The organism is Janthinobacterium sp. SUN033 (assembly GCF_030397595.1).
Taxonomy (GTDB): Bacteria; Pseudomonadota; Gammaproteobacteria; order Burkholderiales; family Burkholderiaceae_D; genus Janthinobacterium; species Janthinobacterium kumbetense.
Window position 1 is genome coordinate 173,015 of sequence record NZ_JAPQNV010000008.1, and the last position, 57,671, is coordinate 230,685.

Below are 57,671 nucleotides of genomic sequence, written 5' to 3' on the forward strand. Positions count from 1 at the left end.
ACGGCGGCCGAATCGACGGCTTTGACGTTGCGCAAGTCAAACTTCGTCTGACCCGAGCGGATGGCGTCCAGACCCTGCTCCAATGCCGAAGTGGCATTGTGCACGGTCAGGGAAGTCAGGGACTGCAAGGTGTCGAGAGAGTCGGGCATGGCGTCGGGCTGCGCTGGTCTGGAGCTGGGTCAGGAGCTATATGATAGCCGATTATTTGGCTTTGGCAGCGGGACGGCTGGCCAGGGCCTTGTTTTTTGCCTGCAAGGTCTTGATCAGGCCATCGATGCCGCCCTTGCTGATCTCGCTGGCGAAGCTGCTTTTGTACGTTTCCACCAGCCACGCGCCCAGCACGTTGATGTCATAGATCTTCCAGCCGGATGGGGTTTTCGCCACGCGGTAGTTCAGGGGCACGGGTTCGCCGCGCGCCACGTTCACCTGCGAGCGCACTTCCACTTCCGTGTCGGCCGGGTCGGCGCGCAGCGGCTTGAATTCCACGGTTTCGTTCTTGATCTGCGACAGGGCGCCCGAATACGTGTAGATCAGCAGGGTACGGAATTCGCTGGACAGCTGCTTTTGCTGGTCCGGCGTGGCGTCGCGCCAGAAGCGGCCGGCGGCCAGGGCCGTCATGCGCTGGAAATCCACGTACGGCAGGATCTTGCTTTCCACCAATTCGGTGACGCGCTTGATATCGCCAGCCTGGATGGCCTTGTCGTTCTTGGCCGTCTCGATCACGTCCTGGCTGATGCGTTTGACCAAGACGTCCGGCGCTTCCACGGCGGGAGCGGCCTGGGCGGCGGTGGCAAAGGCGATGGTGGCCATCGCCAGCAGTTGTTTCATCAATTTCATGGTTCTACCTTTCATGGTGTTGCTATGCACCGGCTGGCGTCGATCGCAGCCGTGGTGTTTCTTGACCGCAGTTTACTCCTGAGGCCTAGCCTGGGAAGCCACGGTATTGCTACCAGATGTTACGAGGTCCGCCGGCGCCACATCGGCCGCGGCCGTCGCAGGCGGCGTTTCCGCTGGGACAGGCTGCGGTTGCGCCTCATAGGCCGGCTCGTAATCGCTGGTGTCGTTTTTTGGCACTTTGCGGTCGCGGCGGTCCGTATCGCCATCGAAAACCTTGCTTTCGCGCGCCTGCAGGAAGCCGTCGCGGATGAATTCATAACGGTCCAGTGCGGCCGCTTCCATCAGGTTGGTCGCGTCGAGCAGCGCGGCGCGCTTGTCGACGACGCGCGTCACCGTGCCGATATTGCGCACCGAGACAGGCTCCTTGTAGCGCCATGGGTCGCCCGTGATATCGAGCGGCAGGGCCACCGTGTCGCGCACGGTCGATGGGCCCAGCAGCGGCAGCATCACGTACGGACCAGGCTGGACGCCATACCAGCCCAGGGTCTGGCCAAAGTCTTCGTTATGCTTCGGAATGCCCGCCTGCGACGCGATGTCGATCAGGCCGAAGATGCCGAAGGTCGAGTTCATGCTGACGCGCACGACGTCTTGCAAGCCCGCCTCACCCTTGCCTTGCAGCAAGTTGTTCACGGCGCTCCACACATCGGACAAGTTGCCGAAGAAATTGCCCACGCCCGTTTGCACGAACGATGGCGTGACGGTCTTGTAAGCCGTGGCGACCGGTTTCAGGGCCACCTGGTCGACGGTGTCGTTGAACTTGAACATGGCGCGGTTGTAACCCTCGAGCGGGTCGCGCGGATTGGTGCCGGTGGCGCAAGCGCTCACGCTGGCGGCGATGGCCAGGGCCAGGCCGATACGCGCCAGGCTGCCTTGGGATTGTTTGGTCGACTCGCTCATTTGCTGTCCTTTCCTTCCGCTGCCTTGCTGTAGATGAACTGATTGATCAGGTCTTCCAGCACTGTGGCCGATTGAGTACGGGCAATCTTGTCGCCCTCCGCCAGGTTCGCCAGATCGCCGCCTGCTTCCAGGCCGATATATTGCTCACCCAGCAAACCGGCCGTCAAAATCTTGGCCGAGCTGTCTTTCGGAAATTTGTAGCCATCTTCGATGTCGAGTTTCACCAGCGCCTGATACGTCTTGTCGTCAAAGCGGATCTCCGCCACGCGCCCCACCACCACGCCAGCGCCCTTGACGGGCGCCTGCGGCTTGAGGCCGCCAATATTGTCGAACTTGGCACTAATGGTATACGTCTTGCTGAAAGACAGCGAGCTCATATTGCCGGCCTTGAGCGCCAGAAACATCAATGCCGCCACACCCAGCAAGACGAACAAGCCGACCCAGACATCCAAAGATTTACGTTGCATAAACAATCCTAAATAATTTTTACTTGCTGCCGCCTGCGCAACATCTTGCCCAGGCCCGCTGTTTTGTCGCTGATTGGCAATTACTTGCTAAACATCAACGCCGTCATCATGAAATCGAGCCACCACACCATCAACGATGAAATGACCACCGTGCGCGTGGTGGCGCCGGACACGTCTTCCGGCGTCGGCTGTGCCTGGTACCCCTGGAACAGCGCGATGAAGGTCACCGCAATACCGAACACCAGGCTCTTGATGGTGCCATTGCCCACTTCTTTCCAGACATCCACGCCGCCCTGCATCTGCGACCAGAACGAGCCTTCATCGACGCCGATCAGCACCACGCCGACCAGGTAGCTGCCGATGATGCCGACGGCCGTGAAGATGGCGCCCAGGATAGGCATGGCGATCACGCCGGCCCAGAAACGGGGCGCCAGCACGCGCTGGATCGGGTTCACGGCCATCATTTCCATGGCCGACAATTGCTCGCCCGCCTTCATCAGGCCGATTTCCGCCGTCAGCGAGGTGCCGGCGCGGCCGGCAAACAGCAGCGCCGTGACGACGGGGCCCAGTTCGCGCGTCAGCGACAGCGCCACCAGCAAGCCCAGCGACTGCTCGGCGCCATACGTAGTCAGCGTGTAATAGCCTTGCAAACCCAGCACCATGCCGACAAACAGGCCGGAGACGGCGGTAATCACCAAGGAGCGGTTACCGATAAAGAACAGTTGCTCAATCACCAGGCGCGGACGGCGCCACAGGCCGCCCGACGAGGCGATGATGATGAAAAACGAGCGCACGGCAAAGCCGAGGTCTTGTACCGAATTGCGCAACCATGCTCCGATCGCCGCCAGGAAACGCGCGATCATCGGCCGCCCCCCGCCTGCAAGCCCAGGTCGTCGGCCAGCGACTTGCCCGGGTAATGGAACGGTACGGGGCCATCGGCCTCGGCATTGACGAACTGCTTGACGTACGGATGCGTCGACACGGCCATCTCGGCCGGCGTGCCGTGCGCCACAATCTTGCCCGATGACAGAAAATAGACATAATCAGCGATGGCGAAACACTCCTTCACATCGTGCGATACCAGGATAGACGTGGAGCCCAGCGCATCGTTCAGATTGCGGATCAAATTCGCCGTCACGCCCATGGAAATCGGGTCCAGGCCGGCGAACGGCTCGTCGTACATGATCAGTTCGGGGTCGAGCGCGATGGCGCGCGCCAGCGCGACGCGGCGGCCCATGCCGCCCGAGATCTCGGCCGGCTTCAGTTGCGCCGCATTGCGCAGTCCCACGGCGTGCAGCTTCATCAGCACCAGGGTGCGGATCAGCTCTTCATTCAAATCCGTGTGTTCGCGCAGGGGGAACGCCACGTTCTCGAACGCCGTCAAGTCCGTAAACAACGCGCCGTGCTGGAACAGCATGCCCATCTTGCGGCGCAGCTGATACAGCTCATCGGTCCCCAGCGTATGCACGATCTGGCCGTCGACATTCACGGAACCGGAACTGGGACGCAGCTGCCCGCCGATCAGGCGCAATACGGTCGTCTTGCCACTGCCGGAGCCACCCATGACGGCCACAACTTTTCCACGTGGGAAATCCATTTGAAGGCCCGATAAAATCGAACGTTCTCCATAGGCAAAGTGTAAATCACGGATCTCAACAAGATTTGGCACGACGAAGCTCACTATTTTAATGGCGTATTGTAGTGCAGAAACGCCAACCTCTGCTGAGACACCCCTCGGGACAGCCCCGTAAAGGGGAAGAATACAACACTAATGAATCGAAAGTCAGATATTGTAGTGGAAATTTGGTCCGCACATCGCGTCCCTGTCCGGCGATGTTCACAGCTGTTGACTTGACAAGTAAAAATAACAAGGGCCACGCCGCATTCCGCGCCGTGGCCCTGGCAAAAAAACGACCAATTGCTCGTTAATTTTAGCGCGGCAGCAGGGAAGCCCCCATCAGGAACTCATCGACGGCGCGCGCGCACTGGCGCCCTTCGCGGATGGCCCACACCACCAGCGACTGGCCACGGCGCATGTCGCCGGCGGCAAACACCTTGGCCACCGAGGTCTGGTAGCAGCCGGCGCCGTCTGTTGTCGCCTTGACATTGCCGCGCGCATCCGTGTCGACGCCGAACGCTTCCAGCACCTGTTGTACAGGGGAAACAAAACCCATGGCCAGGAAGACCAGGTCCGCCTTCATCTCGAATTCCGAGTTCGGCACTTCGCTCATCTTGCCGTCTTTCCATTCGACACGGCAGGCGATCAGCTTTTCCACCTTGCCGCCCTTGCCTTCGAAACGCTTGGTGGCCACGGCCCAGTCGCGCTCGCAGCCTTCCTCGTGCGAAGACGAGGTGCGCAGCTTGGTCGGCCAGTACGGCCAGACCAGCGGCTTGTTTTCCTGCTCCGGCGGCTGCGGCATCAGTTCGAACTGGGCCACCGAGGCGGCGCCATGGCGGTTCGAGGTGCCGACGCAGTCGGAACCCGTGTCGCCGCCGCCGATCACCACCACGTGCTTGCCCGTGGCCTTGATCTGGTCCTTGAGCTTGTCGCCCGCGTTGACCTTGTTTTGCAGCGGCAGGAAATCCATGGCGAAATGCACGCCCTTCAGCTCGCGGCCCGGCACGGGCAAGTCGCGCGGCTGCTCGGCGCCGCCGGCCATGATGACGGCGTCGAATTCTTTTTCCAGGTCTTCCGGGAAAATGGTTTCCTTGGCCCAGTTGTTCACGTGGGCAGGGAAATCCTTGCCCACCAGTACGCTGGTACGGAACACCACGCCTTCGGCTTCCATCTGTTTCACGCGCAAGTCGATGTGCGACTTTTCCATCTTGAAGTCGGGGATGCCATAGCGCAACAAACCACCGACCCGGTCGCTCTTCTCGAACACGGTGACGGCGTGACCGGCGCGCGCCAGCTGCTGCGCCGCCGCCAGGCCCGCAGGGCCGGAACCGACGATGGCCACTTTCTTGCCGGTACTGAAGCCTGCAGGCTGCGGCGTGACCCAGCCGTGCTCCCAGCCCATGTCGATGATCTTGTGCTCGATCGACTTGATGCCGACCGGATCTTCATGGATGCCCAGGGTGCAGGCCGATTCGCACGGCGCCGGGCAGATGCGGCCCGTAAATTCCGGGAAGTTGTTGGTCGAATGCAAGATGTCGAGCGCTTCGCGGTAAGCGCCGCGGTACACCAGGTCATTCCAGTCGGGAATGATGTTATTCACGGGACAACCCGTGGTGCAGAAGGGAATGCCGCAATCCATGCAGCGCGCGCCTTGCACGGTCGCTTGCGCGTCCGACAGGTGCAGCACGAATTCCTTGTAGTTCTTCAGACGCGCGGCAGGCTCCAGATAGTGTTCGTCCTGGCGCTTGAATTCCATGAAGCCGGTAATTTTACCCACGATGTTTCCTTTGTATTTGCTGGCTGGGAGCGGCCGGGCCGCTCCCTGTCATTGCTCTATGCGATTGATCTTGGCTGGCTCAGGCGGCGACGGCTTGGACTTCCATGGCGGCATCGGCAGCCATTTCAATCAGCGCACGCTTGTATTCGTTCGGGAAGACTTTCACGAACTTGCCGCGCGCCGCGGCCCAGTCGTCCAGCAAGACGCGGGCGCGGGTGCTGCCCGTGTGCTTGAAGTGACGCTCGATCAGGCGCTTGAGGATGACTTCATCCGCTTCCGGCACGCCGTCGCGGTGCTGCGTATGCCAGGCGTCGCGGTCCAGATGCTGCTCCGCCGCGGAGACGACCTTGTCCAGGCTGACCATGGCCGTGTTGCACTTGCTGGCAAAATCGCCCGCCGGGTCATACACATAGGCGATGCCGCCCGACATGCCGGCCGCGAAGTTGCGTCCCGTGTTGCCCAGGACCACCACCGTGCCGCCCGTCATGTATTCGCAGCCATGGTCGCCCAGGCCCTCGACCACCGTGGTGGCGCCCGAGTTGCGCACGGCAAAGCGTTCGCCCGCCACGCCATTGAAGAAGGCTTCGCCGGCAATGGCGCCGTACAGCACCGTATTGCCGATGATGATGTTGTCCACGGCCCAGCCACGGAATTCCGTATTCGGCCGCACGATGATGCGCCCGCCGGATAAACCTTTACCCACGTAATCGTTGCCCTCGCCCACCAGGTCGATGGTGATGCCGTGCGCCAGGAAGGCGCAGGCCGACTGGCCCGCCGTGCCTTGCAGCTGGATGTGGATGGTGTCGTCCGGCAAGCCGGCATGGCCGTATTTCTTCGCCACTTCGCCGGACAGCATGGTGCCCACCGTGCGGTTCAGGTTGCGCACGGGCGAGATGAAGGAGACGCGCTCGCCCTTTTCCAGCGCCGCGCGCGCTTGCGCGATCAGCTTGTGGTCCAGCGCCTTTTCCAGTGCATGGTCCTGGAACTCCACGTGGCGACAGGCCTGGCCATCCGGGGTTTCCGGCTTGTAGAAGATGGACGAGAAGTCCAGCCCCTGCGCCTTCCAGTGCGAAATCGCCTTGGATTTGTCCAGCAAGTCCACGCGGCCGATCAGCTCGTCATACGTGCGGATGCCCAGCTGCGCCATCAATTGACGGGCTTCCTCGGCAACGAAGAAGAAGTAATTGACGACATACTCGGGCTTGCCCGAGAACTTGGCGCGCAGCACCGGATCTTGCGTGGCCACGCCCACCGGGCACGTGTTCAAGTGGCATTTGCGCATCATGATGCAGCCTTCGACCACCAGCGGCGCCGTGGCGAAACCGATCTCGTCGGCCCCCAGCAGGGCGGCGATGACCACGTCGCGGCCCGTCTTCATCTGGCCGTCGGCTTGCACGCGGATGCGGCTGCGCAAGCCGTTCAAGACCAGCGTTTGTTGCGTTTCTGCCAGACCCAGCTCCCACGGCGTGCCCGCATGTTTCACGGACGACAGAGGCGAAGCGCCCGTGCCGCCGTCGTGGCCGGCGACGACCACGTGGTCGGCTTTCGCCTTCGTGACGCCGGCAGCCACCGTGCCGATACCCACTTCCGACACCAGCTTCACGGAGATCGAGGCGCGCGGATTGGCGTTCTTCAAGTCATGGATCAGCTGCGCCAGGTCTTCGATCGAATAGATGTCGTGGTGCGGCGGCGGCGAAATCAAGCCCACGCCCGGCACGGAAAAGCGCAGGCTGGCGATGTATTCGGACACCTTATGGCCAGGCAACTGGCCGCCTTCGCCCGGTTTCGCGCCCTGCGCCATCTTGATCTGGATCTGGTCGGCCGAGTTCAGGTAGGCCGCCGTGACGCCGAAACGTCCCGACGCCACCTGCTTGATGCGCGAACGCATGGAATCGCCTTCCTGCAGCGGAATATCGACGACGATCTGCTCGGCGCCCACGACGGACGCCATGGTGTCGCCCTGGCGGATGGGGATGCCCTTCAATTCCTGCGTGTAGCGGTTCGGATCTTCGCCGCCTTCGCCCGTGTTCGACTTGCCGCCGATGCGGTTCATGGCCACGGCCAGGGTCGCGTGCGCTTCCGTGCTGATGGAACCGAGCGACATGGCGCCCGTGGCGAAGCGCTTGACGATTTCCTTGGCCGGTTCCACTTCATCGAGCGGGATCGCCTTGGTCGGGTCGAGCTTGAATTCGAACAAGCCGCGCAGGGTCAGGTGGCGACGGCTCTGGTCGTTGATGATTTGCGCATACTCTTTATAGCTGGAGAAATTGTTGCTGCGCGTGGAATGCTGCAATTTCGCAATCGCATCCGGCGTCCACATGTGGTCTTCGCCACGCACGCGGAATGCGTATTCGCCGCCCGCGTCGAGCTTGTCCACCAGCACGGGATCGTTGCCGAAGGCCAGCGCGTGCAGGCGCAGCGCTTCTTCGGCCACTTCAAACACGCCAATGCCTTCCACGTTCGAGGCCGTGCCCTTGAAGTATTTGTCCACCAGCGACTTGTTCAAGCCGATGGCTTCGAAGATTTGCGCGCCGCAGTACGACATATACGTGGAAATGCCCATCTTCGACATGACTTTCATCAAGCCTTTGCCCACTGCCTTGGTGTAGTTGTAGATGGCTTTGTCGCCCGACAAGTCGCCCGGCAAGCCGTGCGCCATCTCGACCAGGGTTTCCATGGCCAGATACGGGTGGACGGCTTCCGCGCCGTAGCCGGCGAGCAAGGCGAAGTGGTGGGTTTCGCGGGCCGAGCCCGTTTCCACGACGAGGCCGGTGGACGCGCGCAAGCCCTTGCTCACCAGGTGCTGGTGCACGGTGGAGGTGGCCAGCAGCGCGGGGATCGCCACCTGGTCGGCGCAAATGGCGCGGTCCGAGACGATCAGGATGTTGTGGCCGGATTTCACGGCGTCGACGGCTTCCGCGCACAGCGAGGCCAGGCACGCTTCCACGCCTTCCTTGCCCCAGGCCAGCGGATAGCAAATGTCCAGTTCGTACGACTTGAACTTGCCGCCCGTGTGGGCGCTGATGTTGCGCAAGCGGGCCATGTCGTCAAAGCCCAGCACGGGCTGCGCCACTTCCAGGCGCATCGGCGGATTGACGTTGTTGGTATCGAGCAAGTTCGGTTTCGGGCCGATGAAGGACACGAGCGACATCACCATCGCTTCGCGGATCGGGTCGATCGGCGGATTCGTCACTTGCGCGAACAGTTGCTTGAAGTAGTTATACAGCGGCTTCAATTTGTTCGACATGACGGCCAGCGGCGAGTCATTGCCCATCGAGCCCGTCGCCTCTTCGCCGGCCACGGCCATGGGCGCCATGAGGAATTTCAAGTCTTCCTGCGTGTAGCCGAACGCCTGCTGACGGTCCAGCAGCGATGGCTGCTCTTTTTCGCCCTGGGCGCGGTCCTGTTTCGCCTGTCCTTCGGCCAGCTTGATCTCGTCGAGCTTGATGCGCACCGAGTTGATCCACGCTTTATACGGCTTGGCGTTGGCGTAGGTGTTTTTCAGTTCCTGGTCGTCGATGATGCGGCCCGCTTCCAGGTCGATCAGGAACATCTTGCCAGGCTGCAAGCGCCATTTCTGGATGATCTTCGACTCGGGAATCGGCAGCACGCCCGATTCCGACGCCATCACCACCAGGTCGTCGTCCGTGACGATGTAGCGGGCCGGGCGCAAGCCGTTGCGGTCCAGGGTGCCGCCGATGTGGCGGCCGTCCGTGAACGCCATGGCGGCGGGGCCGTCCCACGGTTCCATCATGGCCGCGTGGTATTCATAGAAGGCGCGGCGGTTGTCATCCATGGTCGTGTGGTTTTCCCACGCTTCCGGAATCATCATCATCATCGCCTGGGCGATCGGATAGCCGGCCATCAGCAGCAGTTCCAGCGCATTGTCGAAGCACGCCGTGTCGGACTGGCCTTCATAGATCAGCGGGAACAGTTTTTGCAGGTCGTCGCCCAGCACGGCCGACTTCATCACGCCTTCGCGCGCGCGCATCCAGTTGAAGTTGCCTTTCACCGTGTTGATCTCGCCGTTATGGGCGATCAGACGGTACGGGTGGGCCAGCGGCCATTCGGGGAAGGTATTCGTCGAGAAACGCTGGTGCACCAGGGCCAGGGCCGAGATGCAGCGCGCATCCTGCAAGTCCTTGTAGTACACGCCCACCTGGTCGGCCAGCAGCAGGCCTTTATAGACGATGGTACGGGCCGACATCGACGGCACGAAGAATTCCTTGCCGTGCAGTAGTTTCAATGCCTGGATGGCGTGGCCCGACGATTTGCGGATCACATACAGTTTGCGCTCGAGCGCGTCGGTGACCATGATGTCCGGGCCACGGCCGATGAAAATCTGGCGAATCACCGGTTCCTTGGCGCGCACGGTGGGCGACATCGGCATGTCCGTATCGATGGGCACGTTGCGCCAGCCCAGCACGACTTGTCCCTCGATGCGCACGGCCCGTTCGATTTCCTGCTCGCACGCGATGCGCGATGCGTGTTCCTTCGGCAGGAAGACCATGCCCACGCCGTATTCGCCAGGCGGCGGCAATTCCACGCCCTGCTTGGCCATTTCTTCGCGGTAGTACTGGTCGGGAATCTGGATCAGGATGCCGGCGCCATCACCCATCAGCGCATCGGCGCCCACGGCGCCCCGGTGATCGAGGTTTTTCAGAATCAGCAAACCCTGTTCGACGATCGAATGGGTCTTGTTGCCCTTGATATGGGCGACGAAACCGACGCCGCAGGCATCGTGTTCATTGGCTGGGTCGTACAGGCCTTGCGCTTTCATGGGCTTCTCCGCTGCATATGACTATCGAAAAACTAGAGTAGTGCAACGCAACAAAAAACTCAACTACAACAATTAGGGTCGGAGTCGAATTAAATTCGATTCTATCACTCTAAAAATTTAATAGGGACATAGTCAAAGCAATTTCAATAAAAGCGCGGAAAGGAACCATTTTTTGCTTTAAATGCGAATGCTTTTCAATTGGCGGCCGCGTCGGCCACGATTTTGCGGGGACGGCCCCGCTTGGCAGGCAGCACTTGCCGCTGCATTTTCTGCTCCAGCGCCTGCTTGAAAGCGTCGGAACCCAGCGGCCAGCCCTTCAATACAGCCTGTTCCACCACTTTCACCTGGCTGCTGCCCAGGCCTTGCTCGAACAGGCGCAGATACGCCGCCTCGCGGTCGAACGGCGTATTGCCCAGCGCCCAGTACAGCGCATGGTCGGTGATAACGGGATCGGGACGCACGCCCGCATGGTGGGCATAGCTGGACCAGCTGTAATCGAGCGCCTGGCCCGCCAGGCCCGTTTGCACGGGCACGCATTCCAGGTAGCGGCAGCACGTGAGGAAGAAATTGTCGGGATCGATGACGGAAGTTTTGTAGCGTCCCTGCCACAAGGCGCCTTCGCGGCCGTATTTCTGGTTGAAATACGGCACGTAATAGCGACCCAGCCACTGCATCAGCTGCCCCAGGCCCGTCGCATCGGCCGGCGTAGCCAGTAAATGTAGCTGATCAGGCAATAAAACATAGGCGTGAATGGCCACCTTGAACATTTTCGCCCCCGTTTTCAGCCAGGACAGGAATTGCGCGTAGTCCGCCGCGTCCTGGAACACGGGCTGGCGGTTGCTGCCGCGCTGAATCACGTAATGGGGCAGTGCTGGAATGATGAGGCGGGGCAAACGGGCCATGGCAGAATCGGTAAAAAGAAGGCTAAGGCCTTGATTTTACACACTTGCGAGCGCAAGGTACGACTCTGACCCTGTTTTATTTTAAATGCGGAAAAAAGCCGTTGACTCTGTCCCTTTTATTGCGCCGGCCACTTGCGGGCGGCGCAACAAGGTCATCAGGACAGGTTGAAACTGGCCGACAGGCTGTAGCCTTCGCCATACGCGCTGCGCAGCGGCAAGTCCTGGCCCAGGCCCGTCTTGGCTTTCTTACGCAAACGATACACGAGCATGTCGACCCGGCGGCCCGCATCGGGATCTTCGCCGCCCATGCCGGCCACGATGACGTCGCGCGGCACGGGACGGGTATTAATGGTGAGCAGGTGCAGGAAGTTGAATTCCTTTTCCGTCAAGGCGATGACGGCGCCCATCAACTCAAGTTGGCGAGCACTTACTTTCAACGTCCACTTGCCCGGCTCGGGTACGGGATCTTGCGGCCCCACGCGGCGGTCGAGCGCTTCGATGTGCGCCGCCAGTTCGGGGAATTTGATCGGCTTGGTCAGATAGTGGTCGGCACCCAGGCGCAAGCCCAGGATGCGGCTGTCGAAGGCGACACGCCCCGTCAGCACCAGCACGCCGATTTGCGGATATAGCTGGCGCATGCGGGGGATGACGTTGAAGCCGTCTTCATCGGGCAAACCCAGGTCCAGTACGACCACGCCGACATTGCCATGGCTCAACGCCGTCCACATACCGCCAGCAGAGCTGGTGATATGGACTTCGTGTTCGAGCTCAACGAGGAACTCCGCCATGTCTTCGGCGTAGTCGAGATTGTCTTCGACGATCAGTATTTTCGTCATTGCTACGCCATTCTTCCGTTAGTGAGCACACCGAGGGCAAACCATGCCATGCACTTCTACACCATGATGGACGGCACAATAGGTTTACGTCAAGGAATTATCACGGTTGCCTTCAGCGGAAGCAAGGCTTTTCCTTGTCTAGACAGGAAGCGGCAGCCAAATGCGGAAAAGTGCCCCGCCTTCGGGCAGATTATGCCCCTGCAAACTCCCGCCATGCACGTCCACCACGGCGCGCGCCATGTACAGGCCCAGGCCCGCGCCCGGATGCGTGGCATTAGTTCCACGGAAACCTTTTTCGAACAATTGCGCCAATTCTTCTTCCCGCAAGCCGGGCCCCGCATCGCGCACGCACAGCGCCACGCCGCCCTCGGGCACCAGCCTGGCCGACAAGGTGATGACGCTGCCCGGCGGGCTGAACTTGACGGCGTTGTCCAACAATATTTTCAGGCACAGGGCCATGCCGGGCACGTCGCAACGCAACCTGGCCGGCAAGTCTTCGTCGAGTTCCAGCTGCACGCGGTGGCTGACAGGCACGGTGGCGGCCGCCTGCTGCAGCAAGGCCAGCGGCGCGATGCCGTCGGCGGCCCGCTCGCGGCCGATGGCCGCCATGCGTTCGGGCGACAAATAGTCGTCGATCATGCCCAACAAACGGTCGACGGCCGTCTGGATTTTCACGTAGCGCTTGCGCGTGGCCTCGTCCGCCTCGGTGGACGTCGAAACGAGACGCTGGATGGCGCCGTCGATGGTGGCCAGCGGCGTGCGGAATTCGTGCGACAGCATCGAGGCGAAGCGCTTCTGCTCCTTTTCCCGCTCGGCTTCCTGCGCCTGCGCAGCGCTGACGTCGCGCAAGGTACCCGCCAGGGTCACGCCCCGCCCTGCCGCCGCGGGCACGATGGTGGAATGGATTTCCAGGGCCAGCAGGTGGCCGTCGGCGTGCGGCAATTCCACTTCGCGCAACAGGGTCAAACGGCTGGCGTCACCGTCGCGCCAGCGCTGCAGCCGGGCCGGCACGTCCGCCGCCAGCTGCGCCGCATGCGCGCGCAAGGCGGGCACGTCGTGGCCCGTCAGGCGCTGCGCGGCGGGGCTGATATAGATCAATTCGAGGGTGGCGGCATCGAGCAGGAAGGCCGCGTCGCGGCCGTGTTCGGCCAGCAGGCGGAATTGCGCTTCGCCCGCCCGCGCGCGCAGCAGGGCGCGGCGCAACTGGACGAAGCGCAGCGCCATGAGGATAGCGCCGGCCAGCAGCAATACAAGAAAGGGCAGGAAGGGCAGCATGCGTTATACTTGGCAAGAAAGAATCGCCAAGTATAAGCGTGCGGCACCGTTAATCTTCCAGCGGGGCGAAAATCTGCTGCAAGTCTTCCTGCGTGAGGGCCATCTTCTGCGATTCGCCTTCGGCCAGGATCGATTGCGCCAGCTCCGATTTCTTTTGCTGCAGCAGCTGGATTTTTTCTTCCAGGGTACCCTTCGCGATCAATTTGTAGACGAATACGGGCTTGTCCTGGCCGATGCGCCAGGCGCGGTCCGTGGCCTGGTTTTCCGCCGCCGGATTCCACCACGGATCGTAGTGGATGACCGTGTCGGCCGCCGTCAGGTTCAGGCCCACGCCGCCCGCCTTCAGGCTGATCAGGAAGATCGGCACGGCGCCCTGCTGGAAGGCCGCCACTTGCGCGCCCCGGTCCTTCGTTTCGCCCGTCAGCAAGGCGTAGGGGATGTCGCGCGATTCCAGTTCTTCCTCGATCAATTCCAGCATGCTGGTAAATTGCGAGAAAACGAGAATCTTGCGCCCTTCGTCGAGCAAGTCTTCCACCATTTGCATCAAGTCGAGCAGCTTGGCCGAACCGGCCGACTGTTTCTTCGCCGGCAAAGATTTCACGAGGCGGGGGTCGCAGCACACTTGCCGCAGTTTCAGCAGCGCTTCGAGGATGACGATCTGGCTGCGCGCCACGCCCTTCTTGTCGATTTCTTCGCGTACTTTTTGATCCATCGCAAGACGCACGGTTTCATACAGGTCGCGTTGCGGCCCCGTCAATTCCACCTTGCGCACCATTTCCGTCTTCGGCGGCAGCTCTTTGGCCACATTGTCCTTCGTGCGGCGCAGCAGGAAAGGCTTGATGCGGCGATTCAAGAGCATGCGGCGCAACGGATCATCCTGGCGCTCGATCGGATGGCGGAACTGGGTGTTGAACGTCTTTTCGTCGCCAAGCAAGCCCGGCAGCAGGAAGTGGAATTGCGACCACAGCTCGCCCAGGTGATTTTCCAGCGGCGTGCCGGACAGGCACAGGCGGTGGCGCGCGCGCAGCAGGCCCGCGCTTTGCGCCGCCTTGCTGCGCGTATTCTTGATGTAGTGCGATTCGTCGAGGATGACGAGGTGGAAATCGTGCTCGCGCAAGGTTTCCTCATCGCGCGGCAACAGGGCGTAGGTGGTCAGCACCAGATCGCATTGGTCGATCTGGTCGAATTGCTGGGCGCGGTCCTTGCCTTGCAGCAGCAATACCTTCAGGCCGGGCGCAAATTTTGCCGCCTCGTCCTGCCAGTTGCCCATCAAACTCGTCGGTGCAATCACCAGCGCCGGATGCGTCAAACGGCCCGCCTCCTTTTCCACCAGGATATGCGCCAGGGTTTGCACGGTCTTGCCGAGGCCCATGTCATCGGCCAGGATGCCCGCCAGGTCGTGGTCGCGCAGGAATTGCATCCACGCCAGGCCATCGGCCTGGTAGTCGCGCAGGGTCGCCTGCAGGCCGGCTGGTGCCGCCACTTTTTGCACGGCGCCGAACTGGCTCAGCTTGCGGCCCATGGCGCGCAGCTGCTCGCCGCCCGTCCACTGCATGTCCAGGCCGCGCGCCAGCTCTTCCAGGCGCGCCGCGTCCAGGGTCGACATGCGCACGGCATGTTTGATCTTGTCGCTGAAATACAGTTCCCCCAGCGTGTTCAGGATGGGACGCACGCGGCCCCACGGCAGGGCCACGCGCGTGCCGTCCGACAAGGTCGCCAGCATCTGGTCATCGTCCGCATGGGCCTCGATGACTTTCGGGTTGAAATCGTTGGGCGCATTGCGGATCAGCTGCACCAGCACGGGCAGCAGCGGCACGCGCTCGTGGTTGACGACGATGCCCAGTTCCAGCTCGAACCAGGCGTTGCCGCTGTCCGGGTCCTGGTCGTCGATTTCCGCGTACCAGTCGCCCACGTCGCTCACGTCGTAGCGGTACTTGGCCGTCTTTTCCACGATCCAGCCCTGCGCCAGCAAGGCGTCGATGCCGGACTCGGCAAAACGCAGCCATTCCGCCTGGGAAGGCAGTTGCAAGGCGCCCTTCAAGCCGCTCAAGGGGGCCGAGCCCGGCTTCTTGAATTGCAGCTCGGCCAACGTCGCCAGCGCGCGCGCTTCATCGACCGTGTTTCTCTGGATAATTTCCGTCACGTCGCCCACTTGCCGCACCACGCGCTGCGACGGGTCGAACGAGACTCTTTCGCCATCGTAGTCGTAGGACAGCACAGCGAAGTCGCTCCAGCGCTGCGCGCCGCCATCGGCCAGCATGGCGCTATCGAGCAGCAAGACCGGCTGCGCCGGCACGTCCTTGCGCAAGCGCTGCGGCAACGGCTGCGGCAGCGGCATCAAATGCTGCAAGCCCTGCGCCAGCAGCAATTGCGACACGCGCACCTTGTCGTTCGCGTTCAGGGGCGGCGCCTGCGCCACCAGCGCCTGCAAGTCGGCCAGGGAAATGTCGGAGCCACCCTGGTTCAGTTCCAGCACGCCGCACGACAGGTTGTCGATGTACCACGGCGGATCGGTGGGCAGCATGTAGTCGATCTGGTCGGCGCCATGGTGCTTCGCGCCTTCCGGCGGGTCCACTTGCCAGCCCAGGCGCATGGTCTTGCCTTCGTCGCGCCAGAACAGGCGCGCGGGACGCACGGGACCTTCCTTCAACGGGTACACGAGGCCATTGCCGACGTCGGCCCAGGAATTGGCCCACAACAATTTATCCTGCTCGGCCAGCATTTTCAGCAGGGCCGCGCCCACCTTGCCCTTCGGCTCCGTGGCGCTGCCCGTCTGCGAATTCTGCCCGCTGCGCATGGCCACGAAGAAACGCACGAGGTCTTCGTCGGCTGGCGTCAAAAACGTGGGGGGCGCCGACAGCAGGGAAAAGATTTCGCTGATGGGGGACGCCGCCGCCACGTCGCCATTCGGCCGCAGCCGCGCCTTGTACAGGCACAGGGCCACGTGGCGGCCACCGCTGGTGGGCGCCAGCACGTAGATCAGTCGATGCTGGTTGAGTTTGGGGTCCGGTTCGGCAATGCTCAGCACGGCTTTCGGATGGGCGGCTGCCTCCACCCGCTGCAGCCAGGTGGCGACGGCATACGGCAAAGGCGCTCCCGGCGCGCTGGCCGGGGCAACTGGGGTTTCACTGGTTTCGTCGCGGGTAAAATCCATGGGGCGCATTTTTGTGTAAAGGTCGTATCCAAATCGGCAACAGGCAATATTATCCGCCATACAGCCGTTGCTGGCTTGATTCACACACGCTCTTTGAGCAGTTTTAATGCGCGATGCCTAAAAAATAAGTATTTAATACGACACTTGGGACCCGCAGACGGCAAAAAAGGCCCGTCATGGGCCTTTTTTGCCGCCGTTGGCCCGCTTGTCAGGCCGGCACAGTTTCTTCTTCTGCCACGTTGGCGGCTTCGACGAGCGGAGCGGTGCTCGTATCGGCCGGCGTAAAGTTGCGCAAAAACAAGAAGAACTGGCCCATCATCTGCGTCCACAGTTGCAGATTGATATTCAGGTACTCGCGGCTGACGCCGCCGGCGACCAGCACATCCATTTCCAGCACGACGAAATCGCCATGCTGGGCCACGCGGGCAAAACGCTTGCTGCGGTGCCATTCGGCCAGCAAGCCGGCCGGCAAGTCGCCGCCCTGCACGCGCAGCGGGCAGCTCAGGGTCAGGTCCGCATACTGGCCAGGCGATGCTTCATTGCCCCACAGCACCTGAAAGCCGATGCCATGACTGGCGCTGTGCAGGCGCACGACGCCGTCGTGTTCGATGCTGGTGACGGCGCAGCCGGCCGCCTTGATGGCCTCGGCCGTTTGTTCCGCATTCAGGGTGGTCAGCAAGCTATTCGTGTTTTCCATCGTCATTCCATTCATTTCGAAAAGTAAAATTATTGGGGGGCCGGCGCAGGGGCGGCCGGCGTTGCTGCCGCTTCGGTTTGACGCGCATCAAAGCGCCCCTGGTACAGCTGGTCGCCGTACTGCTGGGCAATCTGTTCGAGTTTCACCCGGCTTTGCGCGGCGAACGGCTGGCGTGCCTTCATGACGTCCAGCACATCGAGCCCTTCATACGCTTGCAGGATTTCCTGCCCGGCCGCATACAGCTGGGCATTCTTGCTTTCGCAGCGCGCCAGGGCGCCCCGCTGGGACGCCACTTCGCCGTCGAGGCGCACACGCTCCGCTTCCAGCTGCTTGCCCGTAGCGGCCAGCTGTTCGCTGGCCTGGCGGTACTGCGCCAGGCCGGCGCTTGCCTCTTGCGCGGCAGCGGCGCTGCGCTGTTGCTGCTCGCCCAGTTTTTCCCGTTGCGCGCGCTCCTGCGCCAGTTGCGACTGGCTGCGCGCCAGTTCCTTTTTCAAGCCATCGCTGGCAGGCGCGGCGACGGGCGCCGCCTTGGCGGCAGGCACGCCCTTGGCTTTCAGCAATTCCAGCTCGCCGCGCGTCTGCTGCAGTTGCGCCGTGACATTGCGCAACTCGGCGCGCAGGCGCTCTTCCATGCTCTGGCCCTTCTGTCCCTGCGCCTGGGCCGTGCCGGCGGCCAGCAAGCTCAGCAACAGTAAAGGCACGCGCATTTTGTTGGATATCAACATCATGGCTCCTTAAAAACGCGCGTTCAATTCGATTTGCAGGGTATCGATCGACAGTGCCGAACCGAACACTTCGCGGCTCGACGTCCAGCGGCCGTTCAACCAGGTATTCTTGTCGAGCGCATACGCGCCGCCCAGGTAGTAGCCGCGCGCATTCGTGCCGCCCAGGTGGAAGGTGGAATCGTTGTAGGCGTCAGGCAAGGCATCCGGTTCGATGCGCTTGTAGCCCAGCAAAACGTTCCAGTCGCCGCGCGCCGCCGGGTTCGCCTTGCCCAGGGTCGCCTGCAGCATGTAGGCATTGCCGCCGCTCCGGAAATCGGCTTGCGACACGCCGCCCGTGCCGCCGAAATTGTTCATGATGCCGCCCTTGGCGCGCGCCCACATTTCGCTCTTGTCGTAGGCCATGTTGCGCACATAATCGCCTTCGATGCGCAAGTCCGTGCCGCCGGCCACCTTGCTATCCCAGCGCGCATTCAGGTTGGCCAGGCGGAATTTCGACGCCAGGCCCACGAATTGCGGCTGCGGCGTGTTCGCCGGGTCCAGCGGGTTCAGGGCGATATTGCGCAACAGCATCAAACTGTTACCCTTTTGCATGCTCGACGGACGCGACCAGTCCGTGTTGCAGCCATCGGCGCCCGCGTACAGCGCGCACGGCTGCGAATATTCGCCGCTGATGTTGCGGAAGTTGTAGTAAGCCAGCGCGCCGCGCAATTGGTGGTCGCTGTTGATCTTCCACGACGCGCCCACTTGCGCGCCCAGCAGCCATTTGTTTTCGCTGGACATTTTTGCCTGGCTGCGGCTAGGCGCATTGTCGGACGAATACTCGAGCGGAATCAGGCCCAGGGTACCGAACACGGTGACGTCCTTGCTGTCGCCCACCGGTTGCTGCACCTTGGCGGCGATGCCGTCGAAATTGAGTTCGCTGGAAAACAGTTCGTCGCCGGAGACGAACGGGTTATCGAAACGGCCCGCCGTCAGTTTCAGCCAGGAAGCGGGCTGGTAAGACAGCCAGGCCTGGTCCAGCCAGATGTTTTTCTTGCCCAGGCCGCCGCCGAGGGTTTGCGTGGTGGATACCGGGCTGTCGTCATTGCCGCTGGCCAGGCGGATGCCCGCTTGCGTGCTGTCGGAAATGTCGGCCAGGATGCCCAGGCGCGCGCGGGCGCGCAGCAAGTGCTTGCGGTCTTCGCGCGTGTTCAGCAGCGCCGGCAGGGCCAGGTTGGTATTCGAATTGACGTCGTAGCCGCTGCCGCTGTTGAGCGAGCGCCAGTCGATCTCGATATTGCTGTTGGCCATGTCGTAATAGCGCGATTCGTAGCGCGCGCGCACGTCGCCTTCCAGGCGGATGCGCTTGGTCCAGGCCGGCGTTTCATTCGGCGCCGCCCAGCCGCCCGCCTTCGCTTCGGCCAGCACTTGCCCCTTGATCTCGTCGCGGATCTGCTCGCGCACGGTTTGCGAAATATACGGCACGCGCACGTCGCCCGGCTGTACCTGCGCCAGGGCCGCCGGTGCGGCGGCAGGGCGGGCTTGCGCTGCGGCCAGCGCTTCGCTCTGCGCCTGCGCCAGCAGCGCTTCGCCGGCATCCTTGTTCAGGGCGCCGCTCTGGATCAGGCCGCGGATCAGTTTGACCATGGTGCTGTCGGCCGGTGCTTGCGCTTGCACGGCGCCTGCCGCCACGCTCAGGGCCAGGGCAGCGAGCGCCAGCGGAAGGCGGCGCAGGCGCTGTGGGGAAGAAAATAAGGAATTCATTGTTTCTCTCGAAAAAAATTAATATGAATTGGGGGCGCTATGGCCGGCGGCCTTTAATGGAAACGCGGGCCGGGAAACGCAGGGACGCCGGCGGCCGCTCGTCGGCGCGGAAGTCGCGCACCATGGCCAGCACTTGCTCGTCCGTCTGCGCATTGCCCGTGCCTTGCACCAGCTGCACTTTCGTCGTCCTGCCTTCCGTATCGAGCCACAGGTCGACGCGGATGTCGGCAAACGCCAGCTGGCGCGTGCGCGGATCGCGGGCAAAGGCCAGCTGCAGCGCGTTGGCGACATAGCGGCCATACGATCCCGCGCCGAGTCCGCCGCCACCGCCGCCGCCCGTCATGCCGCCACCGCGTCCGGCCTGGATGCCGAAGGCGTCGCTGCCGGCCTGCGCCGCGCCGTCGATGGTGACGGGGTCGCCCTTGTCCGGCGACGGGCTTTCCGGCGCGTCATCCATGGGCTTGTCGGCCGGCGTCGGTTCCGGCTCCGACACTTCCGGCACCACCTTGTCGGGCGTCGGTTCCGGCAGTTTTTCCGGTTCCGGCGGCGGTGGCGGCGGAGGGGGCAGCATCAGCATCGGCGGGGCCGCCACTTCGCGCTTGGTCGCGGCCGTGTCCGACAGCAAATACCAGACCAGCGCGGCCAGCGCACCGGCCAGCAGCGCGCCGCCGGCCACACCGCCCCAGCGGCGCCACCACTGCGCCGCACCCGACGGTTCGGAGGCGGCCATCTTCATCATGTCGTCACGCTTCACCTTGCGCTCCTCATGCCGGCTTGCCGGTCACCAGGCCCACCTGGTTCAGGTCTATGCGGCGCAGCAAGTCCAGCACTTCGACCACTTTTGCGTATTGCACGGCGGCATCACCGCGCACGATCACGGGGAAGTCGGGCGTGAGGGCCTTTTCCGTGCGCAAGCGCTCTTCCAGCTCGGGCAAGGTGACGGGATAGGCGTCGAGGAAGACCTGGCCCGCGTTGTCGATGGTGATGGCCTTGGTCTTCGGTTTTTCCAGCGCCATGGCCGAACTGGCCTTGGGCAGGTCGACCTTGATGCCGGGAATGCTGGCATTGCTGGTCAGGATGAAGATCACCAGCACCACCAGCAGCACGTCGACGAAGGGCGTGATGTTGATGCCGCCGCTACGCTTGCGGGGGGTAAACTTGGCGGAGGTGGCCATGGTTATGCGCCCCTCACGCCTGTTGCAGCACGGGACGCATCTGGCGTCCATCGCCCTGCTCTTCAGCCAGACGCGTGGCGAATTCGTCGACGAAGACGGCCATATCGGCGACGATGGCGTCAGAACGCGACGACAGCCAGTTGTAGCCGAACAGGGCGGGAATCGCCACGCCCAGGCCCGCAGCCGTACACAACAGCGCCGCCGCCATGCCCGGCGCCACCGAGTTGATGTCCACGGCGCCGGCCATGGCCGCCACGACGAACACCAGCATGATGCCGATCACGGTGCCGAACAGGCCGACGTACGGCGCGCCTTCGATGGTGGTCGAGAGCCAGATCATGCGTTTCGACATGCGCTCGCTTTCGCGCACCATCACGCCATCCATGGCGGCGCGGATGGCGCCGATCGTCGCGTTCGACACGGCGTTCAGGTCGTAGCCGCGGTCGTGGCGGCGGCGCATCTCGTCGATGGCCACGTCATACAGGCGCCACAGCGAGGAATCCGTCTTCACGGAAGTGCTCAGCTTGCCGTTGCGCGCCAGGTGGTCCAGCGGCGCGCCGGCCGCTTCGTGGAACGACTGCATGAATTGCGCATTGGCGCGCGAGATGGCGCCATAGCTGCGGCCCTTGCCGATCATGATGATCCACGACAAGACCATCATCAGGCCCAGCACGCCGACGACGATCCACGCGTCGAGCGGCATGGCGGCGATGATGAAGCCGAAATGGCTCTTGCCGGCCTGCTGTTCGTCGGCGCCAAACACGGCCAGGCGCGATTCGGAACCTTGCGAGACGGCGTCGGCCAGCAGCAGGGCGTCGGGACGGGCCGTGCGCGACAGGCGCAGCTCGTCGATGGCACCCGTGAAGTTGTTCAGGGTGGCGGTGCCGGAAGCGACCGGCGCCGCATCGGCGCCCACCGACGCGGCGCTGGTGAAGGCTGGCAGCGCGGTGGCCAGCGACACGGCCGGACGGCCGCCCACGTACAGGGCCACGTTGGCTTTATCGGCTTTCACAGCCAGGTGCGACCATTGCGCGGCCTGGATCGGTTGGCCGGGCTTGCTGCGCTGGCCATTCACCTGCACGAAAGGCACGCCCTGGTCGATGCCGATCAGCAATTCGTTGGCGCCGTCGCGGCGCGCATACAGCACTTGCTGCGGGCCCAGGTTATCGGGACGCACCCAGGCGGAAAAGGTGAAGGGCGCGCCGGCGGCCAGCGCCAGCGAAGGCGAGGCAGGCAGCATCAGCGGTGCCGTACCCAGGCGGGCGCCGGCGCCGATGACGGAACCGTCCAGCGCCGGCACGGCGGTCTGGGCATGATTGCCGTAGGCGGTGCTGTCGCGCGAAGGCACGCCAGGCTCGGTGAAGTGGTACACGAGGCTGTAATCGGGGTCGAAGGTGCGCTGGCCGTTGCCGGAAGCGGGCGCCTTCGGATTGCCGTAGTACATCCACAGCTGCTGCGGCGTGCCGGCCGTCAGGGCCGGTACGTCGACCCAGATCAGGGCGATGCCCAGGAGCGGGTTGAACTGTTCGATCTGGTGGTTCAGCACCGTCTTGTCGTCGCCCGCCACGAAGCGCAGGTCGGCGCCGTTGTCGCTGACGCCTTCGAAGTTGAAGTTACCAGAATGCAAGCGCAGCAGCACGGGAATGCGGCCGGGATCGCCGCCCACGGCGCCCGCCTTCGGGCCGGCGTCGACGGTGACGGGTTTGCGGTAAGCCCAGTCGGGCTGCCACCAGGCATGCGCCAGGCCGGGAACGAGCGTGCCCAGGATCGTGAGCAGGAAAAGAAAACGTTGCATGACAGTGATTCTCCGAAGAAAAGTCTAAAAAAGTGCAGTGCTGGTGAGCTGGCCCGTCAGTAGCTGGCCGACAGGTTGAAATTGATGCGGCGCACGTGTTTGTGCGTGCGCGGGCCATCGCGCAGCGGGTAAGCGAAATCGATGCGGCCATTCAGGTAGCGCAGGAACTGGAAGCTGCTGCCCACGCCCACGGAGGCCAGGCCGAACAGGTCTTTCTGCTCGATCATCGGATCGCGCAGGCGCAGGCGCGCGCCATCGGCAAAGGCAAACAGGCGCCAGTTTTCCAGGCGGCTGAAGTACGTCAGCTGGGGCGTGCGCCATTCGACGGTGCCGGAAATGCCGTAGTCGCCCGTCGCTTCGGCCGACAGGTAGCCGCGCACGGAATTGGCGCCGCCGGCGGCCATCTGCTCGCCCGACACGAGCGCCGCGTCGGCCAGCTGGCCCGACATGCGCCCGTGCAGCTGCGCACCGCTGCCCAGGGTGTAGGTGGCATTGGCGTCGCCCTTCAGCACGAGGAAACTGGGAGACGCCTTGTAGCGCTTGTTGTCGTAGGCGGCGCTGTTGCTGCCATAGCCGAACGCGGCGCGCGTGCCGGCCACCAGCGACAGGCCCAGGCCGTACGTCGCCGCATCCGTCTGCGCAAAGCCGTTGTAGGCCACGCTGAGCGGCACGTATTTCAGCGGAATATTGCTGCCCGTGCCATTGAGCTTCAAGGCTTCCTGGTTATCCTTGAAATCGATGCCGGCAGAAAAGCTGTGCCACCAGATGCCGCTGTTGGGCACCGTGTAGTTGACTTTCATGCCCAGCGCGTGGCCCTTGCCCAGCACGCTGGTGCCGCCCGTGCTGGCCACGTTGCTGTTCGACTGGTAGCCGGTCGCTTCCACGCTCCAGCCCTGCGTGCCGATCGGCGCCACGTACGAGGCGGACCACACCTTGGTCTGGTTCAGGTCGCCCGGCGTGCCGAAAAAGCTGATGGTGGCGCTATGCCCCATCTGCCACAGGTTGTCGTGACCGACCGACATGCTGCTGCGCAACTTCTTGGTATCGGCGCTGTAATCGTTGTTCAAGCCGATGCTGGCGCGCCACGGGCTGCTGTCCTCGACTTTCAAGTCCACGTCCATGGTGCCGGGCAGGCTGCCCTGCTTGACCAGCGGCATCACCTGGCGCTTCGGACCGCGGTTCAGGGCCGTCAGCTCCACTTGCGCCTGCGTAAAGTCGGGCACCTTGCCTTCCGTCAGGGCCGGTACTTGCTGGCGCACGTCGAGCGGCGAGTTGTATTGCGCGCCGACGACGCGCAAGCGTCCCACCTTCGTTTCGCTCACCTGCAGCACCACCACGCCCTGCTCCACCTGCTGCTCCGGCAAGTCCACGTAGACGGACTGGTAGCCGCGGGCTTGATATGCCGCAACGAGGGCGTCGCGCGCCCCTTCCACATCCTTCAGGGTGCGGCCCGGCCCCAGGAAGGGCGTCACCGCCTCTTCGATGGCACGCGCATCGAGCACGGTATTGCCGCGTACCAGGTATTCCTCGATCGTCACCTGCCGTTCCGGCGCGGCCACGGGAGCGGCCGCCGGGACCGCGTCCTGCGCGCGCGCCATGCCGGGCAGCGCCAGCATGGCCAGGCACAGCATCGTCAAGGCGGTTGCAGGCGCCGCTGGCGGCACGCCCCTGCCCTTGGTTGTCATTTCACGCATCTTCCATTCACCTTAAAATCAAACGGTTGCCCTGTGTTGCGGCGCTGGGCCGGCGTATTTTTGTTGCTAATGCTGATCTACTGATGCCTAGACAGCCGCCGCGCGCGGCGACTGCCGAATGTCATCAAATGTTCATAAAACTCCGTTCAAGGCTGCAAACCGCGCCGCTCGTTCGGCGTGAGCGCCTGCAGCTGCGGCGCCGTCAACGGCCCCGCCCCCAGCACCTGCACCACGCCGGCCGGCTGGTAGCTGGACGCCTGCGGTTCGCCGCCCGTGTGCTTGCCGACACCGGCTTCGTCCGCCTGCTCGTTGCCAAAGCCCAGCACCTTCACCGTGAACAGCGACGGCTGCGCCTGGCGCGTGGCCGCCCGTTCGCGCTGCAGCACGTCCTGCGCCGCCGTCACGGCTTGCGTGGCGGCCGCGCTGGCATTGCTGAGCGCCCCCACGTTCACCGAGGCGATCACGGGCATGCCCGTGGACTGGCCCTGCACCTGAATGTTTTCCGCGTTGACCACCTGCAAGGCCGCCAGGTTGACGTTGCCCGAGACGCGGATGCCCGCCTCGCCCGCGTCGATGGTGCCCAGCGGGGCGATCAGGTCGATGTCGCCGGGCGGCACCTCCGGGATCGGGTTCAGGGTGGCGATGCCGGCGCCCGTCGTCGGCGTGCTCGGCGACAGGCTGACGAGGCCGATGCTGTCGTAGGTGCGGCGCTGCGGCGTGTAGACGACGGTGGACTTGGTGCCGCGGCCCGCATTGATGTCGCCCGTGGCCGACCAGGCCAGGATGTTGCCGCCGAATGTGGTGAAGATGCGGCTCTGGCCCAGCAGGATGCTGTCTTTCGCATACATCTGGATCTCGCCCGCCCCCTGCGTCAGCACGCCCGAGCCTTCGCCCGGCGCATAGCCGCCGTCGACGCCGATCAGCGCGCGCCCGCCCGGCACCGCGATGCCGATATCGCCGCCGAAATCCGTGTGGATGCCGGCATCGTTGACGATCACGTGCGGCACGTTGACGGTCGGACGCCCCGCCTCGGCCCACTCCTGCGGACTCAGGTAGCGCACGCCCGCGACGGGCCGCTTGGTATAGATGCCTGCGTAGTCGTTGACCGTGTACAGAGCGCTGCTGAACATCGTCAGGTCGCCCTTGTACTCGATCTTCTTGCCCGCCTTGTCCTGCGTCGGGAAGAGGGTGGCGATGGCTTCGCGGCCGCGCAGGTAGCTGCCGCGGCGCACGCCGTCCGGATCGTTGTACTCGCGCCCGGCCGCCTTCAGTTCGGCAAAGTAGACATTGCTCAGGTACACCTGCTGCTGTTCCTTCGGCAAGGCGGCAAAGAAGCTGCGCGCATCGGTGGCCGGGTCGTAACGGATACCCAGGCCGCTGTCGCCGCCAAAGCGCGTCGTCAGCCAGTTCACCAGGTGCAGCTGGCTGACCTGCGCGTATTCGCGCGCCAGGTCGCGCCGCACGCCGCCCGTTTGCGAGCCGGCCTTTTCCAGTTCCGCCTGCTTCGTGCCGAGGAAGGCGGCAGCGCCTGCCTCGTCGCCTTTGTAGCCGAACTGGCCGCGCAGCCAGTCGGCCAGGGTCAGCTTGCCGCCGTAGACGTACACGGCGCTGCCGGCCTGGTCGGCCAGCGGACGGCCCGGGTCGGCCAGCTTGGCCGGGTCCAGGTAGCGCGCCGCGAAGGCCGCGTAGTCGGGGCCGTTGCGGCCCACGCCGGCGGCCACGCTGATGCCGGCGCCATTGCCGCGCTCGCCGGGACCGGTGCTGACGATGGAACCGAGGCTGCGCAGCTCGCCCTTGTCGGCCATGTACAGGTCGCGTCCGGCGCTCACATTGAGCTGGCCCGGTCCCGCCACATAGAAGGTGCTGTAGCGGATATCGCGCCCGGCGCTGACGACGGAAACGTCATCGGCATGGCGGTGCACGAACAGGTTGCCGCGCGCCGTCGAGCTGCCGGTGACGACCGGCTTGTCCGGATAGTCCGGCCGGCCGACAAAGCCCTGGCTGGTCCATCCGGCCGCGCCGTCCGGCACGCCCTCGACGCTGCCGAGCGGCGTGCCCGAGTTGACGATATCGCGTCCGGCGCGCACGGCCACGGCGCCGCCGCCCTCGTACCACAGCCCCAGGGCGCCGCTGACGCCCTTCAGGTTGCCCCGATACACGATGCCGCCCGTGCGCAGGCCGACGATGTCGCCGCTGCTGGCATAGAAACGCGCGGGCAGCTGGCCTGCCGGCACATAGTCGGACACCGTCGGCGGCGTCATGCTGAACAGCGGATACAGTTGTTGCCCGGCATCGCTGGCACCGTTCGGGGTCGAGCCGAACCATTTCAGCGCACCGGGCGCCAGCGCATCGGCGCTGACGTTATGCAGCGGCAGCAGGCCGTACCAGACTTTATCCAGGGCGCCGACGAAGCCCGGATTGAACGGATTCGGCAGCATGCGCGGGTCGGCGCCCGATGGCGTGATCGGATAACCGGCCGCATGGATGGAATCGGCGGCCAGCATTTCCAGCTGGCCCGTGCCCGTCCTGACAAATTGCGGCGCCACCGGCGACGGCGCCAGGATCACGCCGTTTTGCGGCATGTCCACCTTGCCGCCATCACCACCCAGCCTGCCCAGGCTGGCATTGCCGTAGTACAAGCTGCCGCTGGCGGCCACGGCGCGCAGCACGGACGGCATGACGAAGCGCCCGTCCGTCGGCGCGTGGTTGTCGCCGATCGTCGAATTGATCCAGGACGAGGTGGGCGTCAAGTTGCCGCCCGCGCTGAACAGGTCGATGGCCGTGGCCGGCGTCCACAGCGAGAACCAGCTCCAGCCTTCGCCGGTGCGCGCCACGCCCTGGTAGTTGAACGGCGAACCGTTGCCCAGCTGCTTCACGCGGCCCGCATCGGCCGTGCCGCCCAGCACCAGGTCGCCGCGCGCATCGATGCGCACGCCGCTGTCGCCCGGCACCAGGATAGGCCCGCCGCTGGCGATGGACGTGCCCGCCGTGTAGGTTTCGTACGGCCGCGATTCCGTCGGATCGGCGCGGTCGAAACGCAGTTCGACGCCGCCCACGGCGCCCGCCTCCATGCGCAGCGCGCCACGCAGGTTGGTGAAGGTACTGTTGAGCGTGGGATACTGGCGCTCGAAGCGCGTATCGACATTCGCGAAGTCTCCGTTGCGGTCGAAACTGCGCACCGCGGCGACCGGATTGAGGCCGCCGCCGATGCGGATGTCGAGGTCGCCCCCGCCCGTCAGCAGCAGCTTGCCGTCCGGCGTCACCCTGCCCGTGCTGCCCACGGCCACGTTCAGGCCCTGGCTGCGCGGCGCGAATTCGCCGGCCGGGTCGGCACGCGAGGTCAGCATGCCGGCGTCGCCGCCCGCCTGCAGCAGCACATTGCCGCCGCCCAGGGTGCCGATGCCCGTAAAGCCCGACACGACCGGCAAGCCGGCAAACAGGTCGCCGCCTTCGGGGCGCGCGACGTAGGTGCCGAAATTGACCCACCACGCCGTCGGCACGCCCGCGCCCGTGCTGCCGCTGCCCTGGCGCCACAGCCAGCTGCCGATATCGCTGGTGTCCTGCTGCGCGTTGAGGAAGCCGATGGCATCTTCGCGGCGTTGCGTGGAGGTGCCCAGGGTATCGCCCTTGACGTCGCCCTGGGCGCGCAGCAGCAGATTGCCGCCGTGCTCGGGATACCAGGCGCGGTACAGGCTCTCGCTGCCGCCATCGACGAAGCGCGTCAGCTTGTCGCCCAGGGCGCCGAGCAGCTGGCCCTTGGCGTTCAGGCCGCGCGGCAAGTTGAACAGATCCTTGCCATCGACCAGCGGCGAGGCCGACTGCGTGCCCGCCGTGTAAACGCCATACAGCGAACGCATGTCGAAGTCGCCCGCGGCCAGCAAGTCGAGGTCGCCCGTGCCCGTGCGCAGCACACTGAACAGGGGCTGGCGCGCCGGTTCCACATTGGTCACATATTCGGGCGGCGTGCCGTCCGCCACCTTGATCACATAATGGGCATAGTACTCCAGCATGAACTCTTCGCTGCCAAACCACGTCTCGATATCAACCTCGCCTTCCGGCATGCCCTCGCTGATGGCTTGTTCACTGAAGATATATTTGCCCGGCAAACCCGTACCCGGCTTGACCGACGTCTTTTCCCCCATGCCGTAATGCGTATCGGCCAGCATCAGATGGGCGTCCTTCGCATGCGGCCGCAGCGCGCGCGTATCGGCCGCGGCCGTATCGGCGCCGCCCACCAGGCGCAGCGACCACGCTTGCGAACCCTGGGCCAGCATGGGCGCCAGCGCCAGGTTACGGCCCTGGCTGCCGCTGCCATCCTCGCTGCGCAGCGCCACCATGGTCGCGTCGCCAGGCAGCTTGACCAGCGTGCCGGCTGGCAGCACGCTGCCCTTGTCCAGCGCCAGCGCGGAGGCCAGCACCACGCCATTGATGGCATTGACGCTATCGCCCGTGTCGCGCGGTTGGCCTTCCGGGAAGGGCAAGGCCACATTCGCCGGCCACACCATGGCCGCCACCTTGGCCGCGCCAGGCAGGCGCAGGCCGGCATCGAGCTGCATGCCGCTCGATAAGGTCAGCGCCTTGGGCAAGACGGTGCCGGCCGCGTACAGCACGCTGCCGTCGGCATTGCGCACGGCGCCGCCCAGAACGCTGCCTGCAGGCAAGTTCAACTCCGCCGTCAAGGTGGCGCGCGCCGCCAGCAAGGTGCCGCTACGCAACTCCATGGCTTTCATCGGCACGGCAAAATTGACGCTCGTGCCCGATTTGAAATACGTGTCCTCGGCCAGGGTCACCAGGCCCGCTTGCGGCACGACGACCTCGCCGCCCCACGGCAGCCGGCCCTTCACCAGCTGCCAGCCCTTGTTATCCACCGTGACGGGCAGCTTGCTGGTATCGAAACCATCGGTGATGCTGCCAAAGACGCTGAGCTTGCCACCGGCGCGCAGCACCAGCGCACCGGCCTCGCCCGAGCCGTACACGCCGCTCAGGCGCGCCAGCGGATTGACGCCGTCGTAGCGGTGGCCGGACAGGTCGATGTCGCCATCGATATGCAGGTCGCCGCCCGGCGTGGCGCTGACGATCTCGACGCCGGGACGCAGGTGGAAGGCGTTCGCATCGCCGCGCAAGCCGCGCAATTTGTTGTTCATCAAGTTGCCGTTCGCCAGCGCATTGACCATGAAGGCCTGGCTGTCCCCGTGCTTCCCGTCCAGGTAAGCCTGGTTGATGCTCTGGTAGCTGCGGCCGTCCGCATCCTTGCCGGCGCCGGCCGGGGCATCCTTGTATTGCCAGAAGGCGTTGACGTTGACGGTGCGCGCGCCGGCGATGTTCAGCGCGCCGGCCGCGTCGATGTCGATATCGTCGCCCGTGGCGCCACCGAGGCGGCGCGCATTCAGGTCGATGCTGCCGTAGTTGCCGCCGCCTTTGCCTGCCTCGCCGCTGCGCAGGTCGAAGCGCGCGCCGTTTTCCAGGGTCAGGCGGCCGCCAGGCGACGCCAGTTCGATCACGGCGCGGTTCGGCGCCTCGATCACCTGGCCATAGCTGTCCGTGCGCAGCACCGTGCCGTGCGCGTCGAGCACGGCACCGGACTGGATGGTGACGCCGTCGCGGCCGGCCAGGCGGATGCTGCCCACCTGCTCCCCGCTGGCGTCGATGCGGCCGTTCACCGTCAGGCTGCCGCCGTCGACGGAGACGCTCACTTCGCGCGCCTTGAGCTCGTCGCCGATGGCCAAATTACCCTGCTTGAGCTGGAAGCTGCGGCTGCCGAATACCTTGCCCGTGTTCAAACGTTGGTTCAGGCCGGCGAAGTCGCCGATCCGCTGGGCGCGGATCTCCGCACCACCGGCCGCGTACAGCACCTGGGTGCCGCCCGCGTCATAGCTGCCGCTGGCGCCGCCCAGCAAGGTGCCGCGCAAATCGACGCTGCCGGCAGCGTCACCGGTGGCTGTCGCGCTCAGCTTGCCGGCGCGGTTGTTCACGGCCGACACGTCGATCACGGAGGCGGCCGCCTGGCGCACGTCGCCTTCGCGGCTGTCGAGGATCACGTCGCCGCCCCAGCTGTACTTGCTGGTGTCGTAGAAATCGATCTTGCGCCCCGCCAGGTCCAGCTTGGCCTTGTCGCCCAGCAGCACATCGCGCTCGGCCGACAGGGTCAATTTTCCGCTCGGCAAGACCACCGACGTATCCACGCTGACATTGTTGCCGCTGAGCGCCACTTCGGCGCCCAAGGCGCCGGCCAGTGCCGCATTCGTCGGCGTGGCGGCGGCCGCGCCTGCCGGTGCACTCACCTTCAGGTCGCCGCCCACCGTGATGCGGTTGACGGAGCCGGCCGCGCCCGTCAGCAGCGGCGTGTTGATCAGCAAATCGCCGCCGCTGTAGCGGTAGCCATTGGTGGCCGTATCCCACGCGCTTTGCGACTGGTAGACGGACAGGCTGCCCTTGTTGTTGGCCGTCAGCTGTTCGCTGGCGTTCAGCGCCACCTGGCCGAAGCCCAGCACCAGGCGGTCCAGCTTGTGGATGGTGTCGGGACGGCTGTCCGGCGTGAAGCCGAACTCGATGCGCTTGGCATCGACCTGCAGGCGGCCGCTGCCCGTGCCGGGGCCATTCGCAACCACGGCGCCGGGCGCGTTCGTCGCGCCCTGCCACACGAGGGTGTCCGTGTGGATGCGCGCCAGCGCGTCCGCGCCGCCATAGCCGTAGATGGCGGGCGTATTGAGCACCAGGCGCGACAGCGACGACTTGCCCGTGGCCGCATCGATGGTCGACAGCTGCGACGAATCATAGAAGTTGAAGGAGTTGCGCGCTGTCAAGCCCAGGCTTTCCAGCGCCGGTGCGCCCGTGCTGGTGTCGCCGCGCAGCAGGCGGTCGAGCACGCCCTGGTTCAGCGCCAGGCCGTCCGGCAGGGCGCCGCGGGCGCTGGCGTCCGCCAGGGACGCCTCGCTGCCGACATTGATCGCCCCCATCGCCAGCACCAGGTTGCGCGTGCCGTAGCGCACGTTGTCGCGCAGGGTAAACGCGCGCTCCGTCACGGCGGCGATGGTGCCCTCGGAATACAGCGAGGTGCCGCCGCCACAGGCGCCGTCCGCCTTCTTGCAGGCGCCGATGTCGATGATGCCGGGGCCATACGATTCGGACGACGGCGCTGCGGCCGGCAGCATGTCCAGCCAGCCGTTCGAAACGGCCAGCACGCTGCCCATGGGCAGGTACACATAGCCGTCGCGCGAGTCCCAGGCCGCCTTGCCGCGGCCCAGCGTATTGATGCCGGAACCCTGCTCGAGGATGATGCCGTCGTCTTTTCTCGCCGTCACCAGGAACACTTCGGCCGCCTTCAGCACGGCGCCGTCGCGCAGCACGATGCCGCCCGCCGATTCGTTGATGGCGGCGATATTGGCGCGCTGGTTGCTGCCCGTGCCAAATTCGCTGTAGGTCACGCGCGGCAAGCCGCCGATGCCCACGCGCTGGGCGCCGAAGGCATTGATCTGCGACGCATGCACGGAGACGCCATTGAAATCGGCCAGCGGCGCCGTGCCGTCGGCCAGCACTTCGTAGCGGGTCGAGGCATGGTTGCCCGTACCCAGCAGCAGGGAGCCGCCGAAGCCGCCCTCGGCCGGCGCGTACAGGGTGCTGCCATCCATCATCAATGGCGTATGGTTGTTCTCGACGCTGTGCAGGGATGGAGCGATCAGTTGCAGCCGCACGCCCTTGGCGTCGCGTTCGAGCATGGCGCGCGGCACGCCGTCGCGCGTGGCCTGCGCCACGGCAAAGGCGGCATAGCCCGTTTCATTGTATTGCGAATAGCTGCGCAGCACGTCGGCCGGCGTCAGGATGGCTTGCTGCGCCACCACGTCGCGGAACGCCGTGCCCGCCACGCCCGTCTGCGCCGCGGTGGCAAACGAGCCATTGCGCATGGCGATCGTGCCGCCTGTCTCGACGGCGCCGGCCAGGCCATTCAATTCCACGCGGAATGCACCGGGCAGCAGGGCAAAAGTCGATGGCAGCAAGGTGTAGGTGCCGGCCGCCAGGCCGGGCACGCCCGCGCCGATGGTGATCTGGCGTCCCACGGCGGGCTTGCCCGCGCCTTGCTCGGCCGTCAAAGGCGCCACGTCCGGCTGTACGCCGGGAATGATAGCGTACACGGGGTTGGTATTCAGGCCGGGCAGGGTGAAGCCGCCGTTCGGCTTCATCTGCACCAGCGGATTGAGGCGCGCGTCGGTGGAGCCGCCGCGTCCGGCCAGGAAGGCCGCGCCCGTCAAGGTGCCGCCGCCCGACAGGTCGAGCACGGCGCCGGCCTGCACGTCGACGGCGGCGCCCGTCAAGGCGATCTCGGAACCGTTGCCCACGCCCTTGAACACGACGTCGTTGCCGTCATACAGGTAGCTGAGGCCATCGAGCGTGCCGCCGTACGGCATCGTCAAGCCTTTCGCGCTGACGGACGTCAGGCTGCCCGGCAACAGGTTGACATGGCCCGTGTAGGCTTCATAGCCTTCGGCGCCCAGATTGATCTGGCCCAGCGGCGCGCGCAGCACGCCATGCTGGTTGATGGTGGGGGCAACCAGGCTCAGGCTGCCAAACACGGAGAACGGCTGGTTCGGCGTGGCGCTGCCGGCGCTGCGCCCGATATCGAGCGTGCGCAGCGGATCGAGCGTGACGCGGATAATGCCGTATTCGTCGATGGCGCTCTTCTGACCCACCGTGACCATGCCGCTGTCGCCCGTGGCCGGGTAGATTTGCGCGGCCACCAGGGTGGCATTGCCCGGCTGGTACAGGGCGGCGCTGTTCGACAGGCGCATGTCGCCGCGGCTGTTGAGGGTCAGCTGCTCGAAGGCATCGCGTTCGACCATCAGGTCTGCGCCGCTGCTCTGCGCGATGGTGCCGCGCGTACCCATGTTGACCTCGCCCGCGATATCGAGCATGCCCGCATCGATCTGCAGCAGGGAATCCTCGGCCACCAGCGGCACGCCCAGCATGCCCCGTCCCCTGCCCAGGTTTTTCGAGCCTTTCACGGCATTGGGCACGATGTAATCGTCCTTCTGCGCGCGCACGGCCGTGCCCAGGCGCACGTACGGTGCCGCCAGGCGCACCTGGCTGGCAAGGCTGGCCGCCTTGTCCTGGCCATCGGGCAAAGGCTGCTGCGCCAGCCCCAGCGAGGTGGCGCTCAGGCGCAGGCTCTGGCCCAGCGACAGGTTGACGTCGCCGTCAAAACCGAGCATGCCATTCACATGCAGGGCAAGGTTGTCGAAGCCGCCCGCCTGCACGCGGTCGGCGCCCAGGCGCGCGCTGCCATAGCGCAGCGCCGCATCCTGCTGGCCGGCGCGCAAGTCGACGGGCAAGGCACTTTCGCCCTGCGCCTGCGCCAGCAGCATTTCGCGCGGCACGCGCACCGCGTTGTCCACGTTGCCGCCTTGCAAGTTGTAGCGGTCGACCTTGCCATAATTGGGCGTGTCCAGCGCCAGCGCCAGGGTGCCGCCGGCCGCACCGGCGCCACCGGCCGCGGCGCGCAGGGTGCCGTCGGCAAAGATGCCGTTGTACGAACTGAGCGAAATCAAGCCGCCATTGCCAGCCACGTTGACGGCGCCCTGGCTCGGCAAGTCCAGCGCGGCTTGCGCGCCGCTGGCGTCGAGCAGGGCGCCAGGACGCACGACGACAAAGGCATCGGCCGCGTCGACGCTGGCGGCGTCAGCCTTGTAGCGGGCGCCGATTTCGATGCTGCCGCCCTGGTCCGCACGGCCATAGCGGCCGCCGCGCATGTCGGTGGCGACCGTGGCGCGGCCAGCGACATCGAGCACGGCCTTGTCGCCGATCCAGATCGACGTGGCTTGTCCCTTGCCGTTCGGCAAGTCCACATCATTGCCCGTGCCAAACGTGCCTGGCAGGATGGCGATCTTGCCGCCCCAGGCGTCGAGCCGCCCATCGACGGTGATCTGGTCATTGCCCGTCAGGCTGATCTGGCGGCCCGGATCGACCTGGATGACGGCGCCCTGGGCCACCGCCAGGGCGCCCTTCACGTGCGGACTGCCGGCCGTCAGCGACAGGTTGGCGCCGGCGCGCTGCGTCAGGCGGGCCTTGCGCGCATCTTCCTGGTACAGCTCCGGCGTCCACAGTTCCAGCGCGGCGCCAGGATCGGTGCCGCCCGCCACCGTATGGCCCGTGGCGGGATTGAAATGCAGCACGGGCATGGTGACGTCGATATGCGCATCCTTGACCACCGCGACGCCATCGCGGCCCGTGATGGCGTAGTCGGCAAAACCGCTCCGGAACAGGCTCGCGTCCAGCGCCAGCAGCGGCTTGACGGCCGCGTCGCGCCCCAGCACCATGCCGGCCGGCAGCACCAGACCAGGCGGCGCGCGCAATTCTTCGGTGGCGATGCTGCCCGCCGCGTACTTCGTCGTCACCGGTACGATAGGCAAGCCCTGCGGAAAGGCCGCCGCCGACACCACGAAGCCGGCATTCAGGCCATTGATGACCGTCAGCACGCTGCCGGCTGGCACGATGGAACCCTCCCATACATACGTCGCGTTGTTGATGACGACGTGCGCGCCAGGCGGCAACAGCAGGTCGGCCCCCAGCACCAGCGGTTTTTGCACCGACACATCCACCACCACGGGTTTGCTCAAGGCCTGGCCCGGCTTGATCACGCTGGTGGTCAAGGTGAAAGCCAGGGGAATCGTCTCGCCCTTGGCGATCAGCAATTCATCGGCCAGGCGCAGGGCCAACGGCGAACTGCTGCCGCCTGGCAACACATCGCCTTCGAGCAGCTGGCCGCCGATGCTGACGGCCGCGCCGCTGTCGATCACCAGGCGTCCGCCGCCTTTCACGCCATGGCCGCGCAATTCGCCATCGAGCTTGAGCATGGCGCCCGTCGGCGCCTTCTCCGTCGGCAGATCGACCGCCAGGGTGATGTCGCCGCCGCGCCCGCCCTGCAGGCTGCCGTTGCCCATCAGGGCCGCGCCGGACGAGACGTCGATGACGCTGCCGCCCGTCAGGTCGATGCCGCCCGAGCTTTTCAGGCTGACCTTGCCGCCATTGATATACGGCAAACCGGCGCCGGCGCCGGGATCGAGTTCCAGGTTGCTCCACAGGCCGCGCGCATCGAGGCGCACGCCGGGCGCCACGCGCACGCCGGCCGTGCCCGTGGGACGGTTGTCCGGCACGAGCTTGCCATCGGCCCATACCGCGCCCGCATTCGCCAGGTAGCGCGAGACGATGTCGCCGGCGGCGATGCTGCCGCCGCGCGCGCTCACGTTCGCTTTCAGCGCCACGTCGGTGGCGTGCAGGGCGATGTCGCCGCCATCGGCCACGCGCACGTCGGCATTGACGTCGAGCTTGTCGTAGGCATAGATATTCAGCACGCCCAATTCCAGCCCGTTGAGCCAGTCGGCGTCGAGCTGCAAGGTCTGGCTGCGCGCGGCCGGCAAGGCGGCGTCCAGCAGCTGGCCATCGGCGATGCCGGCCACCTTGCCGATTTGCACCTTGTCCAGCACGGCTTGCGGGCTGTCGCGCATCTGGCCCGTCTTGGTATCGAAGACGGGTGTCATTTTGCCGACGATCAGTTGGCCGGCGCGCGCCGCCGCCGTCTGCGCCTGCTTGTAGCCATCCACGCCGTCATCGCGCTTGCGCTGCTGGCGCTCGCCCTGGAACACGGACGTGTCGATATCGCCTTCCAGCACGGCCGCGCCCGTGGAAACGATCAGGCGGCCCGCATCGCGGCCCACCGTATAGCCGTTTTCCAGGCGTTCGCGCGGGCCGATCAGGGCATTCGCATAGGTTTCCGTCGTATTCGCGCCCCAGCGCGCATGCGTGCTTTCATAGCCGCGGTACAGACCCGTGTACAGATTGTCGCCCGGCGCCGTGCTGAGCTTGTACATCGCGCCATCGGCGCCCTTCAGCCACGTCTGCTTGACCATGCCCGTCTGCACGTCCAGCGAGCCGCCGGCGATATTGATGCGCGAACCGGCCTGCGTCACCACTTCGCCGCCGCCAAAGCCGACAGTGCCGCCCTGGGCCGCCCATTCACCGATGCCGTGGCCGCTGGTGTTCAGGTAGCCGCTCACTTCCAGCAAGCCGCCGGCCGTGTACCAGCGGTCCGTGGCATAGCCATTCGTGCCGGCCGGCACCAGCACCAGGTCGCGGCGGTCGACCCACACATCGCTGTTGTTCAGGTATTTGGCGTCGCGGCTGCCGGGCGCGTCGCGCTGCTCGTTGCCCTGCACGTTGATCAGCACATTGTTGCTGCTCATGTCGACCTTCACGCCGACGGCGCCGGAGACGTCGATGGCGGCATCGCGCGCCACGTGGCTGCGGCGGGCCGCGTCGACCAGCACCTGGCCGCCCGTGGCAAGGGTCAGCGAATCGCCTTCGAACTCCACGTTGCCGGCCGAAACGATGCGCACCAGCGACTGGTCGCGCCGGTCCAGCGGCGTGTCCGTTCCCTTGCCCGTGTCTTTCAGCAGGGTGTCGCGCTGCACATCGAGCGCCGTGGCGCCGTTATCGTCGATAACAATGGCGCTGACGCTGCCGCGGCCCATGGTGACCTTGGCGTCGTCGCCCGCCGCCGCCAGGTGGATGGCGCCGCGTCCGTTGACGGAGGTGCTCGACAGCAGCACGCCGTCCTGGCGCAGCGTGTTGCCGCTCAGCGTGATGTCGCCGCCGGCCGACTGGATCAAGCCGCTGTTGACGACGGCGCCGGCGTCGCTGCCGGCCGCGCGCAGCATCCCGACTTCATTGCCGCGCGTGCTCGAATACTGGTTCTTGTCCGTGCCCTGGCCCGGGCGCACGACGATGGCGTCGCCGGCGGCCAGCGTGGTCTGGCCGTTCGGCGTGGTGATGGCGCCCGCGTTGTCGACGCCGCGGCCGGCCAGCAGCACATAGCCGCCGCCTTCCGTCACCGTCTGCGGCTTGCGCGTGTCGATGCGCGCGCCGGCGGCGACGACGACATCGGCCTCGGCCTTGCCATGTTTGAAGGTATTCTGGTCCAGCAACAAGTCATTCGCAAAGGTCGGCACGGCGCCCGTGCCCTGCGCCTTGCCGTACAGGCCGCTCTTGAACTGGCTGTCGCTCATGCCCATGGCGGCGGCCGCCAGATTGCGCGTATCGACCTGGCTGCTGCCCGTAAACACGATGCCGTTGCGGTTGACGATCATCACCGTGCCATCGGCCTTGATCTGGCCCTGGATCTGGCTGGGGCGCGCCAGCGGATCATTGACCCGGTTCAATACGGACCAGTTCGATTTCTGGTCGAATTGCAAGGTGGTGTTCTTACCGACGTTAAAACTTTCCCAGTTCAGTATCGCCTTGTCGTCCGTCTGCACGACCTTCACGACGGTCTTGCCGTCGGCCTGGGTCTGCACCGGTCCCTGGGCATTGAGCCAGCCGGCCGTCAGGCTGTTGCTGTCGACCTGCAAGCCGCCCTTGACCAGGCCATCGGGAGCGCCGCCCGCCGCCAGCGCCGCCTGGCGCGCGGCTGCCTGCACCGCCTGCTCGGCGGCGATGCCGCGCGCGGCCAGCAACAGGTTATTCAGTGATTGCTGCAGCTTGCCTTCCGCCTTCTGCTGCTGCAGCAAAGGATTGTTCAGCGAGGTGGCTGGCTGGCCATTCGGCAAGCGTCCCGTGCTGGCCGCCGTGCCCTGCTGCGCGCCCTTGCCGGCAAACCAGGCGCCGCTGAACGGCTGCTGCGCCTGCGCGCCGCCCGCCTGCAGCAGCACGGCGATGGCCAGCGCCAGCGGTTTCAGGCGTACCGGGCGCCCGGTCCGGTTGCCCGCCATGGCGGAGGAGGATGCGTGTTTCGTGACCGACTTGCTTCGCTGCATGGCGACATTCCCTTTTCATGTTCCGTTGCTGACCGATATCGCGAGGCGGCGCGCGGCACGCACGGGGGCGGGCGGCAGGCACTGATTCGCGGCTTCCAGCAGCATTGACAGGGAACAAGGTCCGGGACTGCAAAAGGTCATGAAAATGTCATAATTGGCGGCATGCCATCGGCATGCATCGCTAGCCAAACAGCACGATGCCGCCCGGCAGCCGCGTCACGCGCGCGCCATACGCGTCCTGGATCAGGGCGATCACGTCGTCGAGACGGTCGAGCGAAAAGCTCGCTTGCACGCGCGTGAGTTTCAAGGCGTCGCCATTGAGGATCAGCTTGCCGGGACGGTAGCGGTTCACCTCGTCCACCACCTCGGCCAGGGTGCTTTGCTTGAACACCAGCAAGCGCTGGCGCCACGCGCTGACGTCGCCCCTGGCCACGGCGCGGGCGATGCCGAAATGCTCGGGCCGGTAGCGCAGCTGCTGGCCCGCGGCCAGTTCCGCATCGTTGCCGGCCTGCGCCACGCGCAGGCGGCCCGCCAGACACGTCACGCACACTTCCTGGCCAAACAGGCGGATATTGAAACGGGCGCTGCCGGCCGACACGGTGCCGTCGCCCGCCTGCACGCGCACCCGCGCCGCGCCGCGCAAGCCGGCCTGGAATTCCGCCTCGCCCGCCAGCAGCACCAGCGCCGCGGCGCCGTCCTGCACGGGCGCCGCGTCGAGGCGCGTCTGCGTATTCATCTGCACCAGCACGCCGCCGTCGAGCGCCACTTCGCGCTGTTCGCCCGTGCCCGTGGCGTAATCGGCGGCAAGCCCAGCGACGGCCGGCCACAAGTCCATGGGCGGGCGCAGCACCAGCAAGCCCAGCGAGGCGGCGACGGCGCCGCCGAGCCAGGCGCGCCGCGCCGTGTTGACGGGCGCCTGCGCCCGCTTGACGGCGCGCGCGGCCGGCGCCATGGCGCCCCACACGGCGCGCGCCTCGGCAAACGCGTTGGCATGCTTGCGGCTGCGCGCGCACCAGTGGCGAAACACTTGCGCATCGCGCTCGCTGACCTGGCCCGAGGCCAGGCGCACGACCCACGCCTGCGCTTCCTTCTGGATGACACTCATGTCGTCTTCCGCTTGTTCAGTCATGATGTTTAGACGTTTTTCCCGCGCCAGGACCGAAGCGCTGAATGAAATCGCGTCCCATGCGCTCGCAGCAATGTTCCAGGCCGGCGCGCAATTCCTTCTCTACCGTGCGGGCGGAAATGCCGAAGCGCTCGGCGATATCGCGGTGCGGCAACTGGTCGACGCGGGCGGCGATGACGATGGCGCGCCGGCGTTTCGGCAACTCCTGCAAGGCCCGTTCCAGTTCTTCCAGCTCGGCGCGCGCGCTGAAGGTGCGGGCCGGGTCGGCCAGCTCGTCGGCCATCTCGTACAGGTCGTCGATATCGGGCAAGCTGAGCAGGCGCGCATTGTCGCGGCGTTGATCTTCCGCAATGTTGATGGCGATGCGCATCAAATACGCGGACGGGTAGCTGATGGCCTCGGGCGCATTCATCCGTTCGACCCGCAGATACGTTTCATGCAGCGCGTCATTGGCCAGGTCTTCCGAGCCCAGGCGGCGCTGCAAGTGGCGGCGAAACTGTCCGTAGCGTTCCAGGAACAGCTTGCGCAAAGTGGTTTTGAGCAATTCCGGCATGGTCAGGGCGCCCCGGCCAGCAGGTAGGGCGCGCAATCGGCATCCGGATCGGGCCGCGGCGTCAATAAAATCGTCAGCGGCTGCGGCAAGCCCGCCGGTGGCGCGCCATCCATCAGCAGGCTGCGCAGGCGCTGCAGCACGGCGCGGTCGCGCTGTTCCACGCCGCTCGGTTCCAGCACGTGTACGGCGCGCACCTTGCCTCGCTCGTCAAGCCACAGCTGGAAAGCCAGGCGGTAGCGGCCGAAGGCGTCCGGATGCAAGCGGCACAGGGCGCGCGTGAGCGAGCGCTGCAGGATGGCCGCATAGCCTTGCAACGGTGATATGACAGGAGCGGCCTCTGCCGGCACGGGCGCCGGCGCCACGGGGGCGTCGGCCAGCGCCAGCAAGGTAAACGCGTTGCTGCCGCTGAAGCGCGCGCCAAGCTGCGTGCCTGCCAGCAAGCGCTGCAGCGCTTCGGCCGGCGTATAGTCACCGCGCACGGGCGCTGCCACGCGACCGGCCGCCAGCTGGCTGCTGACGAGCACGGAATACCCGGTCACTTCGCCGAACGCCACCAGGGCCGCATCGAGCGGCTGGGCGGGCAAGTCGAAGCGCAGGGTCGCGTGCGCGCTGGCGTCAGCACCGTCCGCACCCGCAGCCGGCCGCACGAATGTCATCAATGTCATGAATGTCATCAGCAAGCAGGCGGACAGGGCATTGCCCGTTGCGGCGCGGCGGTGGCTTAGTGTCATTTTCCAGGGGAATCAACGAAAAATCCTGCTCATGAAGTGTCTTGACTGCAATGTTGTCTGCAGAATGGCAAGATGGTAGCTTCATAAAATGACAACTGCATGACATGGCATCGGCCCGCATGCCGGCCTGTGTCATCGCCGCGACATATGATCTTGCTATGCTCAACGCCTGATCCACCACTGCGGGAGCCGCCATGGCACGCCTGTTATCACTATTGCTGCTGGCCTGCGCCGCCCTGTCCGCACAGGCGGACGAGCACACCGTCGTCGTGAAGGCGGCCGCGCCGGAGAAGGGTTGCGTGGAAGTGGAAGTCAATGGCAAGCGCGCGCAATCGATGTCTTGCTTGAATGAAAAATTATTGCCAGATAGCAACACCGTGAACCGGCAGCCGCCCGCCCTGTCCGGTGCGGAAGCGATCATGCAGCGCCCGTCGAACCAGCTGGGTCTGTACAACCGCGCCGCCCTCGAACACCGTATGGGCAATGCCTTTGGCAAATCCGTCACGCCGCAGCGCCCGCCGCCGCCGACGCCCGCCAGCCCGCTGCTGCCGGCCCCGCTGCTGCCACCCCGTTAGCTGTTGTCAACGCACAGTCCATTTGCGCTGTCAAGATTGCGCAATCGCACCGATTGCGTATCATTCCAGGCTTGATCGCTCTGGAAACAACCATGCTGCCCACTATCGAACAACGTCTTGCCCTTGAACTTGCCGCCAAACCGGTGCAGGTTGCCGCCGCCATCGAACTGCTCGACGAAGGCGCCACCGTGCCCTTCATCGCCCGTTACCGCAAGGAAGCGACCGGCGGCCTCGACGATATCCAGCTGCGCCTGCTCGAAGAGCGCTTGCGCTACCTGCGCGAGCTGGAAGAGCGGCGCGCCGCCATCGTGGCCTCGATCACGGAACAGAACAAGATGACGCCCGAGCTGCTGGACGCCGTCATGCACGCGGAAGACAAGACGCGCCTGGAAGACTTGTATCTGCCATACAAGCAAAAGCGCCGCACGAAGGCGCAGATCGCCATCGAAGCGGGCTTGATGCCGCTGGCCGACGGCTTGCTGGACAATCCCGAACTGACGCCGGAAATGGAAGCGGGCAAGTTCCTGCGCGAAGCGTTTACGAGTGCCGACGGCAACAACCCGGGCGTGGCGGACACCAAGGCGGCCCTCGACGGCGCGCGCCAGATCCTGATGGAGCGTTTCGCCGAAGATGCAACGCTGCTGCAAACCTTGCGCGAATACGTGCAGGAACACGGCATCGTCGAATCGAAAGTGGTGGAAGGCAAGCAGGACGAAGGCGAAAAATTCGCCGATTATTTCGATTACTCGGAAACCATTTCCACAGTGCCATCTCACCGCGCGCTGGCGCTGCTGCGCGGCCGCCGTGAAGGCATCCTCGACGTCACCCTGCGCCTGGATACGGAGGCGGAAAAACCGAAATGGGATGCGCCGCACAACCCGTGCGAAGGCCGCATCGCCGCCCGCTTCGGCATCAAGCAACAGGGCCGTCCGGCCGACAAATGGTTGCTTGACACGGCGCGCTGGACCTGGCGCGTGAAAAGCTTCATGCACCTGGAAACGGAACTGATGGGCGCGCTGCGCGAACGCTCGGAACTCGACGCCATCAACGTCTTCGCCACCAACCTGAAAGCGCTGCTGCTGGCCGCGCCGGCCGGTCAGCGCGCCACCATGGGCCTGGACCCTGGCTTGCGCACGGGCGTCAAGGTCGCCGTGGTCGATGCCACGGGTAAAGTGGTCGACACGGCCGTGATCTACCCGCACCAGCCGAAGAACGACTGGGATGGTTCCTTGCATACCTTGGGCCGTCTTGCCGCCAAGCACAATGTGTCCCTGATTTCCATCGGCAACGGCACCGCCTCGCGCGAAACGGACAAGCTGGCGCAGGATTTGATCAAGCAGCATCCGGAAGCGAAGATGACGAAGATCGTCGTCTCGGAAGCGGGCGCGTCGGTGTATTCGGCGTCCGAGTTCGCTTCGAAAGAGTTGCCGGACATGGATGTGTCCCTGCGCGGCGCCGTCTCCATCGCGCGCCGCCTGCAAGACCCGCTGGCCGAACTGGTGAAAATCGACCCGAAATCGATCGGCGTGGGCCAATACCAGCATGACGTGAGTCAAAGCCAGCTGGCCCGTTCGCTCGATGCCGTGGTGGAAGATTGCGTGAACGCCGTCGGCGTGGACGTGAACACGGCGTCGGCGCCGCTGCTGGCGCGCGTCTCCGGCCTGTCGGCCAGCGTGGCGCAAAGCATCGTCACCTACCGCGACATGAAGGGCGCGTTCACCTCGCGCGCGGCGCTGAAAGCCGTGCCGCGCCTGGGCGACAAGACCTACGAACAGGCAGCGGGCTTTTTGCGCGTGATGGGCGGCGAAAATCCGCTGGACGCGTCCGCCGTCCACCCGGAATCGTACCCGCTGGTGGAAAAAATCCTGGCCGATATCAAGAAGGATATCAAGGCCGTTATCGGCGAAACGGCCCTGCTGAAAACCCTCAGCCCCGCCAAGTATGCGGATGACACCTTCGGCGTGCCGACCATTTCCGACATCTTGAAGGAACTGGAAAAGCCGGGCCGCGACCCGCGTCCGGAATTTACGACGGCCACCTTCAAGGAAGGCGTGGAAGAAATCCGCGACTTGCGTCCGGACATGATCCTTGAGGGCGTGGTCACCAACGTGGCCGCCTTTGGCGCCTTCGTCGACATCGGCGTGCACCAGGATGGCCTCGTGCACATCTCGGCCCTGTCGAACACCTTCGTCAAGGACCCGCACACGGTGGTCAAGGCGGGACAAGTCGTGCGCGTGAAAGTGCTGGAAGTGGACGAGAAGCGCAAGCGCATCGCGCTGACCATGCGTTTGACGGATAGCGCGCCGCAGGCGGGCAGCAAGCCGGAACAGCGTGGCGACCGCAACGACCGCCGCAGCATGGCGCAGCACCAGTCGCAGTCGCGCAACGCACCGGAACCGGCCGGCAGCATGGCCGCCGCGTTCGCCAAGCTGCGCGGTTAAGTTCGTGGCCGCCGGGCAGGACCTTGTCATCCTGGCGGCGGACGCGGCCGGCCCGGATGCGCAGCGGCTGCTCGACGAATTGTCGGACGCATTGCTGCGCATCAATGGCGACAGCGGCCGTTCTTCCTTCGATGCCGAGGCGGCCACACCGCGCGGCGGCTTTTATATTGCCCGCGATGCCGCCGGTGACCTGCTGGGCTGCGCGGCCCTGCGCCCGCTGGGCGGGCCGGACAGCGCCACGGCAGAACTCAAGCGCATGTATGCGCGCCCCGGCCAAGGTGGCGTGGGCGCGGCCCTGCTGGCCCATGTGGAAGCGCAGGCGCGCTGCTACGGCTATGCGCGGCTGCACCTGTCCACCCGCGTGGCGAATACCCGCGCGGTGGCGTTTTATGCCAAACACGGCTATGCACCCGTCGTTGCTTGGGGCAAATACGTGGGCGCGGCACAATCGGTGTGCTTGGGCAAACAGTTATAAGCATCAACGTGGCTGACTTGCCCGATTTATGACTTGAGCGCATACCCGTGCCGGCGTTTTCTTATAAAATGACGGCATCTATTTATTTACCCATCAGAGGCAGCTATGAGCGACGTACAAACCTGGATCAAAGAAACCGTGACGAACACGCCAGTCGTGCTGTTCATGAAGGGCACGGCCCAGTTCCCGCAGTGCGGCTTTTCCGGCCGCGCCATCCAGATCCTGAAAGCATGCGGCGTGGAAAACATCGCTACCGTCAACGTGCTGGATGACCCGGAAGTGCGCCAAGGCATCAAGGATTACTCGAACTGGCCAACCATTCCGCAGCTGTATGTCAAAGGCGAGTTCATCGGTGGTTCCGATATCATGAATGAAATGTTTGAATCGGGCGAACTGAAGTCCCTGCTCGATGCCTGATAGTCAACAGCAGCGGCCGCGCCGTATCGTCGTGGCCATCACGGGCGCCACGGGCGCCGTGTATGGCTTGCGGTTGCTGCAATTGCTCGGCGCCATCCCCGGCGTCGAGACGCATCTGGTCTTGTCCGATGCGGCCGTATTGACCCTGCACCAGGAAACGGGCGTAGGGCGCAAGGATATCGAAGCGCAGGCGCACGTGGTGCACAAGCTGCGCGACATCGGCGCAAGCATCGCCAGCGGCTCGTTTCAATCGGATGGCATGGTCGTCGCACCGTGCTCGATGAAGACCCTGGCGGCCGTGGCCCATGGCCTGTCGGATAATTTGATCACGCGGGCAGCCGATGTGGTGCTCAAGGAGCGCCGCCGCCTGATCCTGATGGTGCGCGAAACGCCGTTCAACCTGGCGCACCTGCGCAATATGACGGCCGTGACGGAAATGGGCGGCATCATCTTCCCCCCACTACCCAGCTTTTATCACCACCCGCACAGCATTGCGGAGATGGTCGACCATACGGTCGCGCGCGTCATCGACCTGCTGGGCATCGAGCACAGCCTGGCGCCGCGGTGGAATGGTTTGAAGTCCACTGGCGACACCCCTATCCTCTAGTTGGCGTCACGATTTAATTGACGTCACGATGCCTGACAAAAGCGTAGCGAGCGGAAGGAAGAGGTAGTCGAGAAGCGCAACCGTACTTTAGTACGGTAAGCATCGCAAACTACCTATGCCGACGCGCAGCAGCTTTGGTCAGGCATCCATCACCGCTTCTCAAACTGAACAGCACTGGCCTGCTTCAAATCCCTGGCTTCTTCAACCATCCTGCGGTGGGCGATCCGTTTGCGCATCACTTCCGCATGTTGCGCGGCAGTCATGGGGGGCACGGTCATCAAGTCCTTCAGCTGCGCGGTATTGCTGTAGTTACTTTTCATAAGACGGCTCAAATGCTCGGCTCCGTAGTGGATGAACTGGCTGCTTCTGATGTGATTATGCGCTGGTATTGGCCGCTGCGCCGCTGCGTGCGGGATTATTGTCAAATAATTCCGCTGCAGCGCAACATGCGAGGTCTTATTGTGCGACAAAATCATGTCTCCAGTATGACGTTGCGCAAATAAAAGGACAGGAAGAGCGCCGCCAGCGAAAGGCGGACGGCGCCGGCCGGGGATGGCCTGAATGCTTACTTTTGGTAGTTGACTCTGACCAGCATGCGAATAAATTCTCGCGCGATTTGACGATGATGTTCATCTAATCTTTGTAAATCGGCAATTAATTTCACATCGGCGGACTCAAACCGCGACAAAGCGCTGCCCGCTTCGCCATTCGGCGTGGCGCTTTCCGGGCCGCCAAAACGCAACCATTCCGCCGGAACGCCCAACCATTGGGCAATCATGCGCAATTTCTCTTGCGTCGGAATTGCTTCACCTACTAACCATTTCCTAGCTGCATGCACGGTAATCGGGCGCCCGTCGAAACGGATATTGAATTCCCGGGCCAGTCTGGTCGGGCTGTCTGGAGAATAATGGGCGTTTTTGAGAGCCAACTGAAGTCGCTGGCTGAAGCTTTCGCGTTCGTTAGAAGAATTCATAGGTGTACTATTTCATGTTGTAACATGAAAGTCAGTTTCTTGAATGACCATACAGAATGTTACATTTGAAAAGAGTATCAATTAACAATTAACACTCCGGCCGGGCTTTCCGGGTAGAAAAGTGGGCCGAATTTTCTCTTGTGATTCTGCGTGGCTTCGGGTCAAATTCGCGGCTGGCCTTGATTTTCGCACTGCAGCACGATTCAAAGCCTCGGTTTGGCATTACAACGTACGGTATCGGATAATGCCCTCCTCTACCGATGTACGCAATGCCCATGTCATACAATTTCTTGTAGACAAAGTTTTCAGAAGGGCCATTTTGTTTCCAACATGGAAACGATTCGAACAACGTGCTCAGAGCGAAACGTTGTTTTTTGATCGTGCCGGCTGGAAAGAATCTGCGCCCGAAAAATTTTACTGCCATCGCAGCGAAAAGAATGTCGCTGTTATGCCAGGAAAGCTCTTTTTGGTGTCATCTTGGCCACCAACTCTCGATCTTAAGCGCGTTTGCGCCAGAAGAATCAATTTATTTTCAGTAACTGTTGCCTTATTCGCCAAATTCCCCTGTCCAGGTCCTCTTTTTTCTTTGTTGCAGCACGGGCAGGGCACGCTACAATAGTATTGACGTTGACGTAAACGGCACTTTGCCCCCCATTACCCTGCAGCACCCATCCAGCGACCGACCACCCATGCAACCGACACCGCCCGCAGCAATGACGACCTATACCATTACCGAACTGGCGCGGGAATTCGACATCACGGCGCGCGCCATCCGCTTCTATGAAGACCAGGGCTTGCTCAGTCCGAAACGCGAAGGCGCGGGCGGGCGCAGCCGCGTCTACACGCCGCGCGACCGCACCCGATTGAAACTGACCCTGCGCGGCAAGCGCCTGGGCCTGGCGCTGTCGGAGATCAAGAGCCTGGTCGACATGTACGAGTCGCCGAAGGACACGCGCGCGCAGATGGACCGCTTCCTGGGCGTGCTGGCGCAGCACCGGCAAACCCTGGAACAGCAGCGCATCGATATCGAAATGGCACTGGCGGAAATCAGCGCGCATGAAGACGCTTGCGCGCACATGCTGGCGGACTTGAACCTGGATCAGGCGCAAACCAGCTAGGCAGCGATGCGGCGGCGCAGGCCGCACGCGCATCGCTTTACGTTTACGTAAACGTCACAACTGAGTATCATAGCTTCACTGACCCGGCATCCATGACCGCCACACTTATAACGACGAGGACGACATGCTCCATCTCCCAGGCTTGACCTTTGACCACGGCGAAGACATCGCCTCGCTGCGCGAAGCGATCCAACAATTTGCCGCCGCCGAAATCGCGCCGCGCGCGGCCGAGATCGACAGCACCGACCAGTTCCCCATGGACCTGTGGCGCAAGATGGGCGACATGGGCTTGCTCGGCATTACCGTCAGCGAAGAATACGGTGGCGCCGGCATGGGTTACCTGGCGCACATCATCGCCATGGAAGAGATCTCGCGCGCCTCGGCTTCCGTCGGCCTGTCCTACGGCGCCCATTCGAACCTGTGCGTGAACCAGATCAAGCGCAACGGCACGGCCGAACAAAAGGCCAAGTACCTGCCGAAGCTGATCACGGGCGAACACATCGGCGCGCTGGCCATGTCGGAACCGAACGCGGGCTCGGACGTCGTCAGCATGAAGCTGCGCGCCGACTTCAAGGGTGACCGCTGGGTCTTGAACGGCACCAAGATGTGGATCACCAACGGCCCCGACGCGGACGTGCTGGTGGTGTACGCGAAAAACGACCTGGAAGCGGGTCCGCGCGGCATGACGGCTTTCCTGATCGAAAAGAATTTCAAGGGCTTTTCCATCGCGCAAAAGCTCGACAAACTGGGCATGCGCGGCTCGCACACGGGCGAACTGGTGTTCCAGGATTGCGAAGTGCCGGCCGAAAACGTGCTGGGCGGCCTGGGCAAGGGCGTCAACGTGCTGATGTCGGGCCTCGACTTCGAGCGCACCGTACTGTCCGGCGGCCCGCTGGGCATCATGCAGGCTTGCATGGACCTGGTCGTGCCTTACGTGCATGACCGCAAGCAATTCGGCCAGCCCATCGGCGAATTCCAATTGATGCAGGGCAAACTGGCCGATATGTATTCGACCATGATGGCGTGCAAGGCCTACGTGTATGCCGTCGGCCAGGCGTGCGACCGCGCCACCACGCCGGAAGCCGTGCGCCAGTTGCGCAAGGATGCGGCCGGCGCCATTCTGTATAGTGCAGAGAAGGCGACGTGGATGGCGGGCGAAGCGATCCAGGCCTTGGGCGGCAACGGCTACATCAACGAATTCCCGGCCGGCCGCCTGTGGCGCGATGCCAAGCTGTACGAAATCGGCGCCGGGACCAGCGAAATCCGCCGCATGCTGATAGGCCGCGAACTGTTTGCGGAAACCAAGTAAGCACGGGCGCGCGGCGATCGACTGGGTGAAGAGCTATTTATGCGAGCACAGCTATGACGCACATTGCCTTCCCCAAATTGCTCTCTTCCCAGATTGCATTCGATATCGCGCGCACCATCCGCGACGGCTTCGACAAGCATTACCGCCTGTTCCGCGAAACCAGCCAGCAAGCCAAGCAGTATTTCGAGCAAGGCGCCTGGGCCGCGGCCCAGACGGCGGCCCGCGAGCGCATCGACTTTTATGACAAGCGCGTGCAGGAATGCGTGCAGATGCTCGAAGATGAGTACGAAGAGTCGGAGTTGAGCGATGAAGTGTGGCGCGAACTCAAGCTGCACTACATCGGCATGCTGACGGAACACAAGCAGCCGGAACTGGCGGAAACCTTCTTCAATTCCGTCTGCTGCAACATCCTGCACCGCACGTATTTCAATAACGACTATATTTTCGTGCGTCCCGTCGTGTCCACGGAATACATCGAAACGCAAGACCCGGTCCCCACCTACCGCGTGTATTACCCTGGCAAGGACGGTTTGCGCCACACCCTGACGCGCATGCTGACGCACTTCCAGCTGGACTGCGCATTTGCCAACCTGGAGCGTGACGTGGCCCAGGTGGAAGCGCGGCTGCAGCAGCTGTTCGGCGGCGACAGGATCGAACCGAACCACCAGATCCAGGTCTTGACCAGCTTGTTCTACCGCAACAAGGGCGCCTATCTGGTGGGCAAGGGCATCAACGGCAACCGCGAATACCCGTTTGTCGTGCCCATCCTGCACAACCGTCACGGCAAGCTGGTGCTCGACACGGTGCTGTTCGAGCAGCAGCAGATCGCCGTGCTGTTTTCGTTTACGCGCGCGTATTTCCTGGTCGATATGGAAGTGCCGTCGGCGTACGTGCAATTTCTCCGAAGTTTGCTCCCGCGCAAGCCGCGCAGTGAGATTTATACGATACTGGGCTTGCAAAAACAGGGCAAGACGCTGTTTTACCGCGACTACCTGCAGCATCTGAAGCACTCGTCGGACCACTTCGAAAGCGCGCCCGGCATCCGCGGCCTGGTGATGCTCGTGTTTGCCCTGCCGTCGTTTCCGTATGTCTTCAAGGTGATCAAGGATTTTTTCCCGCCGCCCAAGGAAACCACGCGCGCGCAAGTCCAGCAAAAATATTTGCTGGTGAAACACCACGACCGGGTGGGCCGCATGGCCGACACGCTCGAGTATTCCAACGTGGCCTTTCCCCGCGCCCGTTTTGCGGAGGAATTGCTGGCCGAGCTGAAACAGTTCGCCCCCTCGCTGATCGAAGAAGACCGCGAACAGATCATCATCCGCCACCTGTACATCGAGCGGCGCATGGTGCCGCTGAACATGTGGCTGAGCAATGCCGAGAAGGAAGGCCGCGACGACCTGGTCGAACACGCCATCGTCGAGTACGGCAATGCCATCAAGGAATTGGTGGCGGCGAATATCTTTCCGGGCGACATGCTGTATAAAAATTTTGGCGTCACGCGTCATCAACGTGTCGTTTTTTACGATTACGATGAAATCGAGTACATCACCGATTGCCAGTTCCGCGTCATTCCCCAGGCGCGCACGGAGGAAGAAGAAATGTCGGCCGAACCTTGGTATCCCATCGGCAAGCACGATGTGTTTCCCGAACAATTCGGCACCTTCCTGCTGGGCAATCCCCGTATCCGCACCTATTTCATGCAGCACCATGCCGACCTGCTGACGGCGCAATATTGGCAGGCGCGCAAACAGCGCATCGAAGACGGCCATATCGAGGACGTCTTCCCTTATCCGCAGCACCTGCGTTTTTGTATGCAGTCATCATCCCCACCCCTAACCGGAGATCCAACATGAATGATCCAGTCGTAATCGTCGGTGCCGCGCGCACCCCCATGGGCGCCTTCCAGGGCGACTTTGCCAACGTCACCGCCAGCGACCTGGGCGCCGTGGCCATCCGCGCCGCCGTGGAACGGGCCGGCGTGGCGCCGGATGCCGTGGAACACGTGTTTTTCGGCAATTGCCTGATGGCGGGCCAAGGCCAGGCGCCCGCGCGCCAAGCCTTGCGCAAGGCTGGCTTACCCGATTCCACTGGCGCCGTGACCCTGTCGAAAATGTGCGGCTCGGCCATGCAGACGACCATGTTCGCGCATGACACCTTGCTCGCCGGCAGCGCCGACGTGGTGGTGGCGGGCGGCATGGAATCGATGACCAACGCCCCTTACCTGGTGCCGAAGGCGCGCGGCGGCTACCGCATCGGCCACGGCATGATCTATGACCACATGATGATGGATGGCCTGGAAGACGCCTACAGCCGCGATGAAAAGGGCAATGCCCGCTCGATGGGCACGTTTGCCGAAGAGTGCGCCAGCCAATACCACTTCACGCGCGAAGCGCAGGATGCCTTCGCCATCGAATCCGTGAAACGCGCGCAAGCGGCCACCAAGGATGGCAGTTTCGAGTGGGAAATCGTGCCCGTGACCGTGTCCGGCCGCGGCGGCGACACCGTCGTCAGCATCGATGAAGGCCCGCAAAAAGCCCGCCTGGAAAAAATCCCCACCTTGAAGGCGGCGTTCAAGAAGGATGGCACCATCACGGCCGCCTCGTCTTCGTCGATCAACGATGGCGCCGCGGCCCTCGTGCTGATGCGCGAATCGACGGCGAAAAAACTCGGTTGCACCGTCATCGCGAAAATCCACGGCCACGCCACACATGCGCAAGCGCCGAACGAATTCACCACGGCCCCTATCGGCGCAGTGAAAAAACTGTACGCGAAAACGGGCTGGAGCAGCAGCAATGTGGACTTGTTCGAGATCAATGAAGCGTTCGCGGCCGTGCCCATGGCCGCCATGCACGACCTCGACATTCCACACAGCAAGATCAACATCCACGGCGGCGCGTGCGCGCTGGGCCACCCGATCGGCGCCTCGGGCGCGCGCATCATCGTCACCCTGCTGGGTGCCCTGAAAAAAACCGGCGGCAAGCGCGGCGTGGCGGCCCTGTGCATCGGCGGCGGCGAAGCGACGGCGATGGCGATCGAACTGGTATAAGCTCTTCCTGAGCACGGGCGCGCACCGCAGTTCACGGTGCGCGCCCTTTCATTTTATTTTCAGGGAGAAAACATATGCCTACCGCATTGATCATCGGCGCCTCGCGCGGCATCGGCCACGAGCTCGTCCGTCAATACCGCCACGATGGCTGGCGTGTCATCGCCACGGCCCGCACACCGGACGCTTGCGACGCCCTCGCGCAACTGGGCGTGGAAGCGCACCAGCTGGACGTGACGGACGTGGAAGGCTGCGCCGGCCTGGGCTGGAAACTCGACGATGAAAAGCTCGACGTGGCCATCCTCAACGCGGGCGTGTACGGCCCCCGCCACGACGGTTTCCCCGCGCAAGCCGATTTCGACCTCGTCATGCACACGAACGTGCTGGCGGCCATGCGGCTGCTGCCGATCCTGGCGCCGCTGGTGGCCAACGCGAAAGGCAAGCTGGCCGTGCTGTCCTCGCACATGGGTTCCCTGAGCGAACGGGGCAATCCCAGCGGTTCGCTGTACCGCGCCAGCAAGGCGGCCCTGAATTCCGTGCTGATCGACACGGCCCTCGTGCATGGCCCGCAAGGCGTCAGCTGCGTGGCGTTTCACCCCGGCTGGGTGCGCACGGACATGGGCGGCGCCGGCGCCGATATTTCCCCCGAGGAAAGCGCTGCCGGCATCCGCGCCACCCTGGCCAGCCTGCCGGCCACGGACAAGGCCGTGTTCCGCAACTACGATGGCAAGCCCATAGCCTGGTAACTCCCTGAATTCACGATAAAAACAAGCGAGACGACGTCCCATGATACTCAATGAAGAACAGACCATGATCCAGGAAGCGCTGCGCAGTTTTTCGCGCGAGCGCCTGGCGCCCAACGCGGCCCGCTGGGACAAGGAACATCATTTCCCGAAAGAAGAATTGCAGGAACTGGCCGCGCTGGGCGCCTTTGGCGTAGCCGTGCCGGAAGCGCTGGGTGGCGCCGGCCTCGACTACGTGTCCTTGGCTCTGGTGCTGGAAGAAATCGCCGCCGGCGATGGCGGCACCTCGACCATCATTTCCGTCAACAATTGCCCCGTGTGCAGCATCGCCATGATGTACGCCAACGATGCGCAAAAGGAACAATGGCTGCGCCCGCTGGCGCAAGGCACCATGCTGGGTGCGTTTTGCCTGACGGAACCACACACGGGCAGCGACGCGTCGGCCCTGCGCACGACGGCCACGCGCGATGGCAATGACTACGTGATCAACGGCACCAAGCAATTCATTACCAGCGGCAAGTATGCGGACGTGGCCATCGTCATGGCCGTGACCGACAAGGCGGCGGGCAAGCGCGGCATCAGCGCCTTCTGGGTACCGACGAACACACCCGGCTACATCGTGGCGGGACTGGAACAGAAGATGGGCCAGCATTCGTCGGACACGGCGCAAATCCTGTTCGAGAATTGCCGCATTCCGGCGGAAAATCTGATCGGCGAAGAGGGACAAGGCTACAAGATCGCCCTGTCCGGCCTGGAAGGCGGCCGCATCGGCATCGCCTCGCAAGCCGTGGGCATGGCGCGCGCCGCGTACGAAGCGGCGTTAAGTTATGCGCGCGAGCGCGAGAGTTTCGGCAAGCCCATCTATGAACACCAGGCCGTGCAATTCCGCCTGGCCGACATGGCGACGCAGATCGAAGCGGCACGCCAGCTGATCCGTCACGCGGCGGCCATGAAGGATGCGGGTCTGCCATGCCTGAAAGAAGCGGCCATGGCCAAGCTGTTCGCGTCGGAAATGGCGGAAAAAGTCTGCTCGGACGCCATCCAGGTGCACGGCGGCTACGGCTACGTATCCGACTTCCCCGTCGAGCGCATCTACCGCGACGTGCGCGTGTGCCAGATTTATGAGGGGACCAGCGATATTCAGAAGATTTTGATCGCGCGGGCTTTGTAAACCCCACGGCAAATGCTGGGGTCAGTCACTTCGTGATCGAAATACGCCCCATTGGGGCGTATTTCCCCGCCGGGTCTGACCCCGTACGACTGCCAACGATGGACGAAAAAAAAGCCTGCACATATGCAGGCTTTGTTCCAATGTATTACCAATGCTTTAATCGTGTCATGGACGCCAGTGCTATCTGCAAAGTGCCTCCTGATTTTCGGACTCCCATGCTATCTGCATGGTGACTCCAAGTGTAAATCGACCAACGTATCCGGAATTACAAAAATCCACTCTTTCGCACTGTCACGCCATCGACATTACACCTGTCGGTCGCCGCGCTGAGCCTGGATAGTGAGACTATTTGCAAGCAAATCTCAATCACTGAACGGAGTATAGCACAGCTTTTTGTGCAGTGCAATAATCTTTTTAAATCAAGTCCTTAGCGCCAGCGGCTTGTCTTCTTCGCCGCCACGGGCCACCCTTTCGTACTCGGAAATCACTTGCGCGCCCAGCAACAGCAGGGTGGCACCGATTTCCAGGCTGAACATGACGACGATGGCCGTCGTCATCGAGCCATACACGACATTGACCTGCGACAAGGTGGAAAAATACCAGACCAGCACATGGCGGGCGATTTCCCACAGCAGGGCCGCCGTCACGCCGCCGATCAGCGCATGCGTGATCGACAGCCGTCCGACGGGCATGACCAGGTAGATCGAACTGAGTACGAGGATTTCACCCGCCAGCCCCAGCAAATACAGCAACACGCCGGACACGCCTTCCAGACCCCAGTCGTGGCGCAAGAAGCGCACACTTTCCTCGCTCATCACCTGCAAGCTGCCCGCTACCAGGGTGATCAGCAAGATGCCCACGCCCAGGCACAGGATGTAGCAATACGGCAGCACGGCGGAAATGAGGAAATGGCGGCGGCGGATGGCCACGCGGTGAATGAAAATCACGCTCATGGCGTTTTCCAGCACGGTAAACGCCAGCGAACTGAAAAACAGCATGGTCAGCAGCAAGAGCCAGCCGATCACGCCCCGGTTGTCGAGGAAATGCGCGATCTCGCCCACGATGGCCTTCGATTGCCCGGGCACCAGCCATTCCAGGTAATGGCCGATTGTTTGCAGCAATTCATCCTGCGCGATCACGTGCGACAGGGCCACCACCACCAGCATCAGCAAAGGCACGATGGACAGCAGCGAGTAATACGCGACGGCGCCCGCCAGCAGCAAGCCCTGGTTGGCGCGAAAGCCCTTCAGCACCTGCAGCACGAAGGCCAGCGGGTGGCTCAAAATGTAGGCGCTGGCGCGGCGGTTGATCATGAGCAAACCGTTCAAGGATGCCGGCATGGCCCGATGCCTTGCCGCACATGCCCCTAGCATACTGACTATCCCCGTACTGTGCCGTGCGCGAACGAACAGACTAGCTCACGGCGGCTTCCAGCAAGGTCAAGGTTTGCCGGTCCGCATCCAGGGTGGCGAGGATGCCCATCGGTATCGTGAACTGGTGGCGGATGTGGCCAAACGAATAGCCGCTGACGGCCGGCACGCGCAAGGGCCGCAAATGCTGGTCCAGGGTGGCATCGAGGGTCAGCGCCGTATCGCCCTCGGCCGCCTCGCAATGCTCGAAGATGCCCAGCATCAATGCCGCCGCCTTGTTGAAGCCCACGGACAGGTCGAGCTGGCACAGCATGCGGTCGATGCGGTACGGCACTTCATTGATTTCTTCGAGGAAAAGGATGTGTTCACGGAAATCGGCCGCATACGGCGTGCCGGCCAGCGCGCTGACCATGCACAGGTTGCCGCCCGTCAAGCGCCCCGTCGCCTGGCCGCCATGCACGGTGCGGATGGCGAAGTTCGGCTGCGTCTGCGCGCGGCGGTGGTTGTCGAGCGCCATGGGGATCGTGTAACTGTCTTGCGGCGTCATCAGCACATTGCGCAGCTGCGTCACCGTGTAATCGGAAAACGTCGATGACGCCACGGGGCCGTGGAACGTTACCAGGCCCGTCTGGCTGGCGATGGCCAGGTGCAGGGCCGTGATGTCGGAATAGCCGATCAGCACTTTCGGGTTGCGCTGGATCAAGCCATAGTCGAGCAGCGCCAGCAGCGAAATGCAGCCGGAGCCGCCGCGGATGGCCCACACGGCCTTGACGTCCGGGTCGCGGAACGCGGCGTGCAAGTCGTCCAGGCGCTGCTGCACCGTGCCCGCATAGTTGCCGTGCACGGCACGGATATTGGCGCCCAGGCTGGCGCGCAGTCCCAGCGATTCGATATTGCGCACGGCCTTGGCGATGGACTCCTCATCCGTAAAGCCGCCCGGTGCGATGATGGCCACCAGGTCGCCGTCGCGCAGGCGCGCCGGTTTGATCAATGCGTGTTGCTGTTGCATGCGTTTTCCCTTCCCTTGCGCGGCCGCCGCCCATGCCGGTGTGCCTGCCGCCCCGAGGGTGGCGGCCAGCAAGCCGCCGAAGTGGCGCCGGCTGAGATTGGTCTGACTGGACATGCGGCCCTTTCCTGGAATAAAAAACGGCGACGCCAGGCGCCGCCGCACGAGGTTAGCATGCCGGCGGGATCGCCGCCGGCATGGTTGCCTTACATGAACTTGTACTTCAGCTGGAACGACAGCGAACGGCCGCGCGGGTCGGCCACGCGCGGGTCCCAGCCGGCGCCCACCACGTCATCCACGTTGTGCGCGGTGAATGGCGGATCGCGGTCGAACAAGTTCTGGATACCCACTGTGATGGTGGTATTTTTGAAGCCCGTGTACGTGCCCGACAAGCTGTACGTGGTGTAACTGGACACATCGGATTTGAAGCCCGGTGGCGGCGTACCCTTGCCGCCATTCGGCACCTGGTCCTTGTAGCCGGAAGCAAAACTCTGCACGAGCAAGCCGCTCCAGTCGCCGCGCGATACGCTGAAGCTGGCATTGTGTTTCCAGCGCAAGTACAAATCACGCGTGTAGAAGTTGCCAACCAGCTCCTTGTATTCTTGCCCCTTGTATTCGGCAAACTTGAAGCTGTCCATATACGTACCGTCCAGGGTTGCCGTCCATTTCACGTCCTGGACCTTGCCTTCGCCGCGCAAGCTCACGTCCAGGCCGCGCACGCGGCTGCCACCCGCATTGAACCAGCCCGCCTGCACGTAATCAATGGTGCCATCGGGTTTGCGGAAGATGTACTGGTTCAGCGCCTGGTAATTGGCCAACACGACTTGCGGCGTGCGTTTCAGGAGCTGGTCCTGGGTATTGATGGCCCAGTAATCGAACGAGGCGGAGTAACCCTTCACCGGTTCGATGACGATACCGACGCTGCCCTGCTTCGACGTCTCCGGCTTCAGGTTCAGGTTGCCGCCCGTCGTGTAAATGAGGCGGGGAATGGAACAGTATTCGGTCACGCCGGGATGCTTGATACAGCCTTCCGGATCTTTCACACCATTCGGCAATTCCTGCGTCAATACACCTGAATAGAGCTGGTCGAAACTCGGTGCCAGGAAGCCCTTGCTGGCCGAGGCGCGGAACAGGACGAAGTCGGCTGGCTGGTAACGCAAGGCAATCTTGGGATTCGTGGTGGCGCCCACCTGGCTGTAATCGTCACGACGCACGGCCAGCTGCATTTCCAGGTCTTTCATGACCGGCACCAGCAACTCGGCATACACGGCCTTGACGTTGCGGCTGACATCCTTCAAGGCGGCATTTCCTGGCGCCAATAGAATCAGGTTGGCATCAACATCCTGTTCAAAACTGTAGCCCTCGCGGCGCAAATCAAAGCCGGCCGCCATTGCCACGGCACCAGCCGGCAGCTGGAACAGCTCGCCGGAAACGGAACCATCGATCTGCGTCAGGGTCGTCTTGCCATGCTGGAAGGCGCCACGGAACTTGGTCGACTCGATCAATTGCTTGGCCGCTTCCGTCTGGCTTTGGCCCGCGCCCACCCAAGGATTGATGATCCCTGTCCCCAAGGCCGCATATAACTTGCCCGTGTAGGAATAGCCATCCGTCAGCTTGGTCTTGGTGGTGCTCTGTGCGTAGGACACGCCGGTCTTGTAATCCCACTTGCCGAAGTTGCCTTCAAAACCCAGCAGCACGCGCGCATTGTCGGTGGTGTTTTCCTGCGTGCGGTTACCGATCTCATTGGCGCGCCATTTGTAGGCAATCGGCTTGGTATTGTCG

At 63.9% G+C, this 57,671-nt stretch carries 40 protein-coding genes (2 of these 40 running past the window's edge); 12 read left to right on the forward strand and 28 right to left on the reverse strand.

Features of this window, described 5'->3' with window-relative positions; all coding sequences use genetic code 11:
• The 23 genes from OX460_RS27520 to OX460_RS27630 form a co-directional block, all read right to left on the reverse strand.
• Positions 1-149, reverse strand: the 5' end (the start) of a protein-coding gene (locus OX460_RS27520; RefSeq protein ID WP_077398229.1) for an STAS domain-containing protein. 199 nt of this gene lie to the left of the window's left edge; 149 of the gene's 348 nt are visible here — the first part of the coding sequence; the start codon lies at positions 147-149; its stop codon lies off the left edge, out of view.
• A 52-nt stretch (positions 150-201) separates the two neighbouring features.
• A complete protein-coding gene (locus OX460_RS27525) occupies positions 202-837 on the reverse strand; it encodes an ABC transporter substrate-binding protein (RefSeq protein ID WP_099666076.1) in 636 nt (211 codons plus the stop codon).
• 72 nt (positions 838-909) lie between these two features.
• A complete protein-coding gene (locus OX460_RS27530; protein WP_099666075.1) occupies positions 910-1,794 on the reverse strand; it encodes a VacJ family lipoprotein in 885 nt (294 codons plus the stop codon).
• Entirely contained in the window at positions 1,791-2,261 is a 471-nt protein-coding gene (gene mlaD / locus OX460_RS27535; RefSeq protein WP_070346035.1) for an outer membrane lipid asymmetry maintenance protein MlaD, read from the reverse strand. The genes OX460_RS27530 and mlaD overlap by 4 nt, the downstream gene beginning before the upstream one ends.
• A gap of 80 nt (positions 2,262-2,341) precedes the next feature.
• Positions 2,342-3,124: a lipid asymmetry maintenance ABC transporter permease subunit MlaE gene (gene mlaE, locus OX460_RS27540; protein WP_034780952.1), complete on the reverse strand. Its 783-nt coding sequence runs from the start codon at positions 3,122-3,124 to the stop codon at positions 2,342-2,344.
• On the reverse strand, positions 3,121-3,930 hold the full coding sequence (locus OX460_RS27545; protein ID WP_034753922.1) for an ABC transporter ATP-binding protein: 810 nt from the start codon (positions 3,928-3,930) through the stop codon (positions 3,121-3,123). The genes mlaE and OX460_RS27545 overlap by 4 nt, the downstream gene beginning before the upstream one ends.
• Positions 3,931-4,192: 262 nt before the next feature.
• Positions 4,193-5,656 (reverse strand): glutamate synthase subunit beta, encoded by a 1,464-nt coding sequence (locus OX460_RS27550; protein ID WP_070257787.1) that lies wholly within the window; start codon positions 5,654-5,656, stop codon positions 4,193-4,195.
• A 79-nt stretch (positions 5,657-5,735) separates the two neighbouring features.
• Entirely contained in the window at positions 5,736-10,436 is a 4,701-nt protein-coding gene (locus OX460_RS27555) for a glutamate synthase-related protein (protein ID WP_289900552.1), read from the reverse strand.
• A 194-nt stretch (positions 10,437-10,630) separates the two neighbouring features.
• The gene (locus tag OX460_RS27560) at positions 10,631-11,338 is read right to left on the reverse strand and encodes a transposase (RefSeq protein ID WP_099666073.1); all 708 of its coding nucleotides are present in this window, start codon (positions 11,336-11,338) and stop codon (positions 10,631-10,633) included.
• Positions 11,339-11,493: 155 nt separating this feature from the next.
• The gene (locus OX460_RS27565; RefSeq protein ID WP_034753797.1) at positions 11,494-12,174 is read right to left on the reverse strand and encodes a response regulator transcription factor; all 681 of its coding nucleotides are present in this window, start codon (positions 12,172-12,174) and stop codon (positions 11,494-11,496) included.
• 138 nt (positions 12,175-12,312) lie between these two features.
• Entirely contained in the window at positions 12,313-13,449 is a 1,137-nt protein-coding gene (locus OX460_RS27570; protein WP_289900553.1) for a HAMP domain-containing sensor histidine kinase, read from the reverse strand.
• Positions 13,450-13,498: 49 nt separating this feature from the next.
• Positions 13,499-16,603, reverse strand: coding sequence for a DEAD/DEAH box helicase (locus tag OX460_RS27575; RefSeq protein WP_251351534.1), 3,105 nt, complete (start codon positions 16,601-16,603; stop codon positions 13,499-13,501).
• A gap of 208 nt (positions 16,604-16,811) precedes the next feature.
• Positions 16,812-17,300, reverse strand: coding sequence for a YbjN domain-containing protein (locus OX460_RS27580; RefSeq protein ID WP_230523257.1), 489 nt, complete (start codon positions 17,298-17,300; stop codon positions 16,812-16,814).
• A gap of 29 nt (positions 17,301-17,329) precedes the next feature.
• Positions 17,330-18,028 (reverse strand): hypothetical protein, encoded by a 699-nt coding sequence (locus OX460_RS27585; RefSeq protein ID WP_289900554.1) that lies wholly within the window; start codon positions 18,026-18,028, stop codon positions 17,330-17,332.
• Between the two features lie 6 nt (positions 18,029-18,034).
• On the reverse strand, positions 18,035-19,768 hold the full coding sequence (locus OX460_RS27590) for a putative porin (RefSeq protein ID WP_289900555.1): 1,734 nt from the start codon (positions 19,766-19,768) through the stop codon (positions 18,035-18,037).
• Between the two features lie 37 nt (positions 19,769-19,805).
• Positions 19,806-20,522: an energy transducer TonB gene (locus tag OX460_RS27595; protein WP_289900556.1), complete on the reverse strand. Its 717-nt coding sequence runs from the start codon at positions 20,520-20,522 to the stop codon at positions 19,806-19,808.
• Positions 20,523-20,532: 10 nt separating this feature from the next.
• Positions 20,533-20,943, reverse strand: a complete 411-nt coding sequence (locus tag OX460_RS27600) for a biopolymer transporter ExbD (protein ID WP_034753784.1) — start codon at positions 20,941-20,943, stop codon at positions 20,533-20,535.
• A gap of 13 nt (positions 20,944-20,956) precedes the next feature.
• Entirely contained in the window at positions 20,957-22,738 is a 1,782-nt protein-coding gene (locus OX460_RS27605; protein WP_289900557.1) for a MotA/TolQ/ExbB proton channel family protein, read from the reverse strand.
• A 56-nt stretch (positions 22,739-22,794) separates the two neighbouring features.
• Positions 22,795-24,432 carry a ShlB/FhaC/HecB family hemolysin secretion/activation protein gene (locus OX460_RS27610; RefSeq protein ID WP_289900558.1) on the reverse strand — a complete coding sequence of 546 codons (1,638 nt, stop codon included), beginning with the start codon at positions 24,430-24,432 and terminating at the stop codon, positions 22,795-22,797.
• Positions 24,433-24,578: 146 nt separating this feature from the next.
• Complete coding sequence (locus OX460_RS27615) at positions 24,579-38,231, reverse strand: filamentous haemagglutinin family protein (protein WP_289900559.1); 13,653 nt, start codon at positions 38,229-38,231, stop codon at positions 24,579-24,581.
• A gap of 181 nt (positions 38,232-38,412) precedes the next feature.
• Positions 38,413-39,360, reverse strand: a complete 948-nt coding sequence (locus tag OX460_RS27620) for a FecR domain-containing protein (protein WP_099666066.1) — start codon at positions 39,358-39,360, stop codon at positions 38,413-38,415.
• A complete protein-coding gene (locus tag OX460_RS27625; RefSeq protein WP_289900560.1) occupies positions 39,353-39,946 on the reverse strand; it encodes an RNA polymerase sigma factor in 594 nt (197 codons plus the stop codon). Before OX460_RS27625 ends, OX460_RS27620 begins: the two co-directional genes overlap by 8 nt.
• A complete protein-coding gene (locus OX460_RS27630; protein WP_289900561.1) occupies positions 39,913-40,575 on the reverse strand; it encodes a secretin and TonB N-terminal domain-containing protein in 663 nt (220 codons plus the stop codon). Before OX460_RS27630 ends, OX460_RS27625 begins: the two co-directional genes overlap by 34 nt.
• Positions 40,576-40,835: 260 nt before the next feature.
• Between OX460_RS27630 and OX460_RS27635 the strand changes: the two genes are divergently transcribed.
• The 5 genes from OX460_RS27635 (at position 40,836) to OX460_RS27655 (ending at position 45,156) form a co-directional block, all read left to right on the forward strand.
• Positions 40,836-41,216, forward strand: coding sequence for a hypothetical protein (locus OX460_RS27635; RefSeq protein ID WP_251351523.1), 381 nt, complete (start codon positions 40,836-40,838; stop codon positions 41,214-41,216).
• Positions 41,217-41,308: 92 nt separating this feature from the next.
• A complete protein-coding gene (locus tag OX460_RS27640; protein ID WP_289900562.1) occupies positions 41,309-43,657 on the forward strand; it encodes a Tex family protein in 2,349 nt (782 codons plus the stop codon).
• Between the two features lie 4 nt (positions 43,658-43,661).
• Positions 43,662-44,132, forward strand: coding sequence for a GNAT family N-acetyltransferase (locus OX460_RS27645; protein ID WP_289900563.1), 471 nt, complete (start codon positions 43,662-43,664; stop codon positions 44,130-44,132).
• Positions 44,133-44,237: 105 nt separating this feature from the next.
• The gene (gene grxD, locus OX460_RS27650; protein ID WP_034753766.1) at positions 44,238-44,549 is read left to right on the forward strand and encodes a Grx4 family monothiol glutaredoxin; all 312 of its coding nucleotides are present in this window, start codon (positions 44,238-44,240) and stop codon (positions 44,547-44,549) included.
• Positions 44,542-45,156, forward strand: a complete 615-nt coding sequence (locus tag OX460_RS27655) for a UbiX family flavin prenyltransferase (RefSeq protein ID WP_289900564.1) — start codon at positions 44,542-44,544, stop codon at positions 45,154-45,156. The genes grxD and OX460_RS27655 overlap by 8 nt, the downstream gene beginning before the upstream one ends.
• A 149-nt stretch (positions 45,157-45,305) precedes the next feature.
• Here the strand turns inward: OX460_RS27655 and OX460_RS27660 are convergent, their stop codons facing one another.
• Together OX460_RS27660 and OX460_RS27665 are read right to left on the reverse strand one after the other, a co-directional pair.
• The gene (locus OX460_RS27660) at positions 45,306-45,632 is read right to left on the reverse strand and encodes a hypothetical protein (RefSeq protein ID WP_289900578.1); all 327 of its coding nucleotides are present in this window, start codon (positions 45,630-45,632) and stop codon (positions 45,306-45,308) included.
• A gap of 89 nt (positions 45,633-45,721) precedes the next feature.
• A complete protein-coding gene (locus OX460_RS27665) occupies positions 45,722-46,129 on the reverse strand; it encodes a hypothetical protein (RefSeq protein WP_034753756.1) in 408 nt (135 codons plus the stop codon).
• 244 nt (positions 46,130-46,373) lie between these two features.
• Here OX460_RS27665 and OX460_RS27670 point away from each other — a divergent pair, with 244 nt between their 5' ends.
• The 7 genes from OX460_RS27670 to OX460_RS27700 all read left to right on the forward strand — a co-directional run bounded on the left by OX460_RS27670 (position 46,374) and on the right by OX460_RS27700 (position 53,513).
• Positions 46,374-46,748, forward strand: coding sequence for a hypothetical protein (locus OX460_RS27670; RefSeq protein WP_251351519.1), 375 nt, complete (start codon positions 46,374-46,376; stop codon positions 46,746-46,748).
• Between the two features lie 94 nt (positions 46,749-46,842).
• Positions 46,843-47,247, forward strand: a complete 405-nt coding sequence (locus OX460_RS27675) for a MerR family DNA-binding transcriptional regulator (RefSeq protein WP_251351570.1) — start codon at positions 46,843-46,845, stop codon at positions 47,245-47,247.
• 124 nt (positions 47,248-47,371) lie between these two features.
• Positions 47,372-48,556 (forward strand): isovaleryl-CoA dehydrogenase, encoded by a 1,185-nt coding sequence (locus OX460_RS27680; protein ID WP_289900565.1) that lies wholly within the window; start codon positions 47,372-47,374, stop codon positions 48,554-48,556.
• Positions 48,557-48,609: 53 nt separating this feature from the next.
• The gene (gene aceK, locus OX460_RS27685) at positions 48,610-50,409 is read left to right on the forward strand and encodes a bifunctional isocitrate dehydrogenase kinase/phosphatase (protein WP_289900566.1); all 1,800 of its coding nucleotides are present in this window, start codon (positions 48,610-48,612) and stop codon (positions 50,407-50,409) included.
• Positions 50,406-51,602 (forward strand): acetyl-CoA C-acyltransferase, encoded by a 1,197-nt coding sequence (locus tag OX460_RS27690; protein WP_152285190.1) that lies wholly within the window; start codon positions 50,406-50,408, stop codon positions 51,600-51,602. Before aceK ends, OX460_RS27690 begins: the two co-directional genes overlap by 4 nt.
• Before the next feature lie 74 nt (positions 51,603-51,676).
• Entirely contained in the window at positions 51,677-52,345 is a 669-nt protein-coding gene (locus OX460_RS27695) for an SDR family oxidoreductase (protein ID WP_289900567.1), read from the forward strand.
• A gap of 40 nt (positions 52,346-52,385) precedes the next feature.
• Positions 52,386-53,513 (forward strand): acyl-CoA dehydrogenase family protein, encoded by a 1,128-nt coding sequence (locus OX460_RS27700; protein WP_152252770.1) that lies wholly within the window; start codon positions 52,386-52,388, stop codon positions 53,511-53,513.
• Between the two features lie 419 nt (positions 53,514-53,932).
• On the opposite strand, the gene OX460_RS27705 is transcribed toward OX460_RS27700, so the two are convergent.
• The 3 genes from OX460_RS27705 to OX460_RS27715 all read right to left on the reverse strand — a co-directional run.
• Positions 53,933-54,853: a YihY/virulence factor BrkB family protein gene (locus OX460_RS27705; RefSeq protein WP_289900568.1), complete on the reverse strand. Its 921-nt coding sequence runs from the start codon at positions 54,851-54,853 to the stop codon at positions 53,933-53,935.
• A 73-nt stretch (positions 54,854-54,926) separates the two neighbouring features.
• Complete coding sequence (locus OX460_RS27710; RefSeq protein WP_289900569.1) at positions 54,927-56,006, reverse strand: LD-carboxypeptidase; 1,080 nt, start codon at positions 56,004-56,006, stop codon at positions 54,927-54,929.
• A gap of 89 nt (positions 56,007-56,095) precedes the next feature.
• Positions 56,096-57,671 carry the 3' portion of a TonB-dependent receptor gene (locus tag OX460_RS27715; RefSeq protein WP_289900570.1) on the reverse strand. It continues 1,217 nt past the right edge of the window, so the window shows 1,576 of its 2,793 coding nt (coding positions 1,218-2,793); its start codon lies beyond the right edge, outside the window; the stop codon is at positions 56,096-56,098.

What these genes read in the sequence shown, in the direction of transcription:
- OX460_RS27525 (WP_099666076.1), bottom strand. Translation starts at nt 837, where the DNA reads ATGAAATTGATGAAACAACTGCTGGCGATGGCCACCATCGCCTTTGCC.
- OX460_RS27530 (WP_099666075.1), bottom strand. Translation starts at nt 1,794, where the DNA reads ATGAGCGAGTCGACCAAACAATCCCAAGGCAGCCTGGCGCGTATCGGC.
- mlaD (WP_070346035.1), bottom strand. Translation starts at nt 2,261, where the DNA reads ATGCAACGTAAATCTTTGGATGTCTGGGTCGGCTTGTTCGTCTTGCTG.
- mlaE (WP_034780952.1), bottom strand. Translation starts at nt 3,124, where the DNA reads ATGATCGCGCGTTTCCTGGCGGCGATCGGAGCATGGTTGCGCAATTCG.
- OX460_RS27555 (WP_289900552.1), bottom strand. Translation starts at nt 10,436, where the DNA reads ATGAAAGCGCAAGGCCTGTACGACCCAGCCAATGAACACGATGCCTGC.
- OX460_RS27560 (WP_099666073.1), bottom strand. Translation starts at nt 11,338, where the DNA reads ATGGCCCGTTTGCCCCGCCTCATCATTCCAGCACTGCCCCATTACGTG.
- OX460_RS27565 (WP_034753797.1), bottom strand. Translation starts at nt 12,174, where the DNA reads ATGACGAAAATACTGATCGTCGAAGACAATCTCGACTACGCCGAAGAC.
- OX460_RS27570 (WP_289900553.1), bottom strand. Translation starts at nt 13,449, where the DNA reads ATGCTGCCCTTCCTGCCCTTTCTTGTATTGCTGCTGGCCGGCGCTATC.
- OX460_RS27575 (WP_251351534.1), bottom strand. Translation starts at nt 16,603, where the DNA reads ATGGATTTTACCCGCGACGAAACCAGTGAAACCCCAGTTGCCCCGGCC.
- OX460_RS27580 (WP_230523257.1), bottom strand. Translation starts at nt 17,300, where the DNA reads ATGGAAAACACGAATAGCTTGCTGACCACCCTGAATGCGGAACAAACG.
- OX460_RS27585 (WP_289900554.1), bottom strand. Translation starts at nt 18,028, where the DNA reads ATGATGTTGATATCCAACAAAATGCGCGTGCCTTTACTGTTGCTGAGC.
- OX460_RS27590 (WP_289900555.1), bottom strand. Translation starts at nt 19,768, where the DNA reads ATGAATTCCTTATTTTCTTCCCCACAGCGCCTGCGCCGCCTTCCGCTG.
- OX460_RS27600 (WP_034753784.1), bottom strand. Translation starts at nt 20,943, where the DNA reads ATGGCCACCTCCGCCAAGTTTACCCCCCGCAAGCGTAGCGGCGGCATC.
- OX460_RS27605 (WP_289900557.1), bottom strand. Translation starts at nt 22,738, where the DNA reads ATGCAACGTTTTCTTTTCCTGCTCACGATCCTGGGCACGCTCGTTCCC.
- OX460_RS27610 (WP_289900558.1), bottom strand. Translation starts at nt 24,432, where the DNA reads ATGCGTGAAATGACAACCAAGGGCAGGGGCGTGCCGCCAGCGGCGCCT.
- OX460_RS27615 (WP_289900559.1), bottom strand. Translation starts at nt 38,231, where the DNA reads ATGCAGCGAAGCAAGTCGGTCACGAAACACGCATCCTCCTCCGCCATG.
- OX460_RS27620 (WP_099666066.1), bottom strand. Translation starts at nt 39,360, where the DNA reads ATGACTGAACAAGCGGAAGACGACATGAGTGTCATCCAGAAGGAAGCG.
- OX460_RS27630 (WP_289900561.1), bottom strand. Translation starts at nt 40,575, where the DNA reads ATGACATTGATGACATTCGTGCGGCCGGCTGCGGGTGCGGACGGTGCT.
- OX460_RS27635 (WP_251351523.1), top strand. Translation starts at nt 40,836, where the DNA reads ATGGCACGCCTGTTATCACTATTGCTGCTGGCCTGCGCCGCCCTGTCC.
- OX460_RS27640 (WP_289900562.1), top strand. Translation starts at nt 41,309, where the DNA reads ATGCTGCCCACTATCGAACAACGTCTTGCCCTTGAACTTGCCGCCAAA.
- grxD (WP_034753766.1), top strand. Translation starts at nt 44,238, where the DNA reads ATGAGCGACGTACAAACCTGGATCAAAGAAACCGTGACGAACACGCCA.
- OX460_RS27655 (WP_289900564.1), top strand. Translation starts at nt 44,542, where the DNA reads ATGCCTGATAGTCAACAGCAGCGGCCGCGCCGTATCGTCGTGGCCATC.
- OX460_RS27660 (WP_289900578.1), bottom strand. Translation starts at nt 45,632, where the DNA reads ATGATTTTGTCGCACAATAAGACCTCGCATGTTGCGCTGCAGCGGAAT.
- OX460_RS27665 (WP_034753756.1), bottom strand. Translation starts at nt 46,129, where the DNA reads ATGAATTCTTCTAACGAACGCGAAAGCTTCAGCCAGCGACTTCAGTTG.
- OX460_RS27670 (WP_251351519.1), top strand. Translation starts at nt 46,374, where the DNA reads ATGCCCTCCTCTACCGATGTACGCAATGCCCATGTCATACAATTTCTT.
- OX460_RS27675 (WP_251351570.1), top strand. Translation starts at nt 46,843, where the DNA reads ATGACGACCTATACCATTACCGAACTGGCGCGGGAATTCGACATCACG.
- OX460_RS27680 (WP_289900565.1), top strand. Translation starts at nt 47,372, where the DNA reads ATGCTCCATCTCCCAGGCTTGACCTTTGACCACGGCGAAGACATCGCC.
- aceK (WP_289900566.1), top strand. Translation starts at nt 48,610, where the DNA reads ATGACGCACATTGCCTTCCCCAAATTGCTCTCTTCCCAGATTGCATTC.
- OX460_RS27690 (WP_152285190.1), top strand. Translation starts at nt 50,406, where the DNA reads ATGAATGATCCAGTCGTAATCGTCGGTGCCGCGCGCACCCCCATGGGC.
- OX460_RS27695 (WP_289900567.1), top strand. Translation starts at nt 51,677, where the DNA reads ATGCCTACCGCATTGATCATCGGCGCCTCGCGCGGCATCGGCCACGAG.
- OX460_RS27700 (WP_152252770.1), top strand. Translation starts at nt 52,386, where the DNA reads ATGATACTCAATGAAGAACAGACCATGATCCAGGAAGCGCTGCGCAGT.
- OX460_RS27705 (WP_289900568.1), bottom strand. Translation starts at nt 54,853, where the DNA reads ATGCCGGCATCCTTGAACGGTTTGCTCATGATCAACCGCCGCGCCAGC.
- OX460_RS27710 (WP_289900569.1), bottom strand. Translation starts at nt 56,006, where the DNA reads ATGTCCAGTCAGACCAATCTCAGCCGGCGCCACTTCGGCGGCTTGCTG.